Raw genomic sequence first — 52,641 nt, 5'->3', positions numbered from 1 at the left:
TTTCTCCGGCCAAAGCCGGCGAGCATAGCTCGCGTGGTTGATGTCATGCGCAACGCCAGTCCTGTCGTCCGGTCCGTTCGGTCACGTTCCCGAAACGGCCGGTCACGTTGCCGAAATCGCCGGTCACGATCCCGAAACGGCCGGTCACCTTCGTCCGAAATACGCACACAGCACCTTGCGGACGTCACGGTGCCAATGCTCTTCCTGCAGGGCACGCGCGACAAGCTGGCCGAGCTTCACCTGCTGCGGTCGGTCGTCGAACCGCTGGCGCCGCGCGCCACGCTGCATCTGATGGATGACGCAGATCATTCGTTCCACGTGCGCGCGTCCTCCGGCCGGACCGACGCGGAGGTCGTGCTCGGACTCGCACGATCGATGTCGGCGTGGTTCTTCGCCGCAGGAATAAGCGACTCGGCTGGGCCAGTTCCTCATTCGTGCGCGCGTGAGGCATGATGGAATTCATATGGATCAAGACGGAGGATCGTGTCCATGATCAGCAATCGTGGACATGATCTATCCAAATCTATCCAGATCTATCCGGTTAAGGCGTAGGCGTCGACGTGTACTTTGCCGGCGACCAGCACGTAGCGCTGGATTGCTTCCACAAGCGGCCCGCAGAGCTCGGCGATCTGCCCGATCCAGCGGCCCATGCTGGCGCGATCCAGCGTCACGCCGTCGCGTGCCGCAATCTCCGATTGGCGATACAGCGGCTGATGATCGGCGAACTTCGATACCGCAATGTCGGCCAGCAGGCTCGGATGCGCGATGCTGTGCTCGATCGGCAGGCTGGGCATCGCGGGCTGTTCGATGTGGCCGCAGTCAGGACAGCACAGCTTGTGACGGATCGTGCGGATCACTTTGAACGCAGCTGCCACGCGCGCGAGTTGCTCGGAGGCATCCTCGCCGAGTCGCTGCATCGTTGTCGCACACTTGGGGCAAGCCGGATTCGGTGTGAGTTCGATTTCATCGCGTGGCAAGTGCGGCGGCAGCGGCTCTCGCGTGGGCGCTCGACCGGGCGGCGCCGTCGACGTCTTGTCTCGGTGTCCTCGCGTCTCGGCCGCGCCCTGACCGGCCGTCAGGTCTTCCAGCTGCGCCTCCAGTTTATCGATCTGCCGGGCCAGTTTCTCGGACTTGCTCCCGAAGTACATCCGCCTGAGCTTGTCGATCTGCGCCTTCAGCGTTCGATTTCGTCGTCCCGTGCGGCAATCTCCCGCACCATGTTCTCGATCGACGCCTGCTGCGCGAGCACCAAAGCTTGGAGCTCAGCGACGGAGGCGGGAAGCGGCGCATCTCTGGACATGCGTCGCAGTTTACGAGCCTTCGATGTGGTTTACAACATCGATAGAGCGGCGGTGCGTTGTGGGTGTCGCCAGTCGATGCCTTCGAGCAGCATTGACAGCTGTGCGCTCGTTAGATGGATCTTTCCACCGTCGGCCTGTGGCCAGATAAACCGGCCTCGCTCCAATCGCTTTGCGAGCAGCCAGAGGCCATCGTCGGTTGCCCAAAGCAGCTTCACGAGATCGCCGCGGCGGCCGCGGAAGATGAATACGTTGCCACCCAGCGGATTCTCCTTGAGCGCTGTCTGCACTTTCGCGGCCAGCCCCTGGAAGCCGCAGCGCATATCGGTCGCACCGGCCACGAGCCAAACGCGCGTACCTGCCGGCAGCGCGATCACTTCAGACAATCCTGCAGGAACGCTTCGGCGCGCTCGGCAGACAGGCCGCGAATCCTCACACGCCGTTTGCCAATCTCCACCTCGATTTCGCACGCAGGGGGCGGCATCGGTACGCCGCGTGGCGCTTGCGACGCCATTGCCGACTCCGGCGGCTGCAGTACCAATGCCGAGTCAACCACCTCGACGCTCAGCAAATTCATGCTGGGCACGCTCGACGCGGCTTCGAGTGCAGGGACAGGCAGCTTACCTTCACGGTATTGCTTGCGCCATCCAAACACTACATTGGCGTTGATGTCGTGCCGTCGCGCAACAATCGACACTGACATGCCGGGTTCCAATGTCTCCCTGATCACCTGCTGCTTGAATTCTTGCGCATACGTGCGACGGGGATGCGTACGGCCCGCTGCGTTCGACATGGCTGACTGTCTCCGTCAATCTGAACGCGCTTATCATGCATCGAGAAATTCAGTACTGTGAAACGGTCGTGCCGAGTCGCTTACCCGCAGGATAGTTCGTGTGCGTTACCTGTGCAGGCGCGGGAATGCTTGTAGGGTAGTCGGGACGCCGAGCCGGCGAACTCGCCGTGATGCACTCGCCCGCTCAAACACTTCGTTAACAGCATCAGCAGATGGTCTGTCGCATAGCCTCGATCGCAGCCTGATGCTTGGACACAGACGCTCTGACCTGCCCGTTTTTCTAAGACCACTGCGTTCTAGCAATAACGGCTTGGGTTGAATTTCTTTCTAAGCGCTGGCGGTACGCCAGCGGCGTGTCGTAGTTCAGACTCGAATGCGGTCGAACCTCGTTGTAATGCCGTCGCCAGTCGTCAATCACGATCTTGGCTTCAATCCGATTGCGGAACCATTCCATGGCAAGACATTCGTCACGGAATTTACCGTTGAAGCTTTCGTTCGTGCCATTCTGCCAGGGCTTGCCGGGATCGATTAACACCGATTCGATCTTCTCCGATACCACCCACTTGAGCAACGCTGCGCTGACAAACTCTGGGCCGTTGTCACTTCGCATATAGCGTGGCGCGCCGTGAACGCTGATCAGCTTGCTCAACACTTCAATGACTCTAGCCGATCGGATCGAGCCAGACACATCGATGGCCAAACACTCACGCGTGTACTCGTCGACGACCGTCAAACATTTCAGTTGCTGGCCGTTGGCACACGCATCGAAGACGAAATCGAAACTCCATACGGCGTTGCGAGCGCTCGGAGCAAGCGGCCGGGGACGCGAACCGGCGAGGCGGCGTCGACGCCGTTTGCGAGGCACCTGAAGACCGGCTTGCGCCCAATCGGCTGCACCGCTCCTTGCCGATGATGATCCCTTCGCGACCCAACATGATGCGGATGCGCCGCGAGCCGAAGCGGGGATAATCACCCGAGAGGCGTCGCATCATCTCCACGATCGGGCCGTTCTTGCCCGGCATGATGCTGATGTAACCGAGATTGGCGCGACTGACGTGAATCAGCGCACACGCACGTCGTTGACTCAGCCCACGCGAAATGGCATAGCGGGCTTGCTCGCGGCGTGCCTGTGCGCTTACCATTTTTTTGCGGAAATCTCCCTCATGACCTCGATTTCCAGGTCACGCTCCGCCACGAGCTTCTTCAGTCGGTTGTTCTCGAACTCTAACGCCTTCAATCGCTTGACGTCGTCACTGACCATTTCGCCAAATCGCTTGCGACACGCGTAAATCGACGCGTCGCTGACACCGTGTCGCTTTGCCACCTCGGCAATCGGCGCACTGTCCGCCTCTCGCAAGATCCGAACAATCTGCTCATCGCTGTATCGACTCTTCTTCATGACGCGCTCCGTATGATGCGCCGTTATCCTAGATCAATTCGGTCTCAAAGTACCGGGGCAGGTCAGCTCGACTTCGCAGTCGCAACCAGGCGCCGCCAATTGTGGGAATTAGCGGAACAAAAAACCAGTCATCTGACAGCAAAAAAGAGCTTAAGCGTTCGCGCACGGGTTCGATACCGATTCGAAATGACGTGATGCCTGACCGATGCGGCGTTTCACTCGCGCATCGGGTACATCGCATCAAGATCCGTAAAACGCCCTGCTTTCAAGACGTGATCAAGTCGTCGCTTCGCGACCTCAAATCGATGTAGCGGTGTCGACGCGAGTTGCTCGTCATGCGCGCACAACACCAGCTGATTGGCTCGCACTGATTGTCGGCAATTTGCCAGCCTTCCGTCGTCAATGAATCGTCAATGCTTGCCCGGAGAATCGATTCGGCTTCGAGATAGGCTTCGATCTGGGGATCAAGCCGGTCCCCTTCGCACACGAGAAAGGTCAAATACAGCATTTTGATGAGTGTGCTTGCAAGATCGGCATTACCTCGTCCACTGCGCATCGCCACCAGCGCCAGATGATTTTCCAATGAAAACTTGCGTGCAGTCGTCGGTGCGATCGGCAGCAACTGTGTTCGAGTCAGCGGCGCGCGACGGGCGCTTTTCGCGTGCTTGGGCTTGTTAGGCATGGTGGCGTGTCAGGAAGCATTCCTACCGAGCAGCGGGCTGAGCTTGCCAGCGGCATCAAGAAGGATGAGCAGTGCAATGCTGCCGAAGAACATGGCGATTGGTTCCAGACTACGCCTTTTCGACTGAAACGACTGTGCGCTGAGCAAAGTAGCAAACGCTTGGCTCCGACGTAGGGCTTGGCATAATGCCTACGTCGCAGCAGCCATTCTGTCTATGCCCTCTCCTTCCAAATCCAACACCATGAGGCGAAAACCGCCGCGCGGCACCATCGCACGCTATGGCGATCGCATCGTCGAGGTCTTGGGTGAAGCACGAGGCCAACGCGTGATGATCAGATCGATTCACCCTGATGGCTCGGAGCGCCTGACCGCTGTCAAGCTCACCAATCTGACGCCGCTCGGCAGCCAACTTTTCTAAGTGGATCGACATTAACCGCCCGAGATCTCACGACTCGTTGACGGCGTCCTTGAACGCTATGCCGGCCGTGAACTTCACGGTCTTCGCCGCAGCAATTTCCTTCGCTTCGCCCGTCGCCGGGTTGCGCCCCGTGCGCGCGGCGCGCTCGCCGCGGCCAAAGGTGCCGAACCCAAGGAACTGAACCGTACTGCCTGCCGCCACTTCCTTCGAGATTGTTTCCAGGACAGCGCTGATTGCCTCTTCAGTGGCGCTTTTGCTGATCCCCACTTCCGACGCGACTGCTTCTACCAATTCTTGCTTGTTCATTGATTCTCTCCTGGTCCTGATGCGACTCACTCGTCACTGTGGAATGCGGCAAAAACCGAAGTTACCTTGATTCGGTATCGACCGCTTCTAAATCGAATAAATCTGAAGTCGTCCCGTGCTCCGCTACCAAGTCTGACAGTTCGCCATTTCGAACTTTGACCAGCGTCTCGGGCGACAGCCAGATGTCTTCCATCGCGTCGATCCCGTCCTCGATCATTCGCTGCAGAAAAAACGACTGCTTGCGTCCCGTTGCCTCGGCCAGCACGCGCAGACGTTGCTCGATCACTGGATCGACGCGAACCGCAACGACCCGCAATTTATTTTCCGCCGACCTTCTCATTCCATGTCTCCCTAAGCATTCGAGCCTGTCCATCGATTTGACAGGCCTACTTTTCACAAACGGCGCACGCGGAAACTGTCGCAGCTCAACATCTCCGCCAGCGATTGCAAGTAGATTTCTGCGGACCGCACGCTGCGACATTTGCTTGACCCAACGGTAACGCGCGTCGTGTCGGTGGTCGCGCAAAGCACGCAATGACTTCAGATGCTGATGCGATCTGCGCGCGGGACCCGACGCCGCGCACTTGCCTTTCAGACCCTGGCCTAATCTCAGGAGGTCTAGTAAGTCGCCTTCGCTGCCTCACGGCGGATCGCATGCAATCGACCATGCATTTCGTCTTGCGAGATGATTTTCGCAGCCCACTCAAACACCCGAGTGTCGCTAATCTGGCCTGTGACCTCTGCGCGCTGCTTGAAGCAGGCCCACGGCATCGATACCGTTAATCGCAATCGCGGAATCACGATAAACAGGCGGAGTCGCAGATCCGCCTTCAGTCGCATCATCCAGATCCATAGCGGCTTCTGGCAGCACATTCAAGCCCTTGAACATGCTGGCAGTGATCGGGTACAACTCTGACATCACTTTCTGGTGTGACGATCAGAGCATCTCCAGCCCGACCCGCTATGCACACTCAGCATCGCCCTGAAAAGCCCCTTCTCATAGCTCTTGAGGCCCAATCCACGATGACGGTATTCGCGGCAACGACACAAACTCTTACAAAGAATGTGACACTACATTACGAACAATTTCGAGCTTTTGTATGACCATAGGCACTATCGAGGTGCGTCGGTGTTGCCGCCTCGCTGCTGCGCAAGTTCCAACATTCGTTGCGCAAACATCATGATCTCGGCTGGCGTCATGAGTTCCGCCAGAGACATCCGAGAGATGGTGAGGTGCAGCGCCGTCAGGTCCGCGCCAGCATTCACCGTCAACTGCGGGAACGTTGATTCCAGCCGAGCGATGAGCTCGGCATTCAACGGGCGGCGGTTTTTTTCCGCCGCGGCCTTGAGCTCTTCGTACAGCGGCCAAGGCAAGCGATATTGAGAGCGATGGGTATCTTCCATAGTTAAATTTGACACTACCCAGACACTAACGTATAGTGACTACAAGTCACTTTATAGTGACAAAATGAAAGGGAGAAAGAATGGGCGAATCTATTCGATCGCAGTATCGAATTCCGAAGGAGCTTAACGAATGGCTCAGTTCGCGCGCAAAAGCCGAAGAGCGATCTCGAAACGCCCAACTGGTCGTTGAACTCAAAATCCGCATGCGGGAAACATCTCACTCGCAGCTCGACGAAAAGATCGCGCTCGATCTAACAAAACCCGACTAACCATATTCTCCGATACAGAAATATCAAATTGTCAATATTAGTACTGCATATCAGCAACTGAGAGTGCCTAAAAACCAACGAACCCTAAGGTTCAACTCATGAGAGGGCGAAAGATGCAAGTTCAGAACTCCGACCAATCAGCTCGAATCCAGAAGACCGATCGTCTGGACATGATTCTCGACCTGACGGCTAATGCCTGCGTCATCGCCCTCCTCCTGTTACCGCAGCTCGCACACGCGCAAGACGCATCCGGAACATTTGGCGGGATCACTGCCTTTTTACGATCCGTCACACAACTGCTCATCTATGAGTGGGGCTACTACATCGGCATCATCACCTTGGCGATCCAAGGATACCGCTGGAAGACGGGTCGCATCGACCTCATGACGCTCGGCGGTTGGGGGCTCGGAATTGGACTCGTCTTCTTTGCGCCGAACATCGTCTCTGATCTCAAGGCGCGCTCGGCCGGAACGATCGTATGAGTGTGAGCGAAAGGCTCCACGACGACGAGGGGGAAACGCTGGTTGTAGCCATGACCCGCCCAACGATGGTCGGTGGGTTGACGCTCGCGAGTCTGGCGTTGAGCTTCTACATTCCTGGCATGGCCGCGATGATCGTGCGGTCAGTGCTTCCGGCCATGGCCATCCCCTTCTTGCTGCTCGCCAGTTATCTGATCTGCCTCAAAGACGTTTACTTGTTCGACATTTTGGCTGCCGCAACGCATCTAAAGGTATGTCCGAACAAGCGCTTCTGGAGATGCCGACGCTATGCGCCCCGCTAACATTCTGAAAGGGATGTTCGACATGTCGCTGTCGATGCCGTTGCCTAACGGGGCAGCCGTCGACGCCAAGGAAATGGCGGCAAGTGACATGATCCCCATCACTGTGCACTATGACGACTACAGCGTCCTCACGAAAGATGGCGCGGTTATGCAGGTCATTAAGCTTGGCGGCCTGTTCCACGACTCGCTCAACGCGGCGCAGAAGAAGCAGTACGAGCGTGTGCGCCATACCGTGCTGCGCACAGTCTCGAGTAGCGATCGCGGGATTTATGTTCACTTGATTCGTCGCAAGGTCAATCAGTACCCGGAGGGAGATGGCGGTACGTGGTTCGCACGGCGCTTTAACGCCGCGTGGCGCGAGCGCTATGAGAAGCGTTCCTTCTACGTGAACGAGATTTATATCACCATCGTTCAGAATCGCTTTCGACAAGGCGCGCCGGGCATTCTCGACCGCATCTTCTCCTTCGCGTCTGGTGCGAAGCTATCATCCGAAAACCTCGAGTCATTCGAGGAACAGGCAAAGGCTCTGAACGAGGCCACCAATCTCGTTGTGCAGACTCTGTCGGCCTATGGCGCGCGAAAACTGCGTATCCGGCGTCGGCCAACGTTCACGACGGACCAGATAAGTGCGGCGGACGCCCGGGCAGCCATCCAGCAATTCGATTTGAGCTGGGGAGCGTTTCAGACTCAATATGGCGTGCGTGAAGTCTATGACCGTGAGAGCATCGACGACCATCTCGGTGAGGACTATTCGGAGATTGCCGGCTTCTTCCACTACCTGATCAATCTGGAAGACGAGCGCGTGCCCGTCACCGACATCCAATTTGACCGCACGCTTGCCGTGTCGTGGCTCGATTTCAAGATGGTCGGCAACATGATGTCCGTGCAGAACCTGAGTGGAACACGCGCCGGTGCAATGCTGAGCATGGCCGAATGGCCGGCACGCACACCGTCGCACATGCTTGACGAGTTTCTGCAGCAACCCGTCGAATACATCGTCACCCAGTCGTTTTTCTTCTGCGACCGTATTTCTGCCGAGCATGATATGAAGCAGGAGCGACGACGTCTCGTGGTCAACGACCGGGAAGGTGGTGCGGAGGAGGACAAGAAGGAAATCACGGAAGGCTTGCGCGACCTGACAAGTGGCCGAGCTGTCAATGGCCTCCATCACTTGACGATTCTCGCCCATGTGCCTGCCGCAACAGAGCACGCCGATCCTATTGAGAACAAAAAGCAAACGATTGCGGACCTTGATAAAGCGGTCGCGTTGCTGAAGAAATCGTTCGTGAACCTTGGCGTCAAGGCCGTGCGTGAATGGTTCGCCGCCGAGACATTCTTCTGGTCGCAGCTTCCAGGCCAAGCGCAGCATTTCATCGGCCGACGAGGCAAGATCAAGTCCAGCAACTTTGCGGGATTTGCCTCACTGCATAACTACGCGATTGGAAAGATCGACGGCAACCTGTGGGGCCCGGCGATTATGCCCTTTGAGACAGAGAGTGGCACCGCCTATTACTTCAACTTCCACCGGGAAATGGAAGGCATGGTCGCAGGGCACATGGCCTTGACCGCGGACACGGGAGCAGGCAAAACGACCCTACTGTCGGCTCTGATCGCCATGGCTGACAAGGCGCGTCCGCGCGTTTTCTGGTTCGACAACCGTGAGGGTGCGAAGGTTTTCATGCGCGCAATGGGGGCTCCCCACACCACGTTGTCAGTGCAGGGAAACACCGGCTGGAACCCCTTCAAGCTACCCGACTCACCCGAGAACCGCTTGTACCTCGTCGAATTGATGACGCTGATGCGCACGTGCTACGGCGGCAAGCTCACGCCCGATGACATCGAGCGGTTCAAGCGAGCCGTCTGTGAGAACTACGACGTTTTGCCATTCCAAGATCGCCGTTTGCGTAATGTGGCGTGGTGCTTCGGTCAAGGACAACTGGCGAAGGACATGAGGATTTGGCACGGCGCAAATGGTTCAGCGGGCGCCAATTGGGGCGTGTTTGACAGCGAGCACGACAGCATCGACCTCACGCAGTGCCGGCACTACTGCTTCGAAATGCGGCAGCTCATCAAGGACGGAGTGGCTCGACCCGAACTGCCCGTCGTCTTGAGCTATCCGTTTCACCGTATCGAACAGTCCATGAATGGTGAGCCGTTCATCCTTGTACTAGAGGAAGGCCAGAACCTCGTCAAACACGCGTATTGGCGAGAGAAAATTGACAGCTACATCATGCAGATCCGCCGCAAAAATGGGCTGCTCATCTTCGTCACGCCCGACGCCAAATATCTTTACAGCGAGACGGATTCGATCCAGAAGCAGACTGCAACGAAGATTTACCTCCCAAACGGAGAGGCGAGCAAGACCGATCTCGTGGATCGCCTTGGCCTCACAGACGGCGAATTCGATTTCGTTCATAACACACCGCCCGAAAGCTTCAAGTTTTTGATTCGACGTGGCAATGAGTCGATCCGGGTCAAGTTCGATCTCTCGGACATGCCCGAGTTTATCCCGGTGCTCTCCTCGAACGACAAGGGGGTTGCGCTGATGGAGCAAATCATCAGTGAACTCGAAACCGACGACCCGGAAAAGTGGTTGCCGGTCTTCATGCAGCGTGCGATCTCCGAAAACACGCACAACCTCAAGAAGGAAGGAGCGTGAACGTGAAAACTACGCTTGTTGCCGTCGCTGTAGGCTTCTCACTCAGCGTCTCGGTGCCAATCTACGCCACGGGTATCCCGACGTTTGACGCTGCCACGTTTCTGCAACTGCAGCAGCAACTTTCGCAGCTGCAGGACCAGTACAGAACACTCAAAGATCAATACGCAGCGGTGACCGGAAGCTACGGCCGTGGTTCGATCGGCCTAAATCAGTCGATCAACGCGGCATCGGTCGTGCCGGGGTCTTGGCAGGAGGTCGTCTCGCAACAGCAAAGTGGCACCTTCGGCGCGAGGCAGAGTTATTACGAGAAGCTCATCAACACAATGCCGCAAGACGTATTTGCCAATCCCAATGCGCAAAACGCGACGTCTTACAAGATGAGCACGGATTCCGTCCGTGCGGCGTTGGCTGGCGGCGATTCGTTGTATTCAGAGGTTCAGACGCACCTGAACAACCTATCCGTGATGAGTCAGCAGGTCGATACGACAACGAATGTCAAAGACGCACAAGATTTGCAGAACCGTATATCCAGCGAGAACGGCATGTTGTCGAGTGCTATGGCCAAGCTCAACGCGATGAACATGAATCTCCAAGCGAACCTCGTGAATCAGCAGAATCAGGCGACAGCCGCGACACAGAAGTATTTCCATCGCGCAGGCCAATAATCAGTTCTCGCGCGCGAGAGGACAAGAGCCCTGAGAGAAATGTCATGAAAATCCTCGCTTTCCTTCCCGCCTTTGTTCTTTTCTGGCCAATGATGAAACTAGCGAAGAAGGGATGGCGCTTGTTCGTCGTACTGCTCGCAATATCCTTCATGAGCGGATGCGCAAATTCATCGAACAAGCTTGACAAGTCACCGTGCGCGTGCAAATTCGAGTCAATCAACACGAGTAGCTGAAGGAGTAACACCGATGCGCAATCTTCGCTGGATGCTGATTTCTGGAGCTACCTTGGTCATCGCGATCGGAGGAGCCGTTTATTACTTTTTTCCGAAGCAACCAACCAATCAAGCTGCGAGCGTGTCGAATGACGTTCCACCACCGTCGAAAGAAAGTCGCATGCTTGCGGTCCCAGCCGGCAATCCGTTGCTGACCGCCGACTCAAATCAGTTCAGAAGATGGGTGCCCTCGTACCCAATCCGATGTGGCGAAATCATCTTCGAGAAGGCTAACCCTAAAGCATCCAACTTTTCGTTTTGCGTCGCGGAGATACGAAAGCGCGTTACCACGGCAACAGGGTATCAACTGAGTCGCGATGATGTAATCGACTCGCGCGTCGCGACACACTGGAACAAAGTGACGGGAGCTAAATAGCATGGCCGACATGTCTCTGCAAGGCTTGGTTGGTGCTGCGGACGGCGTTACCCAGTCATTCCTGGCGCAGACGTATCCAGCCATCTCGGCGGCCATATCAACGCCGATCTACTTCGCTGCCGTGCTGTACTGGGCGCTGTTTGGCTACAAGGTGTATGCAGGGTACGCGCCCATGCAGTGGAAAGACGTCCTAGCAAAAGCCGTGATGACGGTTGCTGTGTTCGGAACGCTAAATTGGGGAGGATTTGCGCAGACCATCTATTCCGCGTTTGTTTCGTTCATGGAGGGCGCTGCTGCTACGGTCATGGCCGGGAAACCAACAGCCCAAATGCTGGACGCACTTTGGAATAACGTGGAAGCAGTGTCGGAGCGTCTTCGCTCCGTGGACTTCTATCAATTCGCGATGATATGCGACGGCATTCTCTTATTCGTGTTGAACTGCGTTCTGTTCGTGCTGGCTCTCGTCTACATGACGATAGCCAAGTTCGGACTTGCGATCACGATGGTGCTATGCCCTCTCTTCATTGGCTTTCTGATGTTTCCCGAGACACGGCAGTGGTTCATCAATTGGGTGAGCAAGATGCTGACGTTCTGTTTGATGTACATCTTGGTGATTGCGATAGTTCGGTTCGGCTTTCTCGCGTTTGGTGACGCTATCGACACGGCGGGAAAGGTGGCGCAATCAGATGGATTGGCAACCAGTGAGCAGACAGCTCAGCTCGTCATCGTGGAAGGCGTGTTGATTCTGTTCATGCTGGGAGTTAGGAGCTGGGCGTCAGCGCTGGCGGGAGGAGCTTCGTCATCTACTGGCACCTTAGTGATGATAGCCCGAATGGCGCTCGCAAAAGGAGTAGGGAAATGAAACCATTCGGAAAGGGGACCTTCACGGGCGACGAGTCAACGCGACGTATGCAGCTTGGTGGTTCAAACAAGCTTAAACAAGAGCGCAACCGTGCTTATCTTTTCATCGGCCTGCTTCTTTTTGTTGTCGGCGGCATGGCGAGCGCGATTACCGTCCTCGCCAGCATTCACACGGTCGTTCCTGTCGTATCAGTGCTCGACGCCAACGGACATGTGGTGAAACAGCAGGTGGTCAACAAGGAGACGATCACCGGACAGGAGAGCTTCGTCCAGAGCCAAGTGTACGACTTCATCATGTACTGCAACACGTTTGATCCTGACTGGCGCCAACGCTTCGCCGACTTGTGTCGGCTGCATTCAACGCAATCAGTTGCCGCTCAATATGACGCGGAGACCAGCGCCGACAACGCAAACAACCCCTACTACCAGTTGGGCCAGGGCGGGCGTCGCTATCCGAAGATCACCGGCATCACGTCGCTCGGGAAGGATGCGTATCAGGTCTCGTTCCAATCGATTATCGAAAAGCCCGGCAGCCCGCCGAAGACCGAGTACTACACGGCGCTTGTGCGCTACACGTTCACGTTCAAACCGCTCGCATTGGGCGACCGCTGGGAAAACGCGCTTGGCTATGCCACGACGGGTTATCGGAAAGATCAAGAGTTGAGCCGCCAGTAACACGCTTTGAGCAAGGAATCAGACCATGAACCGCAAGTTCGATCCTATCGCTTTAGCAGTCCTTATCAGCGTAACGACTCCGCTGTTCTCCGTTCCGTCACTCGCAGCCAAGTTGCCTCACGCACTTGTGACCGATGATCGAGTCAAGCAAGTCCCCTATGACCCAAATCAGGTCTATGAGGTGGTGGGCACGTATGGATATCAGACTTCCATTGAGTTTGCCAACGACGAGGTAGTCAAGGTGGTCTCTCTGGGCGATTCGATCGCATGGCAAACGGTCCCTTACCAAAATCGGTTGTTCATCAAGCCGGTCGAGCCGAATGCGGCAACCAACCTGACCGTCGTTACCGACAAGCGGACCTACTATTTCAAGCTTACGAGCTCAAAGGCGCGAACGACGCAGACGTTTCTGGTGCGCTTCATTTACCCGAACACAGCCTCGAACATGAACGCGAGTATGGGTGGCTCCCCCGGTGCCACTCGGTCCGACGCCAGTGCGAGCAATGGAATTGATCCTGCACGGCTGAATATTGACTACGGTGTGTCGGGAGACAAAACTGCGGTTCCCCTCAAACGCGCGTTCGACGATGGACAGTTCACATATTTCCTGTTCGACCAGAATGCTGAGATCCCGTCGTTCTACACGGTGGGTCCGGACGGCACCGAATCTGCAGTGAGTCCGCGTCGGGAAGGCCCGTACATGGTCGTCAAGCGTACAGCGAGCCTCTTCACGCTGCGCAACGGCAATGCCCATTTGTGCGTACAGAACAACGCGAATCCTTATCGCCGTGCTGACGTGAGCACCGCTTCAGCGTTCAATGCCGAGGGGCACTGATATGGTGGATCCGAACATCAACCCTGCCGAGGACCGCGAAGCAGCCGTTCGGGAGTGGGAAAAGCAGGCCAACACCTCGATGGTGGCCGACAACCGCAAAAAGCGGCTTGGCGGTGTCGCCATCGCTGCGATCGCGACCGCCGCGATCGTGGCAGTGTGGCTGGTCAAGCATAGCGGCAATGACTCGGCCAAGACGGCAGCCAATAGCGAACTCTCCATCCCGGACCGCAAGCCCGTCCCAAAGCTCAAGGATCAAGAGCTGGCGAGTGCCTCTTCCGTCACGGCCGCACCGGCGGCAACCCCGGCAAGCACGGTGCAGGCCGACGACCCGATGAAGGCGCAGCGCGAGCAGATGGAAATGCAGCGTCGCGAACAAGCGCGACGTTTGCTCGAAGCGCGCATGAAGTCGGCCATCATTCCGCCTAACAGCGGGAATCAGCCTGCAAGCGTTCAGACACAGGCAGCGCCCGATGCAGGCGGTCAGGGGCGGCCAAACGCCGGGATGCTCGGCGGTGGCTCGGGCGACCAAGGCCCGCAAGATGCCAATTCGCGCTTCGCCCGTGCAGTGACCGGCAATGCTGTGCCGGTCAGCATGGCAAGCCAAATCGACAATCTTCCCTACAAGGTTTTGCAGGGCGAGTTTATCGAGGCAGTCTTGGAACCTCGGGCGATCTCCGACCTGCCGGGTCAGCTGTGCGCGCTTGTGCAACGCGATGTATATGGCGCACAGGGTCGGCTCAAACTGATTCCATGGGGCTCGCGAGTGTGCGGCACGTACAACGCCGAACTGCGCAAAGGCCAAGATCGCCTCTTCGTCGTGTGGAACACGCTGCGTCGACCTGACGGCGTGCAGGTTGCCATCGACAGTGCCGGAAGCGACCAGCGCGGTACGGCCGGCATGGGCGGGATCGTCGACACCCATTTTGCCGAGATTTTTGGCATGTCGGCGCTTCTGTCCATCATCGGTGCCGGTGCGTCGAACGTCGGTGTAAGTTCGGGCGATCAATACAACTCCGCCTCGCAATACCGGCAGTCGGTGCAACAAGCCGCAGCCCAGTCGTCGCAACAGGTCCTTTCCCCGTACATCAACATCCAGCCGACAGTGACAGTGCCAGCAGGCTCGCGCGTACGTATCTACGTGAACAAGGATTTGGATTTCACGTCGATCTACAAGGATCAGATCGATGCGGCGAAGCACGTCGACGGCGTGACGTTCATTCAGTGAGGAGGAGACATGTCGCAAATTGCCTCCTTCCGAGCCAAGCTCTCGTTGCTGGCGGACTATCTTGACGACAAGGATGTCACCGAGATTCAGGTCAACAAGCCGGGCGAGCTATGGCTGAGAAAGAAAGACTCATACTACGCCGAGAAGATCGAAGTGCCGGGACTCACGTATCAGTTGCTTTCGTCACTGGCTGACGTCACCGCTTCCTTCAAGAGCCTCGAAGTCGATCGGGAGAGCCCGATACTCTCCGCCGAAATTCCGGTCAATCTCGATGATGGCATTCCGGATTTCGAGCGAGGAACCTACCGGGCCGAAATGATCCTGCCACCCGTCGTGCCGGAGGGGACCATCGCAATGACGATTCGCAAGCAGTCGCTCGTCCGGATGAGTCTACCGAAGTACTTGGAACAGGGTACGTTCCGATTCGTGAACGGCGATGTGATCGATGAACCCTACTCCGATGCAAGCTTGCAGGAGATGTATCGGGCGAGGCAGTGGGACGCGTTCCTGCGCGGCGCGGTGTTGGCCCACAAAAATATCGTCATTTCCGCTGGGACCTACTGCGGCAAGACGACATGCCTGAACGCACTGGTACAGGAAATACCCGCGCACGAACGCATCGTCACCATTGAAGACTCCCGCGAGATCGAGCCGGCCCAGCCAAACTGTGTTCGATTGTCCTACGCCCGTCATCAAGCATCGGGGCAGGCTGCCGTGACGCCAACCACGTTGCTTCGCTCGTGCATGCGGCTAACCCCTGATCGGGTGATCATGGGTGAGATCCGCGGCCAGGAGGCCGTCGAATTCGTGAACATGCTCAACACGGGGCATAAAGGCTCGCTCACGACTATTCACACGGATTCACCTGCTGAGATGTATGACCGGTTTGGCGAGTTGATGGACGGACACACCTCGATGACGCGCGAGCAAATCATCGAACGCGTCAGAAGGCGTATCGACGTCGTCGTGCAGTGGAAATACACCGAGCGCAACGGCCGCTACATATCGGAGATCGTTTATGCAGGCGCGTGACGCTCTACCCATACTCGCCGCGGCCGGGGCGTTGCTGGTATTCGGCCGGTTCGCCTGCGCCCACACAGCGGCCCCTTCTCTACCGCTCGACAAGCTGGCCGCCGAATGCGCGCCGGGTGTTCACCCGACAACACTCAAGGGTGTGGTGCGCACCGAGTCGGCAGGCAATCCCTTCGTGATTGGTGTCGTGGGTGGCCGACTTGAGCGTAAGCCGCGCAACCTGGCGGAAGCCGTCGCGACGGCGCGAGAGCTTGAGCGACAGGGCTTCAATTTTTCGATGGGACTCGGACAGGTCAATCGCTACAACCTTGCGAAGTATGGCGAACGCTACGAGACGATATTCGAGCCATGCCGCAACCTCAAGGCGGGCAGTGCGATTCTACGAGATTGCTACCAGCGCGCGAAGGCACGAATAACGGACGATCAACAAGCGCTCCGCGCTGCTTTCAGTTGCTACTACTCGGGTAACTTCACGCGCGGCTTTCGGCCAGATCGCGCGGGTGAGCGGAGCTACGTGCAAAAGGTGGTGGCGAACGCGACAGACACAGCCGAGCCCATTCCCGTTGTACCGGCCGTGAAGCCAGATAGCGCTGATGCCAGCGTTACGCCTCAACACGCGGCAGCCCAGAAGCCAGCGAAGCGGATGGCCATGACGCCGCAATGGGTGATGTTTGCAGACGGTCAGGCGCAGCGTGACCAGGCCCCCGACTCACCTGTCGAGAATGCCAACAGCGGGGCGGCGGTCAGAGTACGGTTGGCAACGCCGGCCGATGGCTCGGCGTACATAGTCAACCAGACGCGTCCCGCTCCCACATCAGCTTCGCATGCGACGCAGCCAGTCGCCGTCCAGCGATCACCGACATCGGCATCGACATCAACTACGCAGCAGGCTGCGCCATTCGTGCAGTTTGTGAATCAACGCTTCTCTGGCATACGGGAGAAGCGCTTTCGGGACGAAAACCGATGAAAAGAGCCATGATTGTCTTGCTTGTCCTCGGCACATCAGTGCCGGCCCATGCCTCGGAGTACGGTTGCAAGGTGCTGCTATGCCTCGCCAATCCTGCATCGAACGGTGGTCCCAAAGGCGTTGGCGAATGCGTGCCCCCGATCAATCAGCTCTATCACGACCTCAGCAAAGGGAGACCGTTTCCGAGTTGTGATCAAGCTGACGGAAATGATGGATCGAGCTACGCCCGGCAGGTCAATGATCCGTACGATCCTTGCCCGGCGCCGCTGCTGCCGGCCGAGCGTGGCTCCTATGTCGTCGAGGGCCAAAGAGGATCGAGCGGTAACAAGGGAGGATGGTTCGGCGGCGATGGCACATACTCGCTGAATGCCCCACCGCAACTATCGGAGTCATCGGTCGGGAACGGCTATGCCACGGGCGCGCGAGCCTGTGTCGGTCAGTCAATCGGCTCGTACACGACCGGCAGCTATGACAACACCTACACCGTGTACGTGTTCGACAAGGTGCTCTGGCAGCCACCGCAGAATCCGCGGGCCATCGACGTCTACATCGACAACACCTACCAACAGCGCGTGCGTTGGTAGCAGTGTCCGCTCGGATATCGGTGTGCACGCATGTCGGTGAGCTCCTACCGGTGAGCTCGCATGTGCCACGCGCGATAGCGGTCCGAAAATAGTCGCGCCCGCATCAACCTCCAGGCGCACCGTCAATCTACAAATGGAGCACGATCGATGATCCGACCACCTCTTGTCCGTCTTGCTGATCTGATTGCCTACTTGGCGGTCGCTTTTTTTCTCCTGTGGTATGCAACGAACATCGTGCTTGTCGTGGCCACGTGGCCGGACCCTGGGCGTTGGATCGCGTTTTTCGTGGTCTTCACCATGTCGATCGCCTGCGCGATCATGATAGGGCCGATTTCGCGGGCGTTGGTCGATTTGGGACGGATGCCGTCGGACCGATCGTAGGGCTAGCCGTTGAAGCTAGTGGATGCTGGCTGATGCGTGACGAGTAGCTGACGAAGCGCCGATGACGCCGATCAATAAGCGCGCATTCCGCACATTCGTTACCGAAGCGACCTATCTGAATCGACCGTAATCCGAAGGCTTGCGACCGTTTGTTGGCTGCCTGCGATGGTCCTCGGGCAGTTGACGTTGCAAACCTTGCTTACCCGCTGCAGCGCCTCCAGGCTGCGTACCAACACCGCGGCGTTGCAGTTCCCGCTCTCGCTGGATCGCCAAGGCCGTCGTCTTATCGAATCGACGTGCGATCGCAGCAGGCAGCGATTTGATCGAGTCCGTGTAGACCCGCGCCTCGTACCGTGATCGGCTGATGGCGACGTAATACAGATTCATCGACGTCGTGCGACTCTTCGTGTCGAGCGCGATCAACGTCCGGTCGTTGGTCAAGCCTTGTGAACTATGGACGGTCGAGGCATAGGCGTGTTCAAGGTGAAGCGGTCGACCGGTCGGCAGCTCAATTGATCGCACGGGCCGGCCGTCTCGATGCTCGACCGTTTCGAGGCTCACCACACCGCCGATCACGCCAGCCACACGCATGCGATCGCCATTCGTGAGGTCTCGACCTGCATCGTTCCGATTGATCCGCACGGTGTCGCCGACCGAAAGCTCAGCCCGCTCGAGTCCATAGACGCTCAGCTGCGTCACCTTGCGGGGGTTGATCGTCGCCGTCGTGCCATCTTGCCGACACAAGATCAACGCGTTGCCGGGTAATGCCTCTGTCACGCGGTATGTTTCGCCGCGCACCAACCCCGCTTTCACGTAGTCCTTTTCCGGTTGAATCACCATACCGGGCTGATAGCTCGGTGCAAAGCGACGCTGCGCTTGCGTCATGTCTACGCGAGTCAGCGTGTCAAACTCCCGCCCGTTGCCGGTGAGCGCCAGCGACTCGCGCACCATCTTGTTGATCTCGCGACGCGCTTCGTTGGTGCCGGCGACAATCAGTGTGTCGCGACGCTCGGCTTCGGTGAGCGCAATGTAGTCGTTCACAATCGCGCGATGTCGCTCCGTCGGCTCTTTCAGCTCCTCGATGTGTTTGAGATGCGCGAGCGACTGGGTGACACGCTGTTCTGCTGCGTGTTCCACCGCCGCCTTCAGCTCGTGATCTTTCTGTCGCTGTAGTTCGCTGATCCGTGCGGTCTGCATGCCATCGAGTTGAAGCTGGGCGAAAGGTTTTCCTGCCTCAATGGCCTCAGTCTGCTTAGTGTCCCCGATCAACACCATACGCGCACCCGCCTTCTCGACCGTTCGCATGAGCTGCTCCATCTGGCGAGCGCCGACGACGCCGGATTCGTCCAATACGATGATCGTCTTGGCGTCAACGGGCTTATCCTTCGACCGGAGAAAACTCGCGAGCGTATGCGCTTCGAGTCCTTCGTTCTTAAGCGCCTTGACCTGATTGCCATATGGAGCGAGCGCGACGGTCCGGTAGCCTTGTTGCATCGCGGCGTTCGAGGTCAAGGCCGACGCCTGTTTGATGAGGGAAACGGCCTGATTGATGGTGTAGGTCTTCCCCGTGCCGGCGTCGCCCTGGATGCCCACAAATCGATTACCCGTGGCGACGATCGTTTCGACGGCCGAACGCTGCCCCGTATTGAGCGTGGAGTTTTCGAGCGCCGATCTGACGGCGGCGATTTCCAGAATCGGCGCGACGGCCCGACGTCCGGTCCGTTCGATGGCGAGAATGGCTTTTTCGCGGGCAAGCGCCTGTTGCGTCGTGTATCGCTTTTCGGCCGGTACGAGTGAGCCCTGTTTGATCGCATTGGCGACGTACTGCTGCGCCTGCTTGTTTGACCAGCCCTTGAGCTCCTGCAGATAGCGCTTCCAGCCTGCAATAGACAGCGCGGGACCCTCCTTGCGCTCGGCCATCCGATACGCCGGCACCGCCTCGATAAGCGCGCCCTGTCCGACCAATCGCTTGATTTCGGCGCGAACGTCGCTCGGCCCTGCCAAGCCCACGGCCCGGCGTAGAGCGGTCGCCATGAGCGCGCTCTCACGCACGACGGCCTCACGTTCAGTGAGATGGTGGATGGCGTACTGCGCCACCGCTTGTGCAGGCGTGAGGCTGGCCGGCAAACTCGTTGCGGCAACGCGATCGCGCTCTTCGGGCTTAAAGACCTTCCCTCTGTCGCCGGTGATAGCGTTAGTCACCTTGCCGGTCATCCCGTCGGCTGCCCCGTCGAGCGTGTGGCTAGCCTCTCCCGGTGCTGCGCGCTCTCGCCCGCCGCTCACGTCATAACTACGTCCATCAAGCCGTGATTTCGGGCCGTAATCAATGCCCAGGTCGCGGCTTTTCTCAGCCCAATATTGCTTCACGATCTCCCGGTCGGACTCGTCCTTGCGCGGGCGTGTGGCGAGCGCAATCACCTGCTTCTCGATCGTGGTGGCACTCGCGCGCGTTTTACCCTCGTTGGCCAACGCCTCTTCAATGACACGGCTGCGTGCTGAAAACACTTCGATCTGATCCCGGCTAATGTGGGCCAACTCAAAATTGCCGTTGTCGTCAACCAAACGGATCGAGTAACCGACCGCCTGCAGGCCTTTTGCCAGCTCGGCTTTATAGATCGCATCGACCTCGTGCTGGACGCGAAAAATGTCCTCGTTCGCGAGCGCCCGCCATGCACCGTCGGCGCGCCGCGTCATGTTCATCACGACCGAGTGCGTGTGCAACTGAGGATCTTTCGCCCGGCTCATCTCATGCCGGAACTTGGCGATGGTCATGTTGCCCGTGCGTTCACGGTAGCTCTTGCCCTTTACTTTCTTGCGGGCCTCGGCGAGTTGCTCGACCTGTTCGAGCGCGCGGGTCACGGCGCGGTCATGCGCAGCGGTCACTTCGCGGTCGCCGGCCACGAGCGCTTGCATCGAAACCGACTTTGGCGCCGAGAAAGTGAGATCGAGCCCCATGCGCTTTTTGCTGTCGACGGGGTCAAACGTCGTCTGGATTCGCTCGCCGTTGGGCAGCTGGCCGTCCAGGAGACGCGAAAGCTGTGCCTGTTCGATGGGCCCCGTGAGCCCGAGGTGCCGCGCCCCTTCGCCCTGCCACTCGCCGGGATTCTCCTTAGCGTAGTAGTCGTCGGCCGACGAGAAGTAATGGGCGGCTGCATACTGGTTGCTTCCGCGAATCGGCGTCACATTGAGCATCGCGGTGCCTTCCTCACTTGATCTCGATTGCAGTCGCCCGATGCGGATACTTGACGTACGGCAGTTTTATTTTCGCGATGGGGAAGTCTTCGCCGAACATCACGTAGCCCTCCAGGTCTTTCAGGAACGAGATCTCTGAATCCATCACGACCGGTTCCGGCGGACTCGTGACAATGTTGCGGCTGCGCCCTCCCCCACCACCGCCTGCGCCACCGCCTGCGTTCGTCGTGATCTGGACTCGCTCCACCTGATGCTTGCCCAGAATCTCACTCGCCTTATCGGTATTGAGCGCGTTCGAGCCGCCAAAGATCAGGTAGTTACGAAAACATCCAAGCAAGGTTCGCGCGGCGTCCTTCCCATAGGTTTCGTCAAGCTGTGCCCAATCCTGAATGGACGCGGCCATGCGCAGACCGTGCTTGCGACCCTTCGTTGCCGCCGGCACGAACGACTCGAGCTTGCCGAGCGATTCCAGCTCGTCGAGGAAAAGCCAGAGCCGGCGCGCGAGCGGCGCCGAGCTGTCGGGGATGCTCATGATGGTGGCGCAGATCGTGTCGATCCACGTCGCCACGAGTGGCCGCTGCGTTGTGCGCATGTCCTCGCGCCACGTGATGAACAGGTTGCCCGCGTTCGGATCGTGCACCCATTTGTACAGCGAAAATTCGCCTTTGGACATGAACCGAAGCGGTCGCACGTACTTGTTCATCATGAACTGGATTGAGGCGACTGCCTTCTCCGCGTTCTCGCGAAAATAACCCTGCGAGTCGGTGTTGGCCAGGAATGCCTGAATCACCTCGCCATCCTCGCGCACGAGAAGATTGACCAGTGCGTCCTGGTCGGGGTTATTGGTCTCGACCAACTTGCGCATGGTGTCGGCGAGTACGTCGCGCGTGTAAGCGCACCACTGCTCGTCGGTCGGATCGATCTGCGGCGGAATGATGCTTTGCGCCATCCGGTCGAAGTCATGGATGCCCCGGATCTCGTTGAAGATGGTCCAACCGGCTGAACGTTGATCAAACGGATTGAGAATGATGTCGCCGGGAAAGCTGAACTTCGAATAGAACGTGCCGTTCGGATCAACCACGGCCATCTTGTCGCGGCGCTTCACGGCCGATGCGATCATGCTTTCCATTGCGACCGACTTACCGGCGCCGATGGTCGCGCAGATCAGCGTGTTCCGGTTTTCAAGGTGCAACGGCATCGGCATCCGACCGATCATGATGGGAGGCAAGTCTGTTCTTGCGAGACTCGGCGCATTGGTGTCTGCCGCGCGCTTCAATTCGACGCGAAGACGGCGGTTCTCTCGACGATTGGCGGCCTTTACCTGTTGTTTGACGCCGTGCCAGTTGGCCATGCGCGCACCGCGCAGCCAACGGTGATAGCGGGCGCCGCGAAATCCGTCGTCGCCGTATTCGTGCAGCAGAAAGGCGGCGGTTGCCGCAAGGCCAAGACCGAGCATGACCCCGCTTGCGATGAGCGGATTGTGCGGTGTCGTATGGAGCGCAACGGTGAGCGCTTCCGGGAGCGGGCGCAGCGGAACATTTGCAGCGTAGGCGCCGGCAAGCCAGCCGGCCACGGGTAAGCTCACGCCAAAGATCAGGGTCGCGTTCTCCGCTTCATGTTTCTGCATCGGCCTAACCCACGCTGGCCACGCTGGACCCGACCACCGCGTCACGGCGCCGGGCGAGCCACGCAGCCAATATTTGCGCATCACACGCCGCATCAACACAGTCGCGCTGCAGGGCGCTCAGCAGTGCATCGTGCAGCCAGTCGCTGATGCTCGGCGCATCGAGCGCAGCCTGAATGTCCGAGTCGATCTGCTCAATCGGTTCTGACATCACGAATCCTCCGCGAATCGGGTTACCAGCGAAGCGAATTCTGGAGACGAGGCGGCAAGTAATTCCGTGGGCATCCCGGCACCCGATACAGCGTTCTCGCATGCAAGCACGAGATCGTTGAAATCGCCCGACGTCGCCTTCTTGCGCATCAAAAAAAGTAGCGCGGCCAAAAGCGTATGCGCGGACTTTTGGGTACGTTCAATTTCCGCTAGTCGGCCATTGAGCTCTTGCCGCTCAGCCCACGTTTCCATGCTGTCGCGCTGACTATCACGACTCATCGCTTTGTCGCGAATATATTTCGACAGGTGCTTATAGCCCGCGAGTGCCGCCGCTTCTTCGACCCTGCGGCGATCCTCTTCTGAAAACCAGACTGGGATCGATTTGCCTGTGCTCATGCGTCGTCATCCCCTGTTGTTAAATTTAGAGTAACTCAATCTTCTAACCTATAGTATTGTCTATAGGTATCAAATGAGCAAACACATAGCTCTCCTGTGAATTCCTATAGCAACGCTATAGAGCCAAAGTAGTGTCACTTTCTCTGTGAGTCCGGTCATATCAAGGGTTTGCACTCCCGCAGGGGGTGCGTGATGTGTATCGAGATTTCTGGCCTGTTAAGGACAGGGATCTCTAAGGGTTAAGGGCGTGAAAATCAACTAGCCCAAAGGGCGTAGGCGAAGTGGATGCAATCAAGTAGCAATCGAGTAGCACAGAGGTTGCAAAACAGATGCAAGTTGGTAGTATGAAGAATGCGTGCTAAATGCAATAGGAGTGCGTATCAATAGCTTGGAGGATGCTTGAATGCCGCAACGTGATGTGGTGCAGGCTTTGACGGCGCTGGAGCCCAAAACCAAGGCGGCGAAAGTGCGTGAAGTGATGCCACTGATAGAACAGAGGCTCTCAGCAGGCGTGCGGATCGTGGATGTTCTCAAGGCCCTGAGAGCGAACGGAATCGATCTGACCGAAGCCACATTGAAAAGCTATCTCTACCGGTACAGGCAGAAGCAGCAAGTCGAGCAAGAGACTGCGGGACAGAAACTTCCGGCTAATGTCCAGCACTCCAGCGCCACCGGATCTGTGTCACAACGACACTACTCTGACTCATCCTCTATAAGCGATTCAGATTTATCGACGGACTCGGTCTCACACGAGGCCTCACAAGGGCCGATCTCGATGCAGGAGCTTGACCGTCTGATGAAGCCCGACCCGGCTGAACAAGCCGAAAAGTTGGCACGTTACGAACGCCTGGCCAAACAGCAACGAAGGAGCCGCAAATGAAAGTCGCCGTCATCAACTTCAGTGGGAATCCTGGCAAAACGACGCTGGTCGATAATCTCCTCGCGCCGCGCATGAACGCGCCGAAGTTTGAGGTCGAAACGATTAATGCGGGATCGTCCGGCACTGGCGCAGAGCGCCTCAAGGGCAAGGACTACGGAGGGCTTCAAGAGGATCTGATGACGCTCGATTCGGCCATCGTCGATGTCGGCGCATCAAACGTCGAAGAGTTCATCAAGCAGATGAGCCAGTTCGACGGCTCGCATGAAGAGTTCGATTATTTTGTCGTGCCAGCGGTGAGTGAGAAGAAACAGCAGATCGACACGGTCAACACCATTGAGACACTGGCGGGCCTCGGTGTCCCGGCCAAGAAAATCCGCGTGGTGTTCAACAAGGTCGAGCTTGAAGATGCAAACGATGTGCCGCGCCTGTTCAGCACGGTTTTCGGCCTTCATGCAGATCGCAAATGCTTCACGCTAAAACCGGAAGCAGCAGTGTTCCGAAACGAGATTTTCGAGCGGTTGCGAGTTCTCAAGAAGAGTGTTTCAGAGATCGTCGCGGATGGGACCGACTACCGGGCGATGCTGCGCGAAGCGAAGGATGACGACACGAAGGCGCGTGCGGTCATCATGATTTCGGCGCAGCGGCTCGCGAAGTCCGCGCATAAGAACTTGGATGACGTGTACAAGGTGCTATTCAAGTAACGGGGGCCGTTATGGGTGGCAACGTATCCACCGCACGCGAAGCGCTGATGGCAGAGTTATTGCAAGATGCCGATGCGCTTGTGCGGCGCTTCGAGCAGGCTGACGAGGCACTGTCCGGAAAAATCGAGCGGGCAACGACCGACGCCGCAGCCAAGGCATTCCTCGCGGCAAAGCTCAATTTTGAGTCTGTCATCGAGCAGAACAGCAATAAGCTCATGGAGGCGGGCCGCGTAGCGGCGGCGCAGGTTGGCAATCAACTCAACAGTGGCGCTGTCCAACTCGTGGCCGCCAATGCCGCACTCGAACACAAAGCGCGGCGGCTTGTCTTGCTGCTGGCAGTGCTCGCACTGACTGCAGGCATCGTCGGCGGCTTCATCGGAAGTAAGCTGGCCGCTGGAATGTGAGGGACACAAGGTTCGCCAAAGGGGCGACTTACCCGCCCGAGCGGTCTTTGCCGTTACCTTCGTATTCGATGACAGTCCGCGCGTAACGAAGGATTACCACGCTGCGACACACTTGCGCGCCGGGACGGCGCGCAGATTTTTTCTCCCTGTCCTCTGTAGACAGCTTCACGCCCCTGCTTCTTGCCATCAGATCCGGGGACAACATTGGCGGTGGAAATCGGTCGGAGACGGTTAGTTGCGCTATCGCGTCGAAGGCCACGAGTACGACAAAATACCACCACCCATCGTCAGTTGGGCCCTTGCCTCTTCGGCCATCTGTCGCACTTGCGCAGCAAGCTCCGGCGGCAGCCAGACTTCAACTTGTTCCCAATCCGGGGGAATCGCTCTTGCTGCCGCTTCAACGGCTTTGATTACCGCACCGACGCGCTGCTTGCTCAGTCCGCTCTCTGTAGCGGCATCTACCTGCGAGATACCGTCAACAAGCACGCGCCGCGCAATTTCCACGTTACCGACGGTCATGCGCTTGAGGCGGGGCATGAGCGATTTGAAGTCCTTCGCCGTCATCCTCTCTCCTGCCATGTTTGCGCCCCCTCAAAAATGTTTGAAATCGGGACTAGATTATCTGCTCGGAGTCAATATCGGTCAACAGAAAGCCCCAATCCGGTGGGATGGGGCGATTTGAGCGTACTGTCTCGCGGCTTTAATGGTGCTGAATCTTCTGTGCGATCAACGGGTGAGGCAGTGTCGCGACACCGCGAAATCGCCAGTAACGGGAACCCTTTCTCGCGTAGATCAAGGTGATATTCCCCTCGACGGGTTCGCTACCTTTGAACGATTCGACGCCATCGCCCAGTTGCCAGACGAGCGGCGGCCATGGGCCGGACATGGCTGCATGATATTCGGCCTCGGTGATTTCCTCCGGGTTAGTCGATAACACACGCTCCTGTTGCTCGATGAAGGAATCCTCCTCACCGATCACCACGCCCGGATAACGCTGCGCGAGCTGGTCGAGCGTTTCGCGTGTCCAGTTTGTGACGTAAGTGGTGGTTGGGCCGTCCGTCAGTTCCAACGCATAATCTATCGCGGTCGGCTCGCCCGGAATATAAAAGACCTTGCTCATGGTGTTCTCTCCATGTGTCCGAGGAACTACCGGGCGGCTGTGCTCGCCCGGCAGCCGTCCGCGTTAGCCGATCATCTTGCGCATCTCGTCGGCGAGAACCCACAAGGCCCGATTCAGTTTGACGTTCTGGTCAATGCCGCTGACCGCTCGGGTGGTGGTCGTGCGGCCCGTCGCGCTACGTCCGCGCAGGCCACCCTTCACCATGTTTCTTGCACACGGTTAAAGGTCGTCCACAGGTCCGACCCGCCATCCTCCATGCGGCAGGGGCGGAGAATCTGCGTCTCGGTAACGGGCGCGGCGGCGTCTTCCGTGTCGTACTTCAATTCGAGGGCTGCGCGCGCAAATGCGTTCTGTGCGCCGGTATCGAGCGTCACGCCTTGCATGCCTTCGCGCTGCTCGTCCACCACCTCGAAGTTATCGAGCACGCGAAATGCGCCTTCGATGACTTCGCCCACAACGTCACCCTTATGCGGGACGCGCACCTCTCCGACATTCGTGCCGCACACCATGCCGTTGCAGCAGACGAAGCGGAACATACCGGCGAGCATCTGATAACTGCTCGTTCCATCGTGGCTGTTCAACAAGATGATTTCGTTCGCTTCCTTGCCGCTGATCTGGTCAGCATGGCGGAGGCGAATCATGTGCTTGGTGAAATCGCGCTTGTCGTCGTTTCGCACACGCGTCTGTGCGACCATGAAGGGCTGGAAACCTTCGCGGCGCAGGCCGTTGAGCACATCGATCGTCGGAATGTAGGTGTAACGCTTCGAGCGGCTTTCGTGCTTCTCAGCAGCGAAAATCGACGGCGCGATGCTTTGGATTTGGTCGTCCGTCAGGGGGATTTCCGAACGAAGAACGGGTGCGTTATAACCGAACTTGGATGCGAGTTGCATTTATAGTACTCCTAAATTGCGACGTTGTGGAAGGTCGAGAAGCGGTTGCCGCCGCTGGTTTCTCGGTATCGAAGCGTCTTTCCGTTTCGTGCTTCGATGTATGTATTATGGTCGATACCCTCACCAAAGTCAATAGCAGTATCTATTTATTATTCTTGATAAGTACTCTCTTCCCGGCGAGTCTTGGCATCAAAGGTGCTGCCCCGAGGACGAGCGAGGGAGCGGATCGTTCGATCAAGACGGGCGCGTGAGCGCTTGTCTCACTTCAAGGGGCGTGGAGCACGCGAAGCCGTTTGCTAGGTCTGCTCGTCGGAGTCGGTCGGTCGCGGTAAGCCCGTTCTGCCGCGCGAACCGGCGCGGTCAAGGGGTCGTGGAATACCGCAGGCCGCGAAGCGGTCGAGGATATGCCGCGAAATGCCCCTTGACCGGGAAAGCCGGGGCGTGTGGCAGATTCAAGGGCGTGAGCGACAGGCCGACTCCGACGAGCAGACCATCCGATAGACCGTGCGAAACAACCGGCAAGCCCCCTTGGGGCGCGCAGCGCCGCCAGGCGCGGAGGCTGGTGTTCGGCTTTGTGTTCGGCCTCGGCGCGGATATAATGAAATCAGTTGGATCCCGTTCTACTCCTGCGACGTTGGACGGTCGGGCTCGAAGGGTTGCCGCGCCTCGAGCCTTTTCTTTTCCAGTTCGACGTTGAATACGGAACGGTCAAGTTACTGCCCTTCCTTGGCTACCTTCTGCGGGTCACTGATCTGCGTCTGCGTCAGCTTCTTCTCGGCTGCCCTCCTCGTCTGACTCTTGGTCATCAAGTTCGGGTGAAGCGAAGTTGCTCTCCTTCACCGAACTGCGGTTCGTCAGCATGTCGGGAATCCAACCTGTATCGGACAGCAGCCTTTCGGCCATCGATGCTGCCTCATCCTTCTTGTTCGATGCGAGCGGTGTTGCTGCTTCCGCCGAGACTGCCGCAGTTTCGACCTCGGCGATCCGACCTTTTGATACATGATCCAGATAGCTCTCCCGCGTCGCAGTCCAGTACTTGCTCATGTCGAGATTGAGCACGTCGAACAACTGGCTCACCGGATGATCGCCATCGGTCCCGGAGACACTATCGAGGGTGGCTGCGACACAGAACGCGAATAAGTTGGACGTGACATCGTCGCTCTGCTGCAAAAGCCACGGTAGTAGCTCGGCATTGTTCTCGGGAAGCATCGCTGTCCACATCGCACGCTCGGCTTCGATTTCCTTCCATGCACGGCTATTCGCCAGATCATCGGCCTCACGCAACAGGCCGTCATGCACGCAAGTAAACTTTGCCTCAAGAGTACGGCCGGAATACATGTGGCCGTAATGGTCCGCGAAGATAGTCGGGATCATGTGGTGCATTAATACGGCGATTGCTACGCCCGGTTGTGCGGCCAGTTCAACCTGAACAACAGCGGTTCGATGTGCGGTCAAGCGGCGGCAGAGTTTTTCGCTGTGCACAGGCTTCGCTTTCTTCTTCGGCTCGACTCCTGACGTGCCATCGGCGGCGCTCTGCGCAGAACCTAACCGTTGCATATCGTCCCTTTTGATAAAGCCCCGCTCGATGACGACTTCGCCCGCATAGTTGAGGAACACGAAAGCGCCACCAGCCTGCAACTGTTCAGGCAACCATGCTTCCATGCTTTCGACAAAAGCATCGCAGGCATCGCTCGCCGCGTTCGCTGCTTCCTCCAAAGCACCGCGTTTTTCCTCGTCCTCCTCGGCGGACTCGTCGTCGTAATACGCATTGAGTGCGCCAGTCGCCGTGTCTCTTGCCTTCTGGAGCTTGGCGAAATCGCGTTCCTCCTTTTTTGTCATGTCGCGCGTGTGTGACGACTGCCGACCATATTCGGCCAACTCGCTGTAGTCGCGCTTGACTCGGGTTTCGACCCACTTCCAGCCCTCGGCACTGATTGTTTGCGCCACCTCGATCAGACGGTCGGTGGCAAGTTGCAGCAACAGTGCGGCATCGGCAATGTGCCCGCTGTTGTTGTCATCGCTGAACAAGTCTCGACGCACGAACCCACCGGCGGCCTCGTAGGCTTCGAGTGTCACGAACGCGACAAGCGGATTGTTGCGGATTTCGATTTCTTCCTTCGTGATCGCAGCGCGTAGCTGATGAGGATCGCGCAACCATGCCTGTGCGGCGTCGAACCATAGCCGTTCCTGCAAGTCATGGTCATCGGTCAAGGCAAGAGCGACGACCTGCTCGATGCTCATGCCGTCATCGCGGAAAACGTCCAATAGTTTGGGCGAGACGTTGGCGATTTTGAGACGTCGCTGCACGGTCAACACCGAAACCGAGAACAGCGCAGCGATGTAGTCTGCACTCCTGCCCTCCTCGATCAGCAGCCGAAATGCCATCGCCTGATCGCCTCCGTGCATTGGCTCGCGGGCGTGATTTTCGATGAGTGATGCGGCGACTGCTTCAGCCTCGGTGACGACCTTCACCGGAATCAACTCGTCCGCGCTGATCACACCGCGTTCTGCAAGCAACTGAAGTGCGGCAAGTCGGCGTTGTCCTGCGCACACACAAAGCTTCGGCTTCTTGCCGCGCGCTCCCGTCATCGGATGAGCTACCAGATTTTGCAGCAGCCCTTTCGCGGCGATGCTGTCCGCGAGGCCGTCGATTCCAGTTGCTGCTTTGCGGCGCACATTTCGCGGCGAAGGATTCAAGCGTGACAATGCGACTTGCTCGATGGCACTGTCGCCGCCAAAGGTGTTGTCGAGTCCCGTGGGCGATGTTGCTGCATCGTCAAGCTCGACATCATTGTTCTGAACGTTGATGGCGTCGTTGCAATCATCCATTTTCAAGCTCCCAGAGAATGCCAGCGACCGAGTTACGCAGAGTGGGATTGCGTTGGTCGTTGGCCGGTTAGAAACAAGGTTGATGTAGAACGGAAGGCAATCGGCGGGATGCATGATCGCCCTCCCCCTCTCCTGTTCAGTCAACGGGTCCAAATCGGTCGTAGAGCGGCATGACGGATCGTTGCTCGCCGCATTCGCGGGCATAGCCGTCGCGGAGCGTTATGTAGGATTGGAGTGCAGGCTTTTCACAGGCCACTTTTAGGCGATCGCTTTGTTTGGCAAGCGCTTGATGGATCATCGTCTGCACAGTGGTCGTGGTGTCCGAAACCAGTTCCGCAAGTTGGAGTCGTGATAGTTCACAGGAGCGAAATTGATCGACAGTCGGCTTGGACAGACCGTTTCCGGCGAAGAGGTTTTCGTAATGTCGATAGATACTGTCGATAGCGGATTGCACCGCTGCGTCGCTGTGCTCGCGAACAGTAAAGATGTGGTCTACCCCAAAGCAGACCTCGTATGCGTCCAGCCTCTGATCACCGGCTGCCGCATCATCATTCGGTCCGTCGAAATACACCCGCCGAACTCTGCTGGTGATCGCCTCGACCTGCGCGGCGTTCGGGCCATCGGTCCGACTCACGTAAAAGATTGCGCTACCGCCGTGAGTCTGAGTGCGGACCAAGAACGGTACGCCCTTGAAGCACTCCGCCAACGACTGACGAATCAGCGTTGCGGTGTCAGCACAAGAAAAGTATCTTGCCGTCATGATTCGGTATCCTTATTGTGCGATCGACAATTAAAGCGATGTCACCGTGACCTTTAACCATCTGCCGTTTTGGTACCGCAACTGGATACGGGAATCGTCAACAGTCACCACTCGAATGTCGCCCTCGACATATGTTCGTTGGTGAGCCTCGGAGGGTTCGGGAGGAACGCCCGAATCGTTGGTGGGGTTGCTTGTGCGGGTGGTCGTTGCGCTCATGACTACCTCCTTTGTCTGTCGTTCAGTTTCATCTGCTCTTCGGAGCCGCCTCGGCGCATGTCTTGCACGGGCCGGATTCGGTGCAAGGGCGCGCCCGGAGGCCGCAGCGAAGCGCAGCCGCAGGCGAGCATCGAACGGGTGAGGACGCGGCGAAGCGAACCCTTGTGCCGAATCCGGTTCGTGCTATGCGTCGATTAAGAGGCGGCTTTGAAGGGCAGATGAAACGCGCTTTGAACGGCAGACAAAGGATGGAGCGCGGCGACGTGTTTCCCGCACAAGCAATCCCGCGGCACAGGCACCGCCAGGTGCGTGTGCTCTATCGGCGCGGAGCGCCGCTTATCAGGGTTTCGCGGCGTCGAAAGGCGACCGTCTTACAAAGCAAGTTTTGCGAAACCCAAGTTGCTCGGAAATCTGAGGCTGCATGCTCTTCGACTCGCCTCCTCAGCCCGAAGAGCCCCAACGCCACCTTGGACGAGGATGCAGGTTCGCAACGAAGAGGTTTGCGAAGGCTGGGTAGATGTCTTTCACACTATTGTTAGTCAGCCCGACGATCAGCCACGTTGTGTGTTTCACGTGTAACCACGTTTCACACTTAATGTGGTTTCGCGGTAAACGCGTCTAATGGCCGAGACTTCTAGCACTGAGTCGTCTGCGATGTTTAAAGTTAACTTGCGTTTACTACCCCAGCCGTCTAAAGTCCACTTGATTCTATCGGATGGGTGAAAAGTTGGCTTGGCGATAGAATAATCTAAACCGATCGAAAATAGACTATGGACTTAGATCTCGCCAACCCTGGTAAGACAACACCTGAAGATCTTATCAAGCTCGCTGGGCTTTCCGACTTCATGTTGCAGAAGATTCGGGATGAGCTGCTGGAGCCTTTTCCGAGAAAGGTGCCTCCAATGATCAGTTCAGCGCGAGTTCAGGAAATGTGCGGGATCGACGTCCAGCGGATGGCCTATATGCTCAAAAAGGGCGAGCTGCCGCAAGGCAAGCAAGCTCGTCGGGGGTCGCCGCGGCAGTTTACAGTTGAAGAGGCTGTTCAATGGGTACGTGCTGAACTCGCTCCGACTCCCCGGTCAGGCCCCGGAAAAATCATCGCCGTCGCGAACTTCAAAGGTGGCGTCACTAAAACGACGATGTCGACTGTTCTTGCTCAGGGACTAGCGATGCGTCGTGGACGGCGTGTCTGCCACATAGATCTAGACCCGCAGGGCAGCGCTACCACGTTATACGGGATCAATCCGCATGCGGAGGTCGACGCCTCACAGACCATCATGCCTTTGATCGAGGCCTACCTGCGAGGTGATGAGTTCGACATGCGGACGTTGCCGCAAGAGACCTACTGGCCAAACTTGGATCTCATCCCGTCGTCGACCGAGCTTTTCAATGCTGAGTTCATGCTGCCTGCCCGCGCATCAGCCGGTGCCCGCGGTGAACGATTCGAAAATGTTCTCCATGCTGGAATCGAAGCTCTACGGGAAAAATACGACTACATCATCCTGGATACGGCACCGACGCTGAGCTATTTGACAATCAATGCGATTTTTGCGGCCGACGGGGTGATCGTGCCCGTGGTTCCCGACGTCTTATCGTTCGCTTCGATGGTTCAGTTTTGGCACCTGTTCTCGGATTTGGTAACCGGCATGGCAGCGCGCGGAGAACAGTCGCGCAAAGAGTTCGACTTTCTCGACATCCTGATTACACGGATGACGCCAAAGCCCGCAGCCAAGGCAGTTCAGTCGTGGATTAGCCAACTGTACGGCAACCGGGTCATCCCAGTTGAAATTCCAGAAACTGACGTAGCGCGCAACACCAATATGCGCTTTGCAACGGTGTACGACATCTCAACGTATGAAGGGGGAGCTGAGACTCTCCGTCGGATTCGAACGCCCTGCGATCAGTTTGTCGATCGCGTCGATGATCGTGTTTCGGGTCTTTGGCAGAAAGGAGGTAGCGCATCGTGAGTATGAAAAATTTCGCTTCAAAGGCGGCGAACATACGCCTTACAGATGAAGAGGCGGACAAAGCACAGAATCGCGCTGCAACGACGCCCCGCACTGCGCCCGGTCAGCTGATGCACCTTCAAGCAAAGTCAGAGCAGCAGCAGGATGAGATTGAGCGGCTTCGGAAAGAGCTGCAAGAAGCAAAGCAGATGGGCGGCACCGTTGATGTCCCTCTTTCAGAATTGCATGAAGTCCCCGGCCGTCGCAGATACATGGCACCGGAGAAATATGCTGAGCTTCGCGACAATCTCCGCCATAACAAGCTGATTCATCCGGTGGTTGTGCTGCCGCGCGCGGAAGGTGGTTTCGAGATTATTTCCGGACATCATCGAAGCGATGCTTATCGGGAACTGGGCCGCGAAACAATTCGCTGCGTGCTGGGCGAGGCAACGGCTGAGGAAGCTGACGAAGGAGCCTTCTTCGCGAACTTGATGCAGTCGGACCTAACTGACTACGAGAAATATATTGGTCTGAAGCGATTTCAGACCGAGCATCCGGAAATGAATAGGGCGACCGTTGCCGAGCGTGTGGGTATCAGTCCGTCACACATAAGCGCATTGCTGTCTTTCGACCGTCTTCCGCCTGAAGTTCGGACAATTCTGGAAGCGAACATTGCACTTCTTGGCGCAAATGCCGCAGCCGAGTTCGCAGTGCTGGTCGAAGCGGGCAAGAGGGATCGGGTATTAGAGGCTGTCCAATGTCTTGCTGACCGGAGGCTCGATCAGTCGCAGGCAGTGAAATTTGCTCGATCGTCCGATGCCCCGAAGAAAGCCACCCCAGCCGCATCAAGCTTCAAGATTCGCTCTGGGAAAACAACTTGGTGCGATGTCCGAAGCGCTAAGAACGTGATGCGAATCGAGTTTCAATCTGAGGAAATCGCAGATTCGGTACGTGATGCTATTCGAAAGCACCTAGAGCAACTCGCGCAGACTCAAAAACCATAAGTCGTTGATTAACAACAACTTCGTACTACGCAGGCGTCTACCGGAACCGAAATGACGAAAACCTAGCTAAAGAAAGACAAAGGCCCGCAGCTGGAAACTGAGGGCCTTTGCGATTGCGGGCTTGGCTGGAAACCTTGCCGCGCGACTCCCCAGCTGGAAACTGGAAAGGGACTGCAGACACCCGGAGTGTAGCGCAACAAGGTCGACAGTCAAGCGAATTCAATCCATTTTTAATGGATCGCTCGACATGTCTATCGCGCAACACTTCGTTGCCGGCGAGGGTGAAGCACACCCTGAAGATTCGGCCGCCCTTAGCGCATTTCGTTGCGACTCGACCAACCTGCCGTGGATCATTTTCCGCGCAGCGTTCCGGGCCGCGCACATCGAACAAATCCCTCCCCGGGCCCGCGCCGTCCTGTCTGCCCTCGCGCGGACCGTTGACGCTGCCCAACCGTTTGCTGCGATCTTCGCTCGTCGTGAATTGCTCACAGGCCGTGCGCTGCAATCGATGCGCACGTTCTATCGGAGCCTCGACGATCTCGAAGTCGCGGGACTGATCGAGCGTCGCCCCCAAAGCCGCTACGTCCGAGCGGGCCTGTTTGGCCGCGCATACCTCCACCTCACCGAACACGCTGCTGCCCTCCTCGGACTCATTGAGGCCTTACGCACGCACGAGAGCGAGGCTTCGCAAGCGCCCTCCTCGTCAGCCGCTGCACCCTCGCAGACCTCATTCCCGGCACCGTCTGCCACATTGGCAGACGGTGGAATATATAAGGATCTAAGCCCTTCTGTTTTTCACAAGAGACAACCGGGCCAGTTGCCTGCGGACCTTCAGCGTCTTCGCACCCTGGGTTTTTTTGATTTTTTGATCTTCAAACTCATGCGTGAAGCCCGAGATCACGGCAAGCGACTCTCCGATGTGGTAGAAGCCACTTGGGACCACCTGAAGCTCGCCAAGGCGCCGATAAGTTACCTTCGTGCCCTGCTTCGCACCCCAGTCGATTTCACCCATCTCGTGCGCCGTCGGAGCGCGGATGGCGACGCCACCCAGGCGCGCAATCAGCAACGCGCCGAAGGCCAGGCCATCGCCCTTCAACACGCGGGCCGGACCTTCATCGATGCAGACAACGCGCGTCAGTTCATCGTGGGCGCCGGGGGCGATTCGCTGACGATCTTCAGCCTCACGGAGCGCGTTGGACGGCAGGCCGCCGGCTGGATGCCGTCGTTCGCCGCAGCGCTTAAGTCCGGAAAACTCCGCCCCGCCACCGCCCTTGACCTCGAACGCTTCGCCCACGCACAGCAGCAAGCACTCGGCAACGCACCGGCCTCGGCCGTTCCGTTGAGCACGGTCAAGTCGCCGGTCACGGGCGCCGTGCGTGACCATATCGCCGGACTGCGTCACCTGCTCAAGGTGCGAAGTGCGGGCGCGTGACGCGGTCGGCTGCCGTCCACACGCACCCAGCCATGACGGCGTATGTGCTGCCTCAAGGACGGCGGTGAGTGCAAAGCGAACGCCTCAGTCACGAGCCGGTGGAGCTGAACTGAGACCGATCGTAGACGAGACCATCCATAACGCAACTACCGATCCGACCGTCTTGACTCCGCGAACACTCCAGTCCCAACACGCTGACGGGCCCCGAAAAACCAGCTTGCAGAGACCGATGACCCGGCCCAGGGCGAGGAAACAGGGGAAGGTGGCAGAGGCCATTCGGACGATCGAAGCGATCAGGAAGTGACCGTGGACGCCGCCGCATTAAGCAAGGCAGGCGCCGCTTTTCACCGGCGCGCGGGATCGTTGAGCGTGCCTCGGCTAGCGCAACCAGGGCAGGGCGACCGCACACGTCAATCATGCTCGAGGATGCTTTGGACGATGTGGCAGAACGAACTGGGAACGCGCATCGCCGTCCCAAGCGATACCGTTGGGGGATGACCGGGACAGGAGGAGCGGACGGCAGTTGTCAACCATAGTCGCGGACGAAGAGGGCGGTTGGGTATTGCTCACGCGGCGCCGGTTAAGCGTCGTGAAGTGCGCGTCGGGAATCAAGCCGGGACGCGAGACGCGGCAGAGCAAACTCAGGCGCGCGTGCGCTTACAGTGCGGTGGTGGATTACGTCGGGGCCTTAAGGCGACGGACCATCGAAGCGCGGTGCGAGTCGCGAGGGGGCGCGCACAATGTCCCGTACCCCCTAAAAGCGCGACGGTGCGGTTCGACGCTGCTGCCGGAGAGCCGGCAGATGAACCCACCCGCCCGATATAGATAGCGCGCGGACCCCGTAAAGTTGATCAGTCCCGTGCGCGATGGGGCACCGCAACGGCCCTGTCGCAACGGCAGGGGAGGGACGACGCGGTCGCTTTCAAGGCGCGTGATCAAAAAACCGAAGGACCCAGCGGAACCCTCGGCGTCCAACGCCGGCCACGTCGTCGCTACCGACTCGTCGCGACTATAGCGTTTTAGCCGCCGGGTCAGGCAGCCGAAACGGGTTCGCGACCCTCGGGAGCACACCCTTGCGCGAGCCGGCCCCGTCGATCAAGATAGCGTCCGGCGCTTGCGAGGGGCGGCGCCGTTCTCAACTTTTAAGGCACAACACAACATGGCAACCGGTACGGTCAAGTGGTTCAACGATGCAAAAGGTTTTGGTTTCATCACGCCGGACGCAGGCGGTGACGATCTGTTCGCGCACTTCTCGGAAATCCAGTCGAACGGCTTCAAGACGCTCGCGGAAGGGCAGAAGGTGAGCTACGACGAGAAGATGGGTCCGAAGGGCAGGCAAGCGTCGAACATTAAGCCGGCGTAACGGCGGTGGCCCTGACGATCGCATGGTCGTCAGGGCCGGGAAGGGTGACGGGAGGGTGAGGGAAGGGCAGGGTAGAGCAGAGGCCGGAAAGTCGCTCGTTGGCAGCCGAAAAAATCGGGAATAGCAGAATCAGCCTTGTCTGCTAACTGTTATTAGCAGCCAAGCTGGGCCATCTCGGCAAGCCAGACAAGTCATTTAATCGCGCTTGGCGCGGATCTCTTACTGGGCGAGACCGTACAGGTTAAGAGCTTCAGGTGTCTACCCGAGTTGATAGTTGCCGAAATTTGGCATCAATGATACAGGAATCCTAACTAACTAGTTGACAGCTCCGATTTTGTTATGGCTCAGCGTGAAACAGCTCGGCGTAACCAGGATCTGATGCAAATAGTTGTTTTTAAACGAATTATTCTTATAAGAGCAGCTAGGAACGCCGATTGTTTCACGGTAGAAGAAGGCTGAAGCGTTCCCTGCAATGCTATTTGCCGCCTTGAGCAGGTTTTCTCTATTTGCAGAAGCGGTTTGTAATGACCGAAACAACTTCTGTATATTTTGATACGAGCGGCAGACTAGACGCTCTTAGGCCACATGCATGTCGGGCCGATTTGCATTGGTGCGCCGTTCGAACACTATGCACAAGCAGTGAGCACCGCCTGTTGCAGCTTGGAACAACCCGCCCGGCCGTATTGTGGCCTGCCCCGGTGCACCTCACGATGAGAGCTCGATTGTCCGAACGATCGAATAAGTGCGTCACGTGCCAACGCATATTCTGAAAACGCACAGGAGGGGAGGGGCCCATGGGTCGCTGCTGAGGACGGGTTACGGGCACATTGCCAATCGAGCGTTCGTCGGCAGCCTGTGGATCACCGAAGCGGCGACAGTCAAAGCAATGAAACTCGGTAGCCTTTAAAAGCCCTCAGTGCGGCGAAAATCCGTGAGTAGATCACGCTTAAGCGCGCGGTTGCCGGCGCGTGGCGCGTCGCACACGGCGATTCGATTCGGTGCCGCCACTGGCGGTCAATCCGATGCGCATGGAGCATGCGATCGTCGTTCCACTCGTGATAACTCCGAGATGCACTGCACTGTGTGGAGACGCGCGCCGCGGCTCCGTACTAGATGTCATCGCGAGGACGGCGCGGTTGAGCTTGTGCACCGTGCGACGTACGGAGCGGAGCCCGAAACCGACGTCGAAGTTACCACCTTCGCCTCGAAAAATGCGGCGCTGTCTGACACGCTGCATTACGAACGTCTCGCCTCGATTTCTTGTGTGCGACCTGGCATGAAGCGCTCCGTGCATAGACGTTCGCTTTGCGTACCGCGATTAGCGCGAAAGTGCGCCCGTTTGAGGCAGGTCTAGGGCCGGCGAATCGTCGTGCCGCCTTATCCGATTCGGATGACGGGCCGCGCGCAGTAAAACTCGACGCAATGAAGCGGCATCTCAACAGCATCCTCGACACGCCGGCGCAGCACGCACCACTTGCCGACTATCGATCGTCTGTTCGCTTATGCAATCAGCATACGTACGATCTCTCCGTCGATTTCGACATAAAATTATCATTTGCGCCGCTCTCCGCGTCGTTGGGCTAACGCCTGACGGTGCGACCGTCCTAATCAGAACGCAAATCGCCGTTTTCACCTGGGGTATGACTTGAGCCAAGAAGGGCAGTTGCTCGACAAGAAATCGTTGCGTGCCGTAACCGGAAAGTCCGCGGATTGGCATGAGTTGGCTAAAGACTTGGTGGCGTTCGCCAATGCAACCGGAGGACGACTGCTCATTGGCATCGAAGATGCCGTCGCTGTGCCCCCGCCTGAACAAGTGCTTCCGATGGATCTGCCCGACTTGGTACGCCGTCGTCTGAGCGAGCTCACCGTCAACGTTGTTGCGTTGCCTGAGGCAAAGACGGCTGAGAACGGCGGGCAGTATCTTGAGATAACCATCCCACGCGCGGTGGCGGTAGCGTCCACCACCGACGGACGCTATTTCATCCGTATCGCCGACAAAAGCGCCCCCGTCACGGGCGATGATGTGCTGAGGCTTGCGAGCGAACGCGCGGCGTTGCCTTGGGAGACTCAATGCACAGCAAGTGTGTCTCGACATGTGGTGAACGCCGAGCAGATTCAGCGGCTCACGCAAGGTCTTCTTACGTCGGACCGTGTGAAGGCGTCGGTCAAAGAAAAGTCGGTCGACGAGTTGCTCGAACACTATATGCTGGTGCGCGGGGACTATCTGACAAACATGGGCGTTCTATGCGTCGGCACTCAAGCCGATCGCGCGCAGCTCGCGACCGCGCCCGTCATTCAGGTCATCAAATACGACGACAGCGGCGCGAAGGTCAATAAATGGGTGTGGGACGACCAACTTCTGAGTCCGATGGAATTGGTCGAGGCGGTATGGAAGGAGGTCCCAGATTTCCGTGAGCGGTACGAGCTTCCAGATGGCCTTTATCGACAGTATGTCCCGGCTTACGACGAGATTGTGGTGCGCGAGCTTCTCGTTAATGCACTAGTTCATCGACCGTACACGCAGCGGGGCGACATTTTTATCAATTTGTATCCGGACCGGCTTGAAGTCGTAAATCCTGGTCTTCTTCCGCTTGGCGTTACACCGCAGAACGTCCTGCACACGACTGTTCGGCGCAATGAGATCCTGGCGCGACTGTTCCATGACCTAAAGCTGATGGAGCGCGAGGGGAGCGGTTTCGACAAGATGTATGAAATCCTGTTGTCGCAAGGACGCCCCGCACCCGAGTTAATTGAGAATCATGATCGCGTGCAGGTGGCGATACGCCGACGCATCTGAAGCCGGAGGTGATCGACTTTCTCGCCAAGGCGGATGAGACGTTTCATTTGCAGCAACGTGAGCGGATTGCATTGGGACTGCTCGCGCAGCACGATTCACTTACTGCGCGCGAACTCATCGCTTTGCTAGAGCTTGGCTCTCCGGACGCACTTCGTCCGTGGCTGGCGCGACTATTAGATTGGGAGATCGTGAAGTCGGCGGGACGTACCCAGGCCACTCGTTACGTCGTTGACCCGCGCTTACTTAGAAATCTCGACTTTGCGGCGACGACGACGTTGAAGCGGATCGAACCGCATCGCTTATTAGCGCTCATTTTGGAAGATGTCGCGCGTTATCCGGGATCAAGCATCAGCCAGATTCATCAACGCGTGGGCACGGAAATTCCACGATCGCAGATGCGACGAGCATTGGATCAATTGTTGAAAAAAGGGTCACTACAATTGACGGGTGTGCGGAGCACAGCGCGGTATACGGTATCGGTCTAGCCTTGGTGCAAGTCGCGGTCTATCTTCGAGGTTTGAACCAAGAGTTTGCGCCAACGAAGCCGCAAACTCTTGCCACATAAGGTTTTCGTGACAAGCCAACGTTGGTTCAAACGTTGAGAATGAGCCAAGAAGCGGAGCCCAGTCGGGTATAGCGCCTTACTTCAGCGTGGCCAATATGCGGAATCTTGCGAAGTCTGTGACGGTGGAGCAAGGGCGAGGGCAAAGCAAGTTGTTTGTTGCCCGCAAAGAATGAAAGCGTCCCTCACCCCTCTGCTAAAAGCGTCCCTGGAGGGGGGTGATTTTTCCCGCAAACCCTTACGGAGCAAGGCTGGGGACACTTTCATTCGGTGTGGTGCACGCTGAAGAAAAAAATCCCCTTTTAACCCCCTCCTGATTCCAGAAAAAACCGCCCCCCGCGCCCTCGAGGGACACTATTAGCGAGGGGGTGATTTTCGAGCCATTGGCGTCAGGAATCCGCCACAGTCATGCCGGCAATCACTGCATCCTCTCCAAGATGTGCCACTCGACTGCCCCCTCTGGGTAGTCCTGTGGCCACTCTTTGCGAGCAATTCCATCGCACTCCAAGCTCGCTTTTTCGCGCCTATCGAATCGTCATTCTCATAGTCTCCATGGGGTTCTCCGTTGGCGGAGCCACGAGCGCCTCTTTCTGTGGGCAGCTCCTTCCACGCTCCTTCTGAACCTGCGTTTTCACGCACTGCTCCCAAAACACCCCGCGCGCACTCCACCCGGTTCAGCGCCCGCCGAAGCCGCTCCCGCATCTCATCCTTGAGCCCACGCTCCCGCGTGACAACCTCAACGTCGCTTGCGACGTCCGCTAGCAGACTCTCCACCAGCTCAACCAGCGTCGATGCCAGCTCGGCGGTCGTCGCGCGCTTGGTCGTTTGTTAGTTTTCAATCGAGTTGTCCATCCAACCGATAGCGATGGCTGCTTATGTGACCGGGCTCGGCCAGCCAGCCAAACGACGGGGTTCGTCCATTTGTGTCAACGCCGACTGAAACCTGACCCACCCCCCCAGGGTCATTTTTACATCGGCGCTAACAAACGCATCCTCTGCCAAGGCCGCGGGTCCGCTGCTATTCTGCTGTCTGCTATTGCCTCGGTGTGACCGAAGTGGACCCGTCACGCGGAAACCTCCTGTTCGAACGCTTTATATCGAAAGAGCGAAACGAGCCTCCGGACATCGATGTCGACTTCGAACATCAGCGTCGAGAAGAAGTCATTCAATACATCTACGGCAAGTACGGTCGAGATAGGGCAGCCATTGCGGCGGCGGTGTCTACGTATCGGCCACGCGGAGCGTTGCGCGAGACGGGCAAGGCGCTAGGCATCGACCCACAAATAGTTGACCGGGTGGCGAAGAGCCATCAGTGGTTCGACCATTCGCAAGACCTCCTTCGACGTTTTGAAGAATCGGGGCTTGACCCAGAAAACCCGCGAATCGTCCTCTGGGCGAAACTCGCCGCACAGATTCTTAACTATCCGCGACATCTATCTCAGCACTCCGGCGGCTTCGTCATCAGCCGAGGCAAGCTTACGCGCCTTGTGCCGGTCGAGAACGCTGCGATGGTGGACCGCAGTGCAATCCAGTGGGACAAGAATGACCTGGAGGCGCTTGGGCTGCTGAAGATTGACGTGCTCGCGCTCGGCATGCTGTCGGCTATCCGACGCACGCTCGACATCGTGTCTGAGCAACTAGGTGAGCGATTCGAGATGCAAGACATCCCAGCCGAGGACGACGACACGTACGAGATGATTTCTCGTGCGGACACCATGGGCGTTTTCCAGATTGAATCCCGCGCGCAGATGAGCATGCTTCCCCGCATGAAGCCACGTGAGTTTTACGACCTGGTGATTGAGGTGGCTATCGTGCGCCCAGGCCCTATTCAAGGGGGCGCAGTTCACCCGTATTTGCGCCGTCGACAAGGTCTTGAACCCGTGAGCTATCCGAGCGAGGACTTGCGCACGGCACTTGGTCGCACGCTTGGTGTGCCGATTTTCCAAGAGTAAGTAATGCAAGTCGCCATCCTCGCGGCGGGCTTCTCGCCTGGCGAGGCGGACCAACTTCGACGCGCGATGGCTGCATGGAAGCGCAAAGGCGGTCTCGACAAGTACTACGACCGTATCGTGAACGGGATGCTCGAACGAGGCTACGAGAAAGAGTTTGCGGAGCAAATCTTTCAGCAAATCCATGGATTCGGGGAGTACGGCTTCCCTGAGAGCCATGCTGCATCGTTTGTGCTGCTCGTGTATGCCAGCAGCTGGTTGAAGTGTCACCAGCCAGAGGCCTTTCTCGCTGGGATGTTGAATAGCATGCCCCTCGGCTTCTACTCAGCGTCTCAACTTATCCAAGACGCTCAACGCCATGGCGTCAAGGTCTTACCGGCAGACGCCACAATCAGCGGATGGGACTCGGTCCTCGAGGCTCTGGCCGGTCAGGCGAAGCCTGCAGTACGTCTTGGCCTTTCGCTGCTCAAAGGCATGAAAGACGGCGCCGCTGAAAGAATCGAAACTGCGCGAGCGGTGAAGCATTTTACAAGCGTCAGCGACCTCGCTCGCCGTGCTCAACTCGACCGAAAGGACTTGCAAGTCCTCGCAGCGGCAAACTCGCTTTCATCACTCGCAGGCAACCGCCGAGAAGCCCTTTGGCAATCCGTCGCGGCAGTACCGGACCGCGACATCCTTTCCGACGCCCGCGTAGATGACGAAACCCCTGTGCTCGGCGCGCCGTCCGAAGCTGAAGACATCGTCGCAGACTACAACTCAATGAGCCTGACGCTCGGTCGACATCCTCTTTCTCTTCTGCGTCCGACATTGCTTGAGCAGCGCTTACTGCCTGCATCAACGCTGATGACCTTGCCCAATGGAAGACTGGCTCGCGGGTGCGGGCTTGTGACTGTGCGGCAAAGGCCAGGCACCGCGAAAGGGGTTATGTTTGTGACGATTGAGGACGAAACCGGCAACGTCAACGTAATCATTTTGGCCGTCGTTGCAAGAAAAGTTTCGGCGAGAAGCGTTGGGTGCGGCGCTTCTCGCTGTGCATGGAACTTGGCAATGTGAGGGCGAGGTCCGACATCTCGTTGCCCAACGTCTTGTAGATATGTCGCACCTGCTATGCGGCCTTACCGCCGTAAGCCGCAACTTCTGCTAAGAAACGCAAAACGCGGATGAGGTAAAAGTTATATGCTCCGCTACAAGATTCGGTAAATCAGGGTTTCTCTCAATGCGAGTAATTGTTCACTGCGACGATACTATGTTCACAAGCTAATTCGTCGGAGCAAACGATGGCGCGAGTATTCCTGACTCATCAGCAAATTTTCGATAACGCTGTTGGACACCTGTTCAGCCAAGGTTCTGCGTCGTTGCTCCCGCGCGGAGGTGGCGCGTATCGCGGGAGATGCGGCGGATGCCCCATTGGCGCACTGGTGAGAGCCAGCGACTACCGGACGTCAATGGAGGGGGTACCGGTTCGCTTCGTCCTGACGGAGCCGACACGCGTTCCTGCATACATGGATGCAGGCGTTGCTGCATTGAAGCAAGCGCTTTCGCGGTCGAGAATCGACGTCAACTCGAATATCACCATCGAACTCCTCAGCTGCCTTCAAAACGTACACGATGTGTTCGGCATCTGGGAGTGGGCCGACCGGCTGCGCTCCATCGCGAAGCAGTTTGGACTTTCAATCCGAAGCCTCGAACAAGTAAGCCTCAAAACGGCCGCTTGACTGAGGGGAAGACGATGAGAAGTATCCACGAAATTTTTACGACGGTGCGGTCGCACTTACTTTCCCAACAATCCATCTCGGAGGACGACAGTGGAAGTTGCCGACTGCGAGGCCGAGATGGTCGTAGATGTGCGATTGGCATCCTTATTGACGATTGCCATTACAACGAGCGACTGGAAGGTCTCGGCATCGGCTATTACAAAGCCGGTCAAGATGGCCCTTTGCTAACAGCGCTGACGTCGTCGGGCGTCAATGCGTATGACCCACAAATCGCGGCCTTGCTGCAAGACCTCGAGGATATGCATGACGCGGCAGAGGTCGATGCATGGCAGAATCAATTCGACTTCCTCGCTCGCCTCTATGGCATCTCGGATTAAGGGGCCATTGAATTGTGAACTAGATAGACGGGGACGGGTACCCTTGCCGCTGGGCACAGGTGGCGCATCGCCAGACGCGCCATCGTTTTTGTTTAAGTTCTAGACGTCTCTCGCATCAGACTTGCGGCCTGCAGCAACGTCACCGGTACGACAAAGGCGACATCAACTCTCCTCATCAAGATTTTTACTGGATGAGTTCGAACCTTCGGTGTCCGGCTTGTTTGTTTGGTCCTTGCCGGACTCAGTCTTCGATACATTGAGCTCATCAAGTTTCTGGTCAATCGTATCTTTCGTTTCTGGTTTCAACTTACGCTTCGCAGCGTCTCCGACCTCCGTCGTTTCCTTCCCGCTGCTCGCCATTGCCAAGCGTGATTCATAAGCAGTATCCTGTCGCATGCATGCCTCCTTCAGTGTTTCCGCAGTTGCGGCGGCCATGCTAGGCGCGCATTGAGCATTCCTGGACTCGCTTCGCCGGTGGGTGGAAGGGTAAACCCCTCGGTCAAACGAGGGACCGGGTACCCCGGCGCTACTTGCGTCGAACACCCAAGATTTCGCCTCGAATCATCGATGCTTAAATTGAAGTTCGGCGCGATGCCTAGTCACCTGGAAAGAGTGTCTCGGGATTTTGTAGGGCCGCCAAAAGCGTTTCGAAGTTCATAGGCTTCGCGAAGAGATAACCTTGCATCTCTCTGCATCCATACTGCAGCAAGAAGTCCCGCTGCTGAAGTGTTTCGACGCCCTCGGCGAGAGTTTCAGCGCCGAACGCACGGCTCAGCGACAATACCGCATGTATCAACGCTTCCGCTTCGGGGCCCGTGCCAATGCCGCGCACGAGTGACATGTCGAGCTTAATGCGCTGCGGCCGCACTGTTCGTAATACTGACAGGTTCGAATAACCAGTTCCGAAGTCGTCAACTGCAATACTGGTTCCGTTGCGAGCGAGCGTCCGAATCATCGACGCATGGCGCCCCATGGTCAATGTCCCTTCTGTAATCTCAAGCTCCAATTGGTGCGGCTCGAGTCTGTGGCGCTTGAGGACTTGATTTACTTTCCTAACGATGTCGCCATGACGGAACTGACACGGTGAGACGTTTACGGCGACTCGGAGGTCGTGCCCTGCTTGCTGAATTACTTTTGCATGCTCGCACGCCGTACGCAGCACCCATTCCCCAAGCTCGACAATGAGGGATGATTCTTCCGCTAGTGGAATGAACTCGGCAGGCGAGATGTGGTTGCCCGAGACAGGGTCATACCATCGAAGCAACACTTCGACAGCGAGCACGCGCTTATCAGCAGCGTCCACTTGCGGTTGAAATGCTAGCGAAAATTCCTGGTTTCGAATCGCCCGACGCATGCGTTTGAGCAAAGTCATGCGTCGCTCGATGCGCTCCGCAATCCGTCTGTCGTAGCGGCTGATTCCAATCTGCGTTTCGCTCTTCGCGTGGTACATGGCCGCATCAGCGCGTTTGACAAGCGTGTCGACGTCTGCTCCGTCAGCGGGAAATACGCAGAGACCAATGCTGCAGCCAAGGTCAACAGTGTGACCATCCACTTGCATCGGTTCAGAAAAGGCCGCCGACACTTGTCGCGCTAATTGGTCCGGAAAACGTGCGTTTCCGTCGAACTCGATGAAAAACGCAAACTCATCTCCGCCGTAACGAGCCACCATACCCTCGAGCGGGAAGATGGCTCGAAGGCGGCCGGCAGCTTCCTTCAGCAGCGCATCACCGATGCTGTGTCCCAGCGAGTCGTTTGCCTCTTTAAAGTCGTCGATGTCGAGAAAGCCGATGAGTACCTCTCGCTCAAGTCCGCGTGCAACCTCGAGGGCATCAGTTAGCCGAGCAACGAAATGGCTGCGGTTCGGCAGGTCGGTCAACGCATCGAAGTTCGCTTGATATTCGAGGCGTCTGCGATTTTCGGTAACTTCTGTGACGTCATTGATGACCGCAATGTGGTGGGTCACTACGCCGTCCTCGTCTCGAACTGGACTAATAAAGAGATGGTTCAAAAACATCTCTCCGTTCGCGCGGTAGTTCCTCACGACTGTCTCGACGTCTCTCTCGGCGTCAAGCGCCTGGCGAATCCTTCTCAGCCCATCTTGCTCGGTGTCCTCACGCTGGAGGAATTTGCAGTCCTTCCCTGACCATTTATCACGTGAGAATCCCGTGATGCGCTCGAATGCCGGATTCGCGTACTCGATTAGGTTTCCCATAGCGCTGGGGCGAGTTACAAGCACTGCATTCAAACAGGCATCGAGTGCTCGGCTTCGTACTCGGAGTTCCGCCTCCGCCTTTCTTTGTTCCGTGATGTCTTCATGGACGGCGAGCACACCGACGACCATACCATCGGTGTTATGCAGCGGGGTCTTCAGTTGAGAGTACCAGCGCTCTTCCCCAGACAGATAGAGATTCGTACGCTTCGCGTAGGCAAGGTGACCGACTGCTGCAAGTGCACGCTGGTCCGATTCTCTAATCTCCTGGGCGTGAAGTCGCCAAGGCAGATTCTCATCGGTCAACCCTCGTACCTCGTGGGCGCGGTTCAGTCCTGCCTCACGCGCAAAGGCGCTGTTGCAACCGAGATAGACTGATTCCGTATCCTTCCAATAAACGGAATGCGGGACGCTGTCCAGGATGACCTCGAGCATCTTTCGCGAAGCTAGAGCGCGTTGGCGCTCCGTCACAAGCTCTGTTACGTCAAGGTAAGAAACAAGGCAAAGTGGATGGCTAGCATCACCGACGATTTGATAGTGAACGCTCGCATGCAACTGAGAGCCGTCCTTACGAACTTGAGGCCATTCACCAACTGTCCCTGATGTCCCGACTGTCGGCTGAATTCGGTCCTTTAGCGAATGGAATGCGGGCACGTCCTCGGGACGCCGCAGGCATAGGATTGACCTGCCTTCCAACTCCCCGTACGCATAGCCGTATTGCGCGTTGGCTGCTCGGTTCGCGACCAGTATTTCGAGTGTGCTCCACTCATAAACGAGCATTGCAAAGGGGTGGTTGTAGAAGTGCTGACGCAGGTCCCCGATGCTTGCCCTTAAATCTCCATCAGCCGACGAATCAGCGGTGTGATGCTCCGAGTCATCGCGTTGGTCACCCATTTTACGCCCCTCGTTTGTCCCGACCTTTATGCATGTCGTTTATCTCGCCGCGTAATTTCGCCTAGGACAGCAACGGGTCAGTGGTTCCCGCGTGCAACCTCCATCGCGAAAATCGGCACTCGCGCTTGGCGCAACAATTGCGCCTGCCTAAATCGCTCTGGCCCCGTAAAGCCTCTTCGACCTTTGGGTTGTAGCGGAAAAAAGCGTGCGGCAACTGCAACGCGTGATACAAGTCGAGCGTCACGGCGTTTTGAAAAGCCGCGGCAGGTGATGCGAACGTGGTGACGACTCAGTCTTTTCTTTGTTTGCCAATAACAGCAATGTCGTCAAGTAACGGTACAAATGCGCATAGCAGCAGCACGAATGCGATAGGCACGGTTGCCAAGAAACCGAGTCGTTCGAAAGTGGCTGCACCAAAGAAGCCACCAGCAACGAACATCAGCAAGAGTGATGTTAGAAGGATAACCTTTGGACGGTTTGCGCGTACAAAACGTGCGTCTGTTGCTAGCATGTCCCCGTTCCAATAAAGTGCCCTACCTAGCTCTATCCCAATGTCTGTTATGAGCCCTGTAACGTGAGTAGTCCGAATCTCGGCCTTCGATATCTTCGTAATCATGGCGTTTTGCAAACCCATGACATAGCAAAGCAGGGCAACCGTGAGGGGTAAATATACAAATTCATGTCGCAGCAGGTCCGGGCCGAGTAAGCCGAAGAATAGGAGTACCAATGCCTCGATTACGAGCGGTATCGCGTAGACGCTCTGAAAGCAACGTTGTCGGCCCCAGTTGATTAAGATGGCTGAGGTTGCAGCACCACCTGCAAAGGCTAATACAGCGCCAAAAGCCTGAAAGACCAATGCCGTCCGGCCAAGCACTGCATTGTCCGCAACCGATGACACAATTCCAGACATGTGCGATGTGTATTGGCCTATGGCTATGAAGCCCCCGGCGTTTGCTGCGCCCGCGACAAATGCGAGCGCACAACCGAGTCGCCGATTTGAAGTTTCAGTGCGCTGAAGTGAGGTCAGGCCTCTCAGATAGTTGATGGGCATCGAGCCAACTCGGGTGCGCTTCGCTGGACTACCGACGAAGCAGTGTGTATGTGTTCCGCTCTCTGGAGGTGAGTCAGACGGCTCGGCCATCCATCACGGCTTTTCGTCGCACTTCCGGACCGCGCCTGCGCTTCGCTGCGGACCAGACGCCTTCTTCTAGTTGTCTGTCGTATCCTATGGTCTCACATGTTGCTTCGTCGGATTGCTCGACTGTGCTCATAAACTGATAATACCGTCACATTGCGCCAGCGGCACGACCCTATTAGCATCTGATATGTGCTCGTCAAACAAAAGTTTGCGCTGACGAGGCATGGAAGTGCTCGAACAAAAGTCTTCGTCAATTGGACTGTCGGTGCGTGTCTTAAAACAATCGTTTATCATTGGTCGACCATCTCGCCGTGGTTTGACAGCAAGATGGTCTCAGACGGCCAACGGTGCCCCAGCACGCTTACGTGTCCGTACGCTAGCTCCCGAACTTCACCACGTTGCCTGGCGCTTCACTCAGCTTAACGAGCTGCGAAAACGAGATTAGTAAGACGGGTCCGCAAGGCCAACGCGAAGGCTCAGCGGCACGACCCACTGCCGAGCGGCAACCGCAAATTTAAATGCCGGCTACTGGAGTCTACCTACCAGTTAGCAAATGCAGCGGGCCCATCGCTCCGACACGCTGCGGCGACCGAATGCCGCACCGGGTTCAGAAAACAGCGCTTATTCCGATAGATTGTATGCAGAACAGCCTAGCCATTTCCGAGATAGGTTGTACGACTACAATTATCATGCGCCATAACAAGTCAATAACGAATGTCGAATATATCCTCGAAGACGGCGACTCACTCGTTTCGACCACAGACCTCGACAGTCATATCCAATACTGCAACCCCGCATTTGTTAAAGTGAGCGGATATAGCGAGGAAGAACTCGTCGGACAGCCGCACAATGTGATTCGGCATCCCGACATGCCGCGTGAGGCGTTTCGCGACATGTGGGAGACGCTCCGCAGCGGGAGGCCGTGGGTCGGGGTGGTCAAAAACCGGCGCATGAACGGTGACTTCTATTGGGTTCGCGCGAATGTCACACCGCTCGTCGAGGAAGGCCAACCGGTAGGCTACATGTCGGTTCGCACTAAGCCGTCACGGACGCAGGTCGAAGAAGCTGAAAGCCTTTACGCACGAATGAACGCCGAAGCCGCGAGCGGGAAAGTCAGGACACGGCTCTCGCGTGGATTTGTCGTCAGTGGTTCGTTCCGGTTGCGGATAGCTAACACTTTGCGACTTGACCTACGTGGTCGCATTGCTGCGGTCCTCTTGGGTGTATTGGCGATTCAGTCAGATCTGGGCCTTTTGAATCTCAACGGTGCTACTGGCGAGTTTGTGCGAATAGTAGCGTTGATAGCGAGTGGCGCCTTGAGCTGGATATGGCTGTCGCAAACCATTACAGCACCCGTCGAGCAGCTTATCGAGTTTGCGAACAGGATTGCAGCGGGTGACCTCGGACATCGTTTGGATACCAGCAGTCACGACCGAATAGGCGAACTGCAACGTGCCGTCAGTCAAGTTTCCGTCAATCTGCAGGCAGTCGTCGGCGATGTCTCGACCGGTATCCTGGATATCAGCCGGTCGGCCAAGCAGGTAGCCGAGGGAGGCAAGCAGCTATCTGACCGAACCACATCGCAAGCCGGAAGTCTTGAGGAGACCGCTGCGACTATCGAGCAATTGACGGCGGCGGTCCAGCAATCTTCGGCGCACGCCGGTGAGGCTGCCAAGGTTGTAGAGGAGGCGCAATTGCAGGTGCGTGAAGGCGAAGAGCGAATGAAAGCGGTCGTCGAGCGTATGGGGCGCATTCAGAACGCAAGCCAAAGTGTCGGTGAAATCATCTCAGTCATCGAACAAATCGCGTTTCAAACTAATATTCTTGCGCTTAACGCCGCGGTTGAAGCAGCGCGTGCCGGCGAGTCCGGGCGTGGATTCGCGGTCGTCGCTGCCGAAGTCCGGGCGCTTGCGCAGCGTTCAGGCACCTCTGCCAAGGAAATCAAGGCACTCATTTCAACATCGGTAGAGGAAATTGACCTTGGTAGCGAAGTGGTCGAACAGGCTCGTGACGCCATGCGAGGGACAGTGGGCGCGGTCGAACAGGTCACAGCTCTAATGCGCGAGTTGGCGCAATCCGCATGCGAGCAAAGCGACGGCATCAGTCAGGTCAATGCGGCTGTGATATCGCTAGACCAGGTGACTCAGCAGAACGCCGTGCTGGTGCAAGAGTCGGAACATGTGGCGGAAGCCTTAGCTGCGCGTTCTAACCAGTTGTCGGGAGCCGTGGCGGTCTTCCAGACTCGTAGCGCAACTCCTTAAGCCATACCTGACGATGCCTTGCTGAAATAATTCTGACTTGACGGCGTGCGCCTCCGGCCTAAAATCCAAAGGAGTCCATCAGCGCATTCCCCGACCATGTCCCTCTCGCTGCGGTACGACCTTCGAGCGCAGTCCGAGCTACTTACGTTCTTGGTTATTTCACATTTGGCAACCAGGCACACATCTGGCAACTGGATGTCGGCTCGAAATGTGGTGGAGTCAGTTTTGTTCTGGCCTAACGCAAGGCAATCGGAAGACGACGTGATACGACGCGCAATGCTGGCAAGCCGTGCGTTGCCGCTTGCAGAATTGATTGAGTCAGAAACTTCGCTTCTGCTCGACGGGAGGGCGCTGGCGACAATGTTTGATGAAAGGCTTAACCTAAACTTCTCTTCTCTGCAAACAGCGGCAATTTACGAGCGGTGCCTGAATCACCTGATGCGCGTCAAATGGTATGTATAACGGCCGGCGAAGAGGCAAAAGACTGGCGCGTTGCTTAGCCGGCCACCTTTCCCCAGATTCAGACACTGATGTTGCAACTGGTATGCAGTCGTGCGTAATGCTGCATTAGACCGCGCAGCTATGGCTTCAGTTGCCCGCCGCAGACGGCGGTCTCCGGAACGCGGCAACGTCAAAATTCACTAGACATAGGATAAGGAGTTTCAGTAACGGTCATACTCGCGGCGGACGCTTACTGATTCAATTTGGCTGTTGGGGTTGCTCTGCCGATTGTGGCGGTATCGCCAGATTTTGCTGGCGAGCAGCGTCCTCTTTTGCTTTCTTGTTTGCAAGATGACGCCCAACTACACAGCCACCAGCGGCGCCCAACACGGCGTGCCCACTTCCGACGAAATGACCCGCCACCCCTCCTGCGGCGGCACCTTTAAGACATCCCGCCGCATTTGCTTGGCCGGTTAGCGTCACAGACGCGATGAAGGCAATAAGAGCAATATTCTTCGGTTTCATCGGAGCTGCCCTCAATGGACGGTCCTCCTCAGAAGCATGCAACGTTCCTACGCCCATCTCCAGTTAAGCATGTGAAAAGATGCCTACTACGAAACGGTCACAGTGGATGGTTTCGAGTCGCCAATTTTTATCTCACGTTGGCGTTCATACGATATCAGCATTAAATTTTGCTAAGGGACGTCAGACGGTCTTAACGTGCTTGGCGAGACCGCGCGATGTCATGAATGCCGCCAAGCAAACAGCCATAGCTGATGCGGCAAGTAACGCTCCGACCATACCAATCCATTCCAGACCGGCGTCACGCGCCACTACTTTCCCGAGCAGTGCGCCACCGCCAATCCCAATGTTGTAGAGGCCTGAGAACATCGACGTGGCGACGTCTTGAGCATCGGCCGCCAATCGAAGCACATGTGTCTGCATTGCAAGGCCGAAACAAATGATGCAAATGCCCCATGCCACCAAGAGTACCGATAGCGTCCCGATATGGTGTGCGCAAGGCCACAGAAGCATCAAGCTCGCAGTTATGCCGGCCACCGTCAGCAGCAGGAAGCGCCGCGGTCTCCTCGCGTAGAACTGACTGAACAAGAGCGCCGCAGGAATGCCCGCGACGCCGAAGAGAACGAGGAGAATAGTTACCTCATTGTTGCTCGTATGGGCGATGAGTCGGCTGAACGGCTCAAGATAGGTGTATGCGGAAAAGTGCGCGCACACGGCAAGCACTGTTACAACGAAGAATACGACTAGCATCGGCCTCTTCATCAAGGACGGCAAGCGTTCCAGTGAGCCCGAACCTTGGCTGTCGAGCCGAGGTAACGTTAGCCACAATGCTCCCATTCCGAGTACACCTGTAAGCGCCTCATCTCGACCGTTCTCTCGCCGGCGGTGAATAGAGGTAATTTGGTTCCCACCAAACTTTTTAGCGGG

The 52,641-nt window shown here is 57.3% G+C and carries 47 protein-coding genes and 5 pseudogenes; 30 read left to right on the top strand and 22 right to left on the bottom strand.

Annotated features, from left to right (window positions below; genetic code table 11):
• The first annotated feature begins 195 nt into the window (after positions 1–195).
• The gene (locus tag NCT03_RS32020) at positions 196–453 is read left to right on the top strand and encodes an alpha/beta family hydrolase (RefSeq protein ID WP_350030052.1); all 258 of its coding nucleotides are present in this window, start codon (positions 196–198) and stop codon (positions 451–453) included.
• Between the two features lie 101 nt (positions 454–554).
• Here the strand turns inward: NCT03_RS32020 and NCT03_RS32015 are convergent.
• The 5 genes and pseudogenes from NCT03_RS32015 to NCT03_RS31995 all read right to left on the bottom strand — a co-directional run.
• Positions 555–1,300: pseudogene (locus NCT03_RS32015) on the bottom strand (IS66 family transposase); the annotation flags it as partial.
• A 30-nt stretch (positions 1,301–1,330) separates the two neighbouring features.
• Positions 1,331–1,675 carry an IS66 family insertion sequence element accessory protein TnpB gene (tnpB, locus tag NCT03_RS32010; protein WP_250469971.1) on the bottom strand — a complete coding sequence of 115 codons (345 nt, stop codon included), beginning with the start codon at positions 1,673–1,675 and terminating at the stop codon, positions 1,331–1,333.
• Positions 1,672–2,091, bottom strand: a complete 420-nt coding sequence (tnpA, locus tag NCT03_RS34450) for an IS66-like element accessory protein TnpA (protein ID WP_284503555.1) — start codon at positions 2,089–2,091, stop codon at positions 1,672–1,674. Before tnpA ends, tnpB begins: the two co-directional genes overlap by 4 nt.
• A gap of 280 nt (positions 2,092–2,371) precedes the next feature.
• Positions 2,372–3,490 (bottom strand): annotated as a pseudogene (locus tag NCT03_RS32000) (IS3 family transposase).
• A gap of 265 nt (positions 3,491–3,755) precedes the next feature.
• Positions 3,756–4,172 carry a hypothetical protein gene (locus NCT03_RS31995; RefSeq protein ID WP_250469970.1) on the bottom strand — a complete coding sequence of 139 codons (417 nt, stop codon included), beginning with the start codon at positions 4,170–4,172 and terminating at the stop codon, positions 3,756–3,758.
• Between the two features lie 214 nt (positions 4,173–4,386).
• Here NCT03_RS31995 and NCT03_RS31990 point away from each other — a divergent pair, with 214 nt between their 5' ends.
• Entirely contained in the window at positions 4,387–4,590 is a 204-nt protein-coding gene (locus tag NCT03_RS31990) for a hypothetical protein (protein ID WP_250469969.1), read from the top strand.
• Between the two features lie 27 nt (positions 4,591–4,617).
• Here NCT03_RS31990 and NCT03_RS31985 read toward each other — a convergent pair whose 3' ends face one another.
• From NCT03_RS31985 to NCT03_RS31975, 3 genes are all read right to left on the bottom strand, one after another.
• On the bottom strand, positions 4,618–4,896 hold the full coding sequence (locus NCT03_RS31985; RefSeq protein ID WP_250495342.1) for an HU family DNA-binding protein: 279 nt from the start codon (positions 4,894–4,896) through the stop codon (positions 4,618–4,620).
• A 61-nt stretch (positions 4,897–4,957) separates the two neighbouring features.
• Positions 4,958–5,236 (bottom strand): YlcI/YnfO family protein, encoded by a 279-nt coding sequence (locus tag NCT03_RS31980; RefSeq protein ID WP_250469967.1) that lies wholly within the window; start codon positions 5,234–5,236, stop codon positions 4,958–4,960.
• A gap of 773 nt (positions 5,237–6,009) precedes the next feature.
• On the bottom strand, positions 6,010–6,300 hold the full coding sequence (locus NCT03_RS31975) for an Arc family DNA-binding protein (protein ID WP_250469966.1): 291 nt from the start codon (positions 6,298–6,300) through the stop codon (positions 6,010–6,012).
• Positions 6,301–6,380: 80 nt separating this feature from the next.
• On the opposite strand from NCT03_RS31975, the gene NCT03_RS31970 reads away from it, so the two are divergent.
• The 14 genes from NCT03_RS31970 (at position 6,381) to NCT03_RS31905 (ending at position 17,882) form a co-directional block, all read left to right on the top strand.
• Positions 6,381–6,569, top strand: a complete 189-nt coding sequence (locus NCT03_RS31970) for a hypothetical protein (RefSeq protein ID WP_250469965.1) — start codon at positions 6,381–6,383, stop codon at positions 6,567–6,569.
• Between the two features lie 113 nt (positions 6,570–6,682).
• Positions 6,683–7,051: a TrbC/VirB2 family protein gene (locus NCT03_RS31965; RefSeq protein WP_250469964.1), complete on the top strand. Its 369-nt coding sequence runs from the start codon at positions 6,683–6,685 to the stop codon at positions 7,049–7,051.
• Positions 7,048–7,350 carry a VirB3 family type IV secretion system protein gene (locus NCT03_RS31960; protein ID WP_250469963.1) on the top strand — a complete coding sequence of 101 codons (303 nt, stop codon included), beginning with the start codon at positions 7,048–7,050 and terminating at the stop codon, positions 7,348–7,350. The genes NCT03_RS31965 and NCT03_RS31960 overlap by 4 nt, the downstream gene beginning before the upstream one ends.
• Positions 7,351–7,372: 22 nt before the next feature.
• A complete protein-coding gene (locus NCT03_RS31955; protein ID WP_250495341.1) occupies positions 7,373–10,009 on the top strand; it encodes a VirB4 family type IV secretion/conjugal transfer ATPase in 2,637 nt (878 codons plus the stop codon).
• Positions 10,006–10,674, top strand: coding sequence for a TrbJ/VirB5 family protein (locus NCT03_RS31950; protein ID WP_250469961.1), 669 nt, complete (start codon positions 10,006–10,008; stop codon positions 10,672–10,674). Before NCT03_RS31955 ends, NCT03_RS31950 begins: the two co-directional genes overlap by 4 nt.
• Positions 10,675–10,920: 246 nt before the next feature.
• Complete coding sequence (locus tag NCT03_RS31945) at positions 10,921–11,322, top strand: hypothetical protein (RefSeq protein WP_250495340.1); 402 nt, start codon at positions 10,921–10,923, stop codon at positions 11,320–11,322.
• A gap of 1 nt (position 11,323) precedes the next feature.
• Positions 11,324–12,184 carry a TrbL/VirB6 family protein gene (locus tag NCT03_RS31940; protein ID WP_250469959.1) on the top strand — a complete coding sequence of 287 codons (861 nt, stop codon included), beginning with the start codon at positions 11,324–11,326 and terminating at the stop codon, positions 12,182–12,184.
• Positions 12,181–12,858, top strand: coding sequence for a VirB8 family type IV secretion system protein (locus NCT03_RS31935; RefSeq protein ID WP_250469958.1), 678 nt, complete (start codon positions 12,181–12,183; stop codon positions 12,856–12,858). The genes NCT03_RS31940 and NCT03_RS31935 overlap by 4 nt, the downstream gene beginning before the upstream one ends.
• A 25-nt stretch (positions 12,859–12,883) precedes the next feature.
• Positions 12,884–13,693, top strand: coding sequence for a P-type conjugative transfer protein VirB9 (virB9, locus tag NCT03_RS31930; RefSeq protein ID WP_250469957.1), 810 nt, complete (start codon positions 12,884–12,886; stop codon positions 13,691–13,693).
• Between the two features lies 1 nt (position 13,694).
• The gene (locus NCT03_RS31925) at positions 13,695–14,918 is read left to right on the top strand and encodes a TrbI/VirB10 family protein (RefSeq protein WP_250469956.1); all 1,224 of its coding nucleotides are present in this window, start codon (positions 13,695–13,697) and stop codon (positions 14,916–14,918) included.
• A gap of 9 nt (positions 14,919–14,927) precedes the next feature.
• Positions 14,928–15,950, top strand: coding sequence for a P-type DNA transfer ATPase VirB11 (gene virB11, locus NCT03_RS31920; protein WP_250469955.1), 1,023 nt, complete (start codon positions 14,928–14,930; stop codon positions 15,948–15,950).
• Positions 15,937–16,917, top strand: a complete 981-nt coding sequence (locus tag NCT03_RS31915) for a lytic transglycosylase domain-containing protein (protein WP_250469954.1) — start codon at positions 15,937–15,939, stop codon at positions 16,915–16,917. Before virB11 ends, NCT03_RS31915 begins: the two co-directional genes overlap by 14 nt.
• Positions 16,914–17,501 carry a hypothetical protein gene (locus NCT03_RS31910; RefSeq protein WP_250469953.1) on the top strand — a complete coding sequence of 196 codons (588 nt, stop codon included), beginning with the start codon at positions 16,914–16,916 and terminating at the stop codon, positions 17,499–17,501. The genes NCT03_RS31915 and NCT03_RS31910 overlap by 4 nt, the downstream gene beginning before the upstream one ends.
• A 147-nt stretch (positions 17,502–17,648) precedes the next feature.
• On the top strand, positions 17,649–17,882 hold the full coding sequence (locus tag NCT03_RS31905) for a hypothetical protein (protein ID WP_250469952.1): 234 nt from the start codon (positions 17,649–17,651) through the stop codon (positions 17,880–17,882).
• 111 nt (positions 17,883–17,993) lie between these two features.
• On the opposite strand, the gene mobF is transcribed toward NCT03_RS31905, so the two are convergent.
• Genes mobF through NCT03_RS31885 form a run of 4 tightly spaced genes read right to left on the bottom strand, consistent with a single transcriptional unit; the run spans position 17,994 to position 23,304 of the window.
• Positions 17,994–21,074, bottom strand: a complete 3,081-nt coding sequence (gene mobF / locus NCT03_RS31900) for a MobF family relaxase (RefSeq protein ID WP_250495339.1) — start codon at positions 21,072–21,074, stop codon at positions 17,994–17,996.
• Between the two features lie 13 nt (positions 21,075–21,087).
• The gene (locus NCT03_RS31895) at positions 21,088–22,701 is read right to left on the bottom strand and encodes a type IV secretion system DNA-binding domain-containing protein (RefSeq protein ID WP_250469950.1); all 1,614 of its coding nucleotides are present in this window, start codon (positions 22,699–22,701) and stop codon (positions 21,088–21,090) included.
• 4 nt (positions 22,702–22,705) lie between these two features.
• Positions 22,706–22,909 (bottom strand): hypothetical protein, encoded by a 204-nt coding sequence (locus NCT03_RS31890; protein WP_250469949.1) that lies wholly within the window; start codon positions 22,907–22,909, stop codon positions 22,706–22,708.
• On the bottom strand, positions 22,909–23,304 hold the full coding sequence (locus NCT03_RS31885) for a hypothetical protein (RefSeq protein WP_250469948.1): 396 nt from the start codon (positions 23,302–23,304) through the stop codon (positions 22,909–22,911). Before NCT03_RS31885 ends, NCT03_RS31890 begins: the two co-directional genes overlap by 1 nt.
• Positions 23,305–23,707: 403 nt before the next feature.
• Between NCT03_RS31885 and NCT03_RS31880 the strand changes: the two genes are divergently transcribed.
• The 3 genes from NCT03_RS31880 to NCT03_RS31870 are packed head-to-tail and all read left to right on the top strand — an operon-like array spanning position 23,708 to position 25,289.
• Positions 23,708–24,184, top strand: a complete 477-nt coding sequence (locus NCT03_RS31880; RefSeq protein WP_250469947.1) for a conjugal transfer protein TraD — start codon at positions 23,708–23,710, stop codon at positions 24,182–24,184.
• Positions 24,181–24,885 carry a StbB family protein gene (gene stbB / locus NCT03_RS31875; RefSeq protein ID WP_250469946.1) on the top strand — a complete coding sequence of 235 codons (705 nt, stop codon included), beginning with the start codon at positions 24,181–24,183 and terminating at the stop codon, positions 24,883–24,885. The genes NCT03_RS31880 and stbB overlap by 4 nt, the downstream gene beginning before the upstream one ends.
• An 11-nt stretch (positions 24,886–24,896) precedes the next feature.
• Complete coding sequence (locus NCT03_RS31870) at positions 24,897–25,289, top strand: hypothetical protein (RefSeq protein ID WP_250469945.1); 393 nt, start codon at positions 24,897–24,899, stop codon at positions 25,287–25,289.
• 240 nt (positions 25,290–25,529) lie between these two features.
• On the opposite strand, the gene NCT03_RS31865 is transcribed toward NCT03_RS31870, so the two are convergent.
• The 5 genes and pseudogenes from NCT03_RS31865 to NCT03_RS31845 all read right to left on the bottom strand — a co-directional run bounded on the left by NCT03_RS31865 (position 25,530) and on the right by NCT03_RS31845 (position 30,888).
• On the bottom strand, positions 25,530–25,853 hold the full coding sequence (locus NCT03_RS31865) for a TrfB-related DNA-binding protein (protein WP_250495338.1): 324 nt from the start codon (positions 25,851–25,853) through the stop codon (positions 25,530–25,532).
• Between the two features lie 136 nt (positions 25,854–25,989).
• Positions 25,990–26,409 carry a hypothetical protein gene (locus tag NCT03_RS31860; RefSeq protein ID WP_250469943.1) on the bottom strand — a complete coding sequence of 140 codons (420 nt, stop codon included), beginning with the start codon at positions 26,407–26,409 and terminating at the stop codon, positions 25,990–25,992.
• A 63-nt stretch (positions 26,410–26,472) separates the two neighbouring features.
• A pseudogene (locus tag NCT03_RS31855) lies at positions 26,473–27,299 on the bottom strand (DUF932 domain-containing protein).
• A 744-nt stretch (positions 27,300–28,043) separates the two neighbouring features.
• Positions 28,044–30,242 (bottom strand): ParB/RepB/Spo0J family partition protein, encoded by a 2,199-nt coding sequence (locus NCT03_RS31850; protein ID WP_250495337.1) that lies wholly within the window; start codon positions 30,240–30,242, stop codon positions 28,044–28,046.
• A 22-nt stretch (positions 30,243–30,264) separates the two neighbouring features.
• Positions 30,265–30,888 carry an LPD29 domain-containing protein gene (locus tag NCT03_RS31845; protein ID WP_250469940.1) on the bottom strand — a complete coding sequence of 208 codons (624 nt, stop codon included), beginning with the start codon at positions 30,886–30,888 and terminating at the stop codon, positions 30,265–30,267.
• 986 nt (positions 30,889–31,874) lie between these two features.
• Between NCT03_RS31845 and NCT03_RS31840 the strand changes: the two genes are divergently transcribed.
• The 9 genes and pseudogenes from NCT03_RS31840 (at position 31,875) to NCT03_RS31800 (ending at position 44,249) form a co-directional block, all read left to right on the top strand.
• A complete protein-coding gene (locus NCT03_RS31840; RefSeq protein WP_250469939.1) occupies positions 31,875–33,071 on the top strand; it encodes a ParA family protein in 1,197 nt (398 codons plus the stop codon).
• A 2-nt stretch (positions 33,072–33,073) separates the two neighbouring features.
• Positions 33,074–34,054, top strand: a complete 981-nt coding sequence (locus NCT03_RS31835; RefSeq protein WP_250469972.1) for a ParB/RepB/Spo0J family partition protein — start codon at positions 33,074–33,076, stop codon at positions 34,052–34,054.
• A gap of 247 nt (positions 34,055–34,301) precedes the next feature.
• Positions 34,302–35,486 (top strand): Replication protein O, encoded by a 1,185-nt coding sequence (locus NCT03_RS31830; protein ID WP_250469938.1) that lies wholly within the window; start codon positions 34,302–34,304, stop codon positions 35,484–35,486.
• A 1,159-nt stretch (positions 35,487–36,645) separates the two neighbouring features.
• Entirely contained in the window at positions 36,646–36,849 is a 204-nt protein-coding gene (locus tag NCT03_RS31825; RefSeq protein WP_250469937.1) for a cold-shock protein, read from the top strand.
• Positions 36,850–38,512: 1,663 nt separating this feature from the next.
• Positions 38,513–39,646, top strand: coding sequence for an ATP-binding protein (locus tag NCT03_RS31820; RefSeq protein ID WP_250495336.1), 1,134 nt, complete (start codon positions 38,513–38,515; stop codon positions 39,644–39,646).
• A gap of 8 nt (positions 39,647–39,654) precedes the next feature.
• The gene (locus tag NCT03_RS31815) at positions 39,655–40,131 is read left to right on the top strand and encodes a hypothetical protein (RefSeq protein ID WP_250495335.1); all 477 of its coding nucleotides are present in this window, start codon (positions 39,655–39,657) and stop codon (positions 40,129–40,131) included.
• A 1,058-nt stretch (positions 40,132–41,189) separates the two neighbouring features.
• Positions 41,190–43,301 (top strand): annotated as a pseudogene (locus NCT03_RS31810) (error-prone DNA polymerase); the annotation flags it as partial.
• Positions 43,302–43,434: 133 nt separating this feature from the next.
• Positions 43,435–43,872 carry a hypothetical protein gene (locus NCT03_RS31805; RefSeq protein ID WP_250495334.1) on the top strand — a complete coding sequence of 146 codons (438 nt, stop codon included), beginning with the start codon at positions 43,435–43,437 and terminating at the stop codon, positions 43,870–43,872.
• Positions 43,873–43,886: 14 nt separating this feature from the next.
• Positions 43,887–44,249, top strand: a complete 363-nt coding sequence (locus NCT03_RS31800; protein WP_250469773.1) for a hypothetical protein — start codon at positions 43,887–43,889, stop codon at positions 44,247–44,249.
• Positions 44,250–44,411: 162 nt separating this feature from the next.
• Here NCT03_RS31800 and NCT03_RS31795 read toward each other — a convergent pair whose 3' ends face one another.
• The 3 genes from NCT03_RS31795 to NCT03_RS31785 form a co-directional block, all read right to left on the bottom strand.
• Positions 44,412–44,645, bottom strand: coding sequence for a hypothetical protein (locus NCT03_RS31795; protein WP_250469774.1), 234 nt, complete (start codon positions 44,643–44,645; stop codon positions 44,412–44,414).
• 199 nt (positions 44,646–44,844) lie between these two features.
• Positions 44,845–47,352: a sensor domain-containing protein gene (locus NCT03_RS31790; RefSeq protein ID WP_250469775.1), complete on the bottom strand. Its 2,508-nt coding sequence runs from the start codon at positions 47,350–47,352 to the stop codon at positions 44,845–44,847.
• A gap of 289 nt (positions 47,353–47,641) precedes the next feature.
• Positions 47,642–48,403, bottom strand: coding sequence for a YoaK family protein (locus NCT03_RS31785; RefSeq protein WP_250469776.1), 762 nt, complete (start codon positions 48,401–48,403; stop codon positions 47,642–47,644).
• Positions 48,404–49,008: 605 nt separating this feature from the next.
• Here NCT03_RS31785 and NCT03_RS34445 point away from each other — a divergent pair.
• Together NCT03_RS34445 and NCT03_RS34440 are read left to right on the top strand one after the other, a co-directional pair.
• Positions 49,009–49,962, top strand: a pseudogene (locus NCT03_RS34445) (PAS domain-containing protein); the annotation flags it as partial.
• A 228-nt stretch (positions 49,963–50,190) separates the two neighbouring features.
• Positions 50,191–50,751 carry a methyl-accepting chemotaxis protein gene (locus NCT03_RS34440; protein WP_502800452.1) on the top strand — a complete coding sequence of 187 codons (561 nt, stop codon included), beginning with the start codon at positions 50,191–50,193 and terminating at the stop codon, positions 50,749–50,751.
• Positions 50,752–51,450: 699 nt separating this feature from the next.
• Here the strand turns inward: NCT03_RS34440 and NCT03_RS31775 are convergent.
• Together NCT03_RS31775 and NCT03_RS31770 are read right to left on the bottom strand one after the other, a co-directional pair.
• Positions 51,451–51,717, bottom strand: a complete 267-nt coding sequence (locus NCT03_RS31775; protein ID WP_250495332.1) for a hypothetical protein — start codon at positions 51,715–51,717, stop codon at positions 51,451–51,453.
• Between the two features lie 180 nt (positions 51,718–51,897).
• On the bottom strand, positions 51,898–52,641 hold a 744-nt coding region (locus NCT03_RS31770), incomplete at its 5' end, for an MFS transporter (protein ID WP_502800451.1).

It is taken from the genome of Caballeronia sp. GAWG1-1, from assembly GCF_023631465.1.
GTDB lineage: Bacteria > Pseudomonadota > Gammaproteobacteria > Burkholderiales > Burkholderiaceae > Caballeronia.
Note: the sequence above shows the minus strand (reverse complement) of the source record. Positions and strands in the feature narration are given on the sequence as shown.

Coding starts and splice junctions, on each gene's coding strand:
- NCT03_RS32020 (WP_350030052.1), top strand. CDS start 196: ATGCTCTTCCTGCAGGGCACGCGCGACAAGCTGGCCGAGCTTCACCTG.
- tnpA (WP_284503555.1), bottom strand. CDS start 2,091: ATGTCGAACGCAGCGGGCCGTACGCATCCCCGTCGCACGTATGCGCAA.
- NCT03_RS31995 (WP_250469970.1), bottom strand. CDS start 4,172: ATGCCTAACAAGCCCAAGCACGCGAAAAGCGCCCGTCGCGCGCCGCTG.
- NCT03_RS31990 (WP_250469969.1), top strand. CDS start 4,387: ATGCCCTCTCCTTCCAAATCCAACACCATGAGGCGAAAACCGCCGCGC.
- NCT03_RS31985 (WP_250495342.1), bottom strand. CDS start 4,896: ATGAACAAGCAAGAATTGGTAGAAGCAGTCGCGTCGGAAGTGGGGATC.
- NCT03_RS31980 (WP_250469967.1), bottom strand. CDS start 5,236: ATGAGAAGGTCGGCGGAAAATAAATTGCGGGTCGTTGCGGTTCGCGTC.
- NCT03_RS31975 (WP_250469966.1), bottom strand. CDS start 6,300: ATGGAAGATACCCATCGCTCTCAATATCGCTTGCCTTGGCCGCTGTAC.
- NCT03_RS31970 (WP_250469965.1), top strand. CDS start 6,381: ATGGGCGAATCTATTCGATCGCAGTATCGAATTCCGAAGGAGCTTAAC.
- NCT03_RS31965 (WP_250469964.1), top strand. CDS start 6,683: ATGCAAGTTCAGAACTCCGACCAATCAGCTCGAATCCAGAAGACCGAT.
- NCT03_RS31960 (WP_250469963.1), top strand. CDS start 7,048: ATGAGTGTGAGCGAAAGGCTCCACGACGACGAGGGGGAAACGCTGGTT.
- NCT03_RS31955 (WP_250495341.1), top strand. CDS start 7,373: ATGTCGCTGTCGATGCCGTTGCCTAACGGGGCAGCCGTCGACGCCAAG.
- NCT03_RS31945 (WP_250495340.1), top strand. CDS start 10,921: ATGCGCAATCTTCGCTGGATGCTGATTTCTGGAGCTACCTTGGTCATC.
- NCT03_RS31940 (WP_250469959.1), top strand. CDS start 11,324: ATGGCCGACATGTCTCTGCAAGGCTTGGTTGGTGCTGCGGACGGCGTT.
- NCT03_RS31935 (WP_250469958.1), top strand. CDS start 12,181: ATGAAACCATTCGGAAAGGGGACCTTCACGGGCGACGAGTCAACGCGA.
- virB9 (WP_250469957.1), top strand. CDS start 12,884: ATGAACCGCAAGTTCGATCCTATCGCTTTAGCAGTCCTTATCAGCGTA.
- NCT03_RS31925 (WP_250469956.1), top strand. CDS start 13,695: ATGGTGGATCCGAACATCAACCCTGCCGAGGACCGCGAAGCAGCCGTT.
- virB11 (WP_250469955.1), top strand. CDS start 14,928: ATGTCGCAAATTGCCTCCTTCCGAGCCAAGCTCTCGTTGCTGGCGGAC.
- NCT03_RS31915 (WP_250469954.1), top strand. CDS start 15,937: ATGCAGGCGCGTGACGCTCTACCCATACTCGCCGCGGCCGGGGCGTTG.
- NCT03_RS31910 (WP_250469953.1), top strand. CDS start 16,914: ATGAAAAGAGCCATGATTGTCTTGCTTGTCCTCGGCACATCAGTGCCG.
- NCT03_RS31905 (WP_250469952.1), top strand. CDS start 17,649: ATGATCCGACCACCTCTTGTCCGTCTTGCTGATCTGATTGCCTACTTG.
- mobF (WP_250495339.1), bottom strand. CDS start 21,074: ATGCTCAATGTGACGCCGATTCGCGGAAGCAACCAGTATGCAGCCGCC.
- NCT03_RS31895 (WP_250469950.1), bottom strand. CDS start 22,701: ATGCAGAAACATGAAGCGGAGAACGCGACCCTGATCTTTGGCGTGAGC.
- NCT03_RS31890 (WP_250469949.1), bottom strand. CDS start 22,909: ATGTCAGAACCGATTGAGCAGATCGACTCGGACATTCAGGCTGCGCTC.
- NCT03_RS31885 (WP_250469948.1), bottom strand. CDS start 23,304: ATGAGCACAGGCAAATCGATCCCAGTCTGGTTTTCAGAAGAGGATCGC.
- NCT03_RS31880 (WP_250469947.1), top strand. CDS start 23,708: ATGCCGCAACGTGATGTGGTGCAGGCTTTGACGGCGCTGGAGCCCAAA.
- stbB (WP_250469946.1), top strand. CDS start 24,181: ATGAAAGTCGCCGTCATCAACTTCAGTGGGAATCCTGGCAAAACGACG.
- NCT03_RS31870 (WP_250469945.1), top strand. CDS start 24,897: ATGGGTGGCAACGTATCCACCGCACGCGAAGCGCTGATGGCAGAGTTA.
- NCT03_RS31865 (WP_250495338.1), bottom strand. CDS start 25,853: ATGACGGCGAAGGACTTCAAATCGCTCATGCCCCGCCTCAAGCGCATG.
- NCT03_RS31860 (WP_250469943.1), bottom strand. CDS start 26,409: ATGAGCAAGGTCTTTTATATTCCGGGCGAGCCGACCGCGATAGATTAT.
- NCT03_RS31850 (WP_250495337.1), bottom strand. CDS start 30,242: ATGCATCCCGCCGATTGCCTTCCGTTCTACATCAACCTTGTTTCTAAC.
- NCT03_RS31845 (WP_250469940.1), bottom strand. CDS start 30,888: ATGACGGCAAGATACTTTTCTTGTGCTGACACCGCAACGCTGATTCGT.
- NCT03_RS31840 (WP_250469939.1), top strand. CDS start 31,875: ATGGACTTAGATCTCGCCAACCCTGGTAAGACAACACCTGAAGATCTT.
- NCT03_RS31835 (WP_250469972.1), top strand. CDS start 33,074: ATGAAAAATTTCGCTTCAAAGGCGGCGAACATACGCCTTACAGATGAA.
- NCT03_RS31830 (WP_250469938.1), top strand. CDS start 34,302: ATGTCTATCGCGCAACACTTCGTTGCCGGCGAGGGTGAAGCACACCCT.
- NCT03_RS31825 (WP_250469937.1), top strand. CDS start 36,646: ATGGCAACCGGTACGGTCAAGTGGTTCAACGATGCAAAAGGTTTTGGT.
- NCT03_RS31805 (WP_250495334.1), top strand. CDS start 43,435: ATGGCGCGAGTATTCCTGACTCATCAGCAAATTTTCGATAACGCTGTT.
- NCT03_RS31800 (WP_250469773.1), top strand. CDS start 43,887: ATGAGAAGTATCCACGAAATTTTTACGACGGTGCGGTCGCACTTACTT.
- NCT03_RS31795 (WP_250469774.1), bottom strand. CDS start 44,645: ATGCGACAGGATACTGCTTATGAATCACGCTTGGCAATGGCGAGCAGC.
- NCT03_RS31790 (WP_250469775.1), bottom strand. CDS start 47,352: ATGGGTGACCAACGCGATGACTCGGAGCATCACACCGCTGATTCGTCG.
- NCT03_RS31785 (WP_250469776.1), bottom strand. CDS start 48,403: ATGCCCATCAACTATCTGAGAGGCCTGACCTCACTTCAGCGCACTGAA.
- NCT03_RS31775 (WP_250495332.1), bottom strand. CDS start 51,717: ATGAAACCGAAGAATATTGCTCTTATTGCCTTCATCGCGTCTGTGACG.